The sequence below is a fragment of the Spiroplasma endosymbiont of Cantharis lateralis genome, assembly GCF_964030855.1.
Taxonomy (GTDB): Bacteria; Bacillota_I; Bacilli_A; order Mycoplasmatales; family Mycoplasmataceae; genus Spiroplasma_A.
Genome location: NZ_CAXIQF010000008.1, coordinates 461370 through 519040, shown reverse-complemented (window position 1 = coordinate 519040; position 57671 = coordinate 461370). Strand labels below are relative to the sequence as shown.

41 protein-coding genes and 17 tRNA genes (2 of these 58 cut by a window edge) are annotated in these 57671 nt (G+C 25.2%); 1 reads left to right on the top strand and 57 read right to left on the bottom strand.

Annotation, left to right across the window (positions count from 1 at the left end; all coding sequences use genetic code 4):
- The 55 genes from AAHM99_RS04715 to AAHM99_RS04445 form a co-directional block, all read right to left on the bottom strand.
- A protein-coding gene (locus AAHM99_RS04715) for an AAA domain-containing protein (protein ID WP_342275526.1) crosses the window boundary here: on the bottom strand, window positions 1-2284 show its 5' portion. 1574 nt of this gene lie to the left of the window's left edge; only the first 2284 of its 3858 coding nucleotides appear in the window; the start codon lies at window positions 2282-2284; its stop codon lies beyond the left edge, outside the window.
- A 107-nt stretch (window positions 2285-2391) separates the two neighbouring features.
- On the bottom strand, window positions 2392-3009 hold the full coding sequence (locus tag AAHM99_RS04710; RefSeq protein WP_342275525.1) for a DDE-type integrase/transposase/recombinase: 618 nt from the start codon (window positions 3007-3009) through the stop codon (window positions 2392-2394).
- Window positions 3010-3182: 173 nt separating this feature from the next.
- A complete protein-coding gene (locus AAHM99_RS04705) occupies window positions 3183-3479 on the bottom strand; it encodes a hypothetical protein (RefSeq protein ID WP_342274946.1) in 297 nt (98 codons plus the stop codon).
- Between the two features lie 100 nt (window positions 3480-3579).
- The gene (locus AAHM99_RS04700) at window positions 3580-4104 is read right to left on the bottom strand and encodes a ferritin-like domain-containing protein (RefSeq protein ID WP_342275524.1); all 525 of its coding nucleotides are present in this window, start codon (window positions 4102-4104) and stop codon (window positions 3580-3582) included.
- 81 nt (window positions 4105-4185) lie between these two features.
- Window positions 4186-6603, bottom strand: a complete 2418-nt coding sequence (leuS, locus tag AAHM99_RS04695) for a leucine--tRNA ligase (protein ID WP_342275523.1) — start codon at window positions 6601-6603, stop codon at window positions 4186-4188.
- 101 nt (window positions 6604-6704) lie between these two features.
- Window positions 6705-9398, bottom strand: coding sequence for a magnesium-translocating P-type ATPase (gene mgtA, locus AAHM99_RS04690; protein WP_342275522.1), 2694 nt, complete (start codon window positions 9396-9398; stop codon window positions 6705-6707).
- Window positions 9399-9617: 219 nt separating this feature from the next.
- Window positions 9618-9694: transfer RNA gene (locus AAHM99_RS04685), tRNA-Ile, on the bottom strand.
- A 113-nt stretch (window positions 9695-9807) separates the two neighbouring features.
- A tRNA-Phe gene (locus AAHM99_RS04680) sits at window positions 9808-9883 on the bottom strand.
- 5 nt (window positions 9884-9888) lie between these two features.
- Window positions 9889-9965: transfer RNA gene (locus AAHM99_RS04675), tRNA-Asp, on the bottom strand.
- Window positions 9966-9970: 5 nt separating this feature from the next.
- Window positions 9971-10046, bottom strand: a tRNA-Met gene (locus AAHM99_RS04670).
- A gap of 7 nt (window positions 10047-10053) precedes the next feature.
- Window positions 10054-10146 (bottom strand) — tRNA-Ser (locus AAHM99_RS04665).
- 45 nt (window positions 10147-10191) lie between these two features.
- A tRNA-Ile gene (locus tag AAHM99_RS04660) sits at window positions 10192-10268 on the bottom strand.
- Window positions 10269-10293: 25 nt separating this feature from the next.
- Window positions 10294-10370 (bottom strand) — tRNA-Met (locus AAHM99_RS04655).
- A 5-nt stretch (window positions 10371-10375) separates the two neighbouring features.
- Window positions 10376-10451: transfer RNA gene (locus AAHM99_RS04650), tRNA-Ala, on the bottom strand.
- 26 nt (window positions 10452-10477) lie between these two features.
- Window positions 10478-10554, bottom strand: a tRNA-Pro gene (locus AAHM99_RS04645).
- Window positions 10555-10595: 41 nt separating this feature from the next.
- Window positions 10596-10672, bottom strand: a tRNA-Arg gene (locus tag AAHM99_RS04640).
- 167 nt (window positions 10673-10839) lie between these two features.
- Window positions 10840-10914, bottom strand: a tRNA-Cys gene (locus tag AAHM99_RS04635).
- Between the two features lie 175 nt (window positions 10915-11089).
- On the bottom strand, window positions 11090-14221 hold the full coding sequence (gene potCD, locus AAHM99_RS04630) for a spermidine/putrescine ABC transporter permease/substrate-binding protein (RefSeq protein ID WP_342275521.1): 3132 nt from the start codon (window positions 14219-14221) through the stop codon (window positions 11090-11092).
- Window positions 14188-15195, bottom strand: a complete 1008-nt coding sequence (gene potB, locus AAHM99_RS04625) for a spermidine/putrescine ABC transporter permease (protein WP_342275520.1) — start codon at window positions 15193-15195, stop codon at window positions 14188-14190. The genes potCD and potB overlap by 34 nt, the downstream gene beginning before the upstream one ends.
- Complete coding sequence (gene potA, locus AAHM99_RS04620; RefSeq protein WP_339029739.1) at window positions 15188-16243, bottom strand: spermidine/putrescine ABC transporter ATP-binding protein; 1056 nt, start codon at window positions 16241-16243, stop codon at window positions 15188-15190. Before potA ends, potB begins: the two co-directional genes overlap by 8 nt.
- A 57-nt stretch (window positions 16244-16300) precedes the next feature.
- Entirely contained in the window at window positions 16301-16426 is a 126-nt protein-coding gene (locus AAHM99_RS04615; protein ID WP_339029741.1) for a hypothetical protein, read from the bottom strand.
- Window positions 16427-16551: 125 nt separating this feature from the next.
- On the bottom strand, window positions 16552-18963 hold the full coding sequence (locus tag AAHM99_RS04610; RefSeq protein WP_342275519.1) for a glycoside hydrolase domain-containing protein: 2412 nt from the start codon (window positions 18961-18963) through the stop codon (window positions 16552-16554).
- 125 nt (window positions 18964-19088) lie between these two features.
- Window positions 19089-19904, bottom strand: a complete 816-nt coding sequence (locus AAHM99_RS04605) for a Cof-type HAD-IIB family hydrolase (RefSeq protein WP_342275518.1) — start codon at window positions 19902-19904, stop codon at window positions 19089-19091.
- 14 nt (window positions 19905-19918) lie between these two features.
- Window positions 19919-20224, bottom strand: a complete 306-nt coding sequence (gene trxA / locus AAHM99_RS04600) for a thioredoxin (RefSeq protein WP_342258615.1) — start codon at window positions 20222-20224, stop codon at window positions 19919-19921.
- Window positions 20225-20245: 21 nt separating this feature from the next.
- The gene (locus tag AAHM99_RS04595; protein ID WP_342275517.1) at window positions 20246-21079 is read right to left on the bottom strand and encodes an HAD hydrolase family protein; all 834 of its coding nucleotides are present in this window, start codon (window positions 21077-21079) and stop codon (window positions 20246-20248) included.
- A gap of 106 nt (window positions 21080-21185) precedes the next feature.
- Window positions 21186-22631 carry a uracil-xanthine permease family protein gene (locus AAHM99_RS04590; protein WP_342275516.1) on the bottom strand — a complete coding sequence of 482 codons (1446 nt, stop codon included), beginning with the start codon at window positions 22629-22631 and terminating at the stop codon, window positions 21186-21188.
- A 243-nt stretch (window positions 22632-22874) separates the two neighbouring features.
- Entirely contained in the window at window positions 22875-24116 is a 1242-nt protein-coding gene (locus AAHM99_RS04585) for a hypothetical protein (RefSeq protein WP_342275515.1), read from the bottom strand.
- Between the two features lies 1 nt (window position 24117).
- Window positions 24118-24885, bottom strand: a complete 768-nt coding sequence (locus AAHM99_RS04580; protein ID WP_342275514.1) for a DNA-methyltransferase — start codon at window positions 24883-24885, stop codon at window positions 24118-24120.
- On the bottom strand, window positions 24878-25714 hold the full coding sequence (locus tag AAHM99_RS04575) for a DNA-methyltransferase (RefSeq protein ID WP_425288809.1): 837 nt from the start codon (window positions 25712-25714) through the stop codon (window positions 24878-24880). Before AAHM99_RS04575 ends, AAHM99_RS04580 begins: the two co-directional genes overlap by 8 nt.
- 528 nt (window positions 25715-26242) lie before the next feature.
- Complete coding sequence (locus AAHM99_RS04570; RefSeq protein ID WP_342275512.1) at window positions 26243-27109, bottom strand: hypothetical protein; 867 nt, start codon at window positions 27107-27109, stop codon at window positions 26243-26245.
- 633 nt (window positions 27110-27742) lie between these two features.
- A tRNA-Leu gene (locus AAHM99_RS04565) sits at window positions 27743-27827 on the bottom strand.
- Window positions 27828-27832: 5 nt separating this feature from the next.
- Window positions 27833-27908: transfer RNA gene (locus AAHM99_RS04560), tRNA-Lys, on the bottom strand.
- Between the two features lie 63 nt (window positions 27909-27971).
- The gene (locus tag AAHM99_RS04555; RefSeq protein WP_342275511.1) at window positions 27972-28346 is read right to left on the bottom strand and encodes a hypothetical protein; all 375 of its coding nucleotides are present in this window, start codon (window positions 28344-28346) and stop codon (window positions 27972-27974) included.
- Window positions 28347-28425: 79 nt separating this feature from the next.
- Window positions 28426-28501: transfer RNA gene (locus AAHM99_RS04550), tRNA-Thr, on the bottom strand.
- A gap of 10 nt (window positions 28502-28511) precedes the next feature.
- Window positions 28512-28587: transfer RNA gene (locus tag AAHM99_RS04545), tRNA-Val, on the bottom strand.
- A 19-nt stretch (window positions 28588-28606) separates the two neighbouring features.
- Window positions 28607-28682, bottom strand: a tRNA-Glu gene (locus AAHM99_RS04540).
- A 7-nt stretch (window positions 28683-28689) separates the two neighbouring features.
- A tRNA-Asn gene (locus AAHM99_RS04535) sits at window positions 28690-28765 on the bottom strand.
- A gap of 114 nt (window positions 28766-28879) precedes the next feature.
- Window positions 28880-29443, bottom strand: coding sequence for a DDE-type integrase/transposase/recombinase (locus AAHM99_RS04530; RefSeq protein ID WP_342275510.1), 564 nt, complete (start codon window positions 29441-29443; stop codon window positions 28880-28882).
- 278 nt (window positions 29444-29721) lie between these two features.
- The gene (locus AAHM99_RS04525) at window positions 29722-30018 is read right to left on the bottom strand and encodes a transposase (RefSeq protein ID WP_342274802.1); all 297 of its coding nucleotides are present in this window, start codon (window positions 30016-30018) and stop codon (window positions 29722-29724) included.
- A gap of 139 nt (window positions 30019-30157) precedes the next feature.
- The gene (locus AAHM99_RS04520; protein ID WP_342275509.1) at window positions 30158-31990 is read right to left on the bottom strand and encodes an ABC transporter ATP-binding protein; all 1833 of its coding nucleotides are present in this window, start codon (window positions 31988-31990) and stop codon (window positions 30158-30160) included.
- 80 nt (window positions 31991-32070) lie between these two features.
- A complete protein-coding gene (locus AAHM99_RS04515) occupies window positions 32071-34824 on the bottom strand; it encodes a cation-translocating P-type ATPase (protein ID WP_342275508.1) in 2754 nt (917 codons plus the stop codon).
- Window positions 34825-34923: 99 nt separating this feature from the next.
- On the bottom strand, window positions 34924-36342 hold the full coding sequence (locus tag AAHM99_RS04510) for a hypothetical protein (protein WP_342275507.1): 1419 nt from the start codon (window positions 36340-36342) through the stop codon (window positions 34924-34926).
- A 208-nt stretch (window positions 36343-36550) separates the two neighbouring features.
- A complete protein-coding gene (locus AAHM99_RS04505) occupies window positions 36551-37903 on the bottom strand; it encodes a hypothetical protein (protein ID WP_342275506.1) in 1353 nt (450 codons plus the stop codon).
- Window positions 37904-38286: 383 nt separating this feature from the next.
- On the bottom strand, window positions 38287-38619 hold the full coding sequence (locus AAHM99_RS04500; RefSeq protein WP_342275505.1) for a hypothetical protein: 333 nt from the start codon (window positions 38617-38619) through the stop codon (window positions 38287-38289).
- Window positions 38620-38686: 67 nt separating this feature from the next.
- On the bottom strand, window positions 38687-39292 hold the full coding sequence (locus AAHM99_RS04495; RefSeq protein WP_342275504.1) for a lipoprotein: 606 nt from the start codon (window positions 39290-39292) through the stop codon (window positions 38687-38689).
- A gap of 2 nt (window positions 39293-39294) precedes the next feature.
- Window positions 39295-39708, bottom strand: coding sequence for a hypothetical protein (locus tag AAHM99_RS04490; RefSeq protein ID WP_342275503.1), 414 nt, complete (start codon window positions 39706-39708; stop codon window positions 39295-39297).
- A gap of 76 nt (window positions 39709-39784) precedes the next feature.
- The gene (locus AAHM99_RS04485; RefSeq protein WP_342274793.1) at window positions 39785-40348 is read right to left on the bottom strand and encodes a DDE-type integrase/transposase/recombinase; all 564 of its coding nucleotides are present in this window, start codon (window positions 40346-40348) and stop codon (window positions 39785-39787) included.
- 278 nt (window positions 40349-40626) lie between these two features.
- Window positions 40627-40923: a transposase gene (locus AAHM99_RS04480; RefSeq protein ID WP_342274802.1), complete on the bottom strand. Its 297-nt coding sequence runs from the start codon at window positions 40921-40923 to the stop codon at window positions 40627-40629.
- A 74-nt stretch (window positions 40924-40997) separates the two neighbouring features.
- Complete coding sequence (locus AAHM99_RS04475; protein ID WP_342275502.1) at window positions 40998-42890, bottom strand: hypothetical protein; 1893 nt, start codon at window positions 42888-42890, stop codon at window positions 40998-41000.
- Window positions 42823-45066, bottom strand: a complete 2244-nt coding sequence (locus tag AAHM99_RS04470; RefSeq protein ID WP_342275501.1) for a hypothetical protein — start codon at window positions 45064-45066, stop codon at window positions 42823-42825. Before AAHM99_RS04470 ends, AAHM99_RS04475 begins: the two co-directional genes overlap by 68 nt.
- Window positions 45067-46451: 1385 nt before the next feature.
- The gene (locus AAHM99_RS04465; protein ID WP_342275500.1) at window positions 46452-46808 is read right to left on the bottom strand and encodes a hypothetical protein; all 357 of its coding nucleotides are present in this window, start codon (window positions 46806-46808) and stop codon (window positions 46452-46454) included.
- Between the two features lie 2 nt (window positions 46809-46810).
- On the bottom strand, window positions 46811-47224 hold the full coding sequence (locus AAHM99_RS04460) for a hypothetical protein (protein WP_342275499.1): 414 nt from the start codon (window positions 47222-47224) through the stop codon (window positions 46811-46813).
- 112 nt (window positions 47225-47336) lie between these two features.
- Window positions 47337-47519, bottom strand: coding sequence for a hypothetical protein (locus AAHM99_RS04455; protein ID WP_342275498.1), 183 nt, complete (start codon window positions 47517-47519; stop codon window positions 47337-47339).
- 1024 nt (window positions 47520-48543) lie between these two features.
- The gene (locus tag AAHM99_RS04450; RefSeq protein ID WP_342275497.1) at window positions 48544-52737 is read right to left on the bottom strand and encodes an FtsX-like permease family protein; all 4194 of its coding nucleotides are present in this window, start codon (window positions 52735-52737) and stop codon (window positions 48544-48546) included.
- 157 nt (window positions 52738-52894) lie between these two features.
- Window positions 52895-54568, bottom strand: coding sequence for a TrkH family potassium uptake protein (locus tag AAHM99_RS04445; RefSeq protein ID WP_342275496.1), 1674 nt, complete (start codon window positions 54566-54568; stop codon window positions 52895-52897).
- A gap of 89 nt (window positions 54569-54657) precedes the next feature.
- Here AAHM99_RS04445 and AAHM99_RS04440 point away from each other — a divergent pair, with 89 nt between their 5' ends.
- On the top strand, window positions 54658-55353 hold the full coding sequence (locus tag AAHM99_RS04440) for a potassium channel family protein (protein ID WP_342275495.1): 696 nt from the start codon (window positions 54658-54660) through the stop codon (window positions 55351-55353).
- A gap of 32 nt (window positions 55354-55385) precedes the next feature.
- Here AAHM99_RS04440 and gatB read toward each other — a convergent pair whose 3' ends face one another.
- Together gatB and AAHM99_RS04430 are read right to left on the bottom strand one after the other, a co-directional pair.
- Window positions 55386-56825 (bottom strand): Asp-tRNA(Asn)/Glu-tRNA(Gln) amidotransferase subunit GatB, encoded by a 1440-nt coding sequence (gatB, locus tag AAHM99_RS04435; RefSeq protein WP_342275494.1) that lies wholly within the window; start codon window positions 56823-56825, stop codon window positions 55386-55388.
- Window positions 56818-57671: the 3' portion of an amidase family protein gene (locus tag AAHM99_RS04430; protein ID WP_342275493.1), read on the bottom strand. Its footprint extends 616 nt past the window's final position; the window shows 854 of its 1470 coding nt (coding positions 617-1470); the start codon falls outside the window, past its right edge; its stop codon occupies window positions 56818-56820. Before AAHM99_RS04430 ends, gatB begins: the two co-directional genes overlap by 8 nt.

Genomic DNA, 57671 nt, shown 5'->3' with positions numbered 1-57671 from the left:
TTAATTCATTAACTTTAATATCAGTTCTTAAAATTTGCTCCAGACCTTCAATTCTGCTTTCTTCTTTTTCAGCCAAATCAAAATCAGCATTTCTTTTGTACTTGTTTAAAATTAATTTTGATTTTTTAATTCCTAAAAAAGATTCATTTTTATAATAAACTTCATTGACAATTTCTTTTATTAATAAGTAAGGATTTAAAAAATCTTTTGGGTCAAAATTTAAATTTATATAAACAAAATTATTTAATTCAAATTTAATTGAATTTTCATAACAATTAATTATTCTCTCGCCCACATTAATTAAGGCATCAAATTCTTTTGTCGATATAGTTTCAATTAAATTTATTACATTTATTAATTCCTCTTTTAATAAATTTTTTGATCTAACCTTTTCCAAATTTTTTTCTTTAAAGGCTGTTATTTGACTATTTAAATCATCTATTTTTTCTTGAATACTTCTAACTTGATTATTATTTTGATAAAAACTTTTATTCGCGTTTATTAATCTTTCTAATTCATTCTTATAATTATTAAACTCATTTATTAAATTTTCATCATTGTTCATATCATCAAAAGCTCTTTTTCCAATAGCCTTATAATAATTGTAAAGAACTCTATCAGGTGAATAACCATTTGAAGATTGTGATTTTATATTTAATTGATTTGTTAATCTTATTTTATTAAGATTGGGGTCAATTGGTAGTCTATCCACAACATTTTTAATAGCTTCATGATTCTGACTTGAAATAAGAACCTTTCTATTCATTTTTGCTAATTGAGTTATTATTTCACTAATTACTTGAGTTTTTCCAGTTCCAGGAGGTCCTTGCAAAATAAAAATATCTTTTGTATTAACAGCTTTTCTTACTGCATCCTTTTGTTCAGAATTTAAAATAAAATTAAAGTCTGTATCTTCTATTTTAATATCATTTGACACTTCTGATAATTCTACTAGCTTTGTATTAAATAGATAATTTATTAAATAAGGGTTTTTTGTATTTCCCTCTGATACTTTTTTTATTACTTGCTTAGATCTTTCAATCAGAACATCTTCACCAATTCCAGTATATGCAATGTATCCTGAACTTAAAGATTCTAAATTATTATTTGAAAATATTGACTCATCAAAATCTTGTTCAATTTCAAAGTTTATTTTTTTTACTTTTCATTGTTGCATCTCTTTTGGATTATTTTTCATTAATATATCAAATTCATTTTTTTCTCCAAGAAAAATATTTTTGCTATTTTTCATTCAATAATTTGCAAAGCTTATTTCTTCATCTGAAACACCTAACATATTTGATACTTGCAATATATTTTTAATTTCATTAATTTTATCAAGATCAAAATCAAAAATTTCATGAATATTTTTAATAAGCTCATGGGTAGTTAAAATATTTTTATTCATTTTTATTGGTACAAGAGATAAGTCTTTTGTTTTTTTAATTCTATTAATTTTTTCTAATTCATCAGTTAAAAGATCCAAAGTAACTACATAAGAAATTTGATATGGAATTCTTTTATTTTTTAAATAAGATTCTGAATTTACTAATAAATATTTATATGCTCTAGTTTTAAATTCTTTAATCTCATACTCAAATAAGTTAAAGTCAAAATAAATTTTATCTATTCTCATTACCTTTTGATAGTTTAAACCCAAATAAGGTAAAGATTTTTTTCTATCTAGTTTTAATAAATCATCACTAAATTCTAAATAGTTTAATCATTTATCTTTTTCCTCTTCAAATGTAGATAGTAATTTTCCTATTTCAGAAAGATTAGAAGAATTTAAAACATTTCTTCTAATTAACTCTTCATCTTTAATTTGACCTTGATTTCTAATTATTAGAATTTGTGATTCTTGTATTATTGTTTCAAACTCCTGAGCTACTGGTTTTAATCTTGTCATAAAAATAGAACTTATAATAAGAGAAGCATTCATAGTATCAATGTTTACATAAAATCCAAGATAAGTTCCTTCAGGTAACAGACTTTGATTTTTTGAGTCTAACTCAATTCTTATAATTCCATTATAAGAAGATTTATTCTTATCTTTTTTAGAGAATTGTCTAGTTTTGTTGTCTAAAAGACAAATAAATGATTTTTTAGCAAGAGAGCTTCTCAAAAAGTTTTGAAACTCGACACAAGTATTTATACCCCTAATATCTAATTGCTCTATTATTTGATCTAAACTAGACGGATTTTCCTTAAATTGAACATTTTGTAAAAAAGAGAAGTCTAATATTATTTCTTTAACTGCATTATTCTCAATAATATTTGACATAAATTAGCCCTCACTTTTGTCTTAAATTATTATAACATTTTTAGTTAATTAAAAAATATCAACCAAAAGGCTGATATTAGAATGTACTGTTCCTTTTTTTCGGACACCTATATTTTATAACTAACTCTATTATTATAAAAATATTGATACATTTTCAAATTATAAATATATTCATTTACAACATTGTATTTATAACCTTCCTTGATCGCTTCTCTTTTAAGAGTACTTCAAAAACCTTCAATATATCCATTGTCCGTTGATCTACCAATTCTAGACATACTTAAGCCAAAATCAAATCACATTGTAGCTAAGCGATATTGATAAGATTTAAATTCTGAGCCATTATCAGAGTGAATAATTGAGTTTGGTTTAAATGTTCCAAATTCATTAACCATATTAAAAAATGACTCTAATACTAATTTCATACCTTTAATATTTTTAGTTACCAAACCATAAACTTTTTTAGTGTTTACATGATAAAAGGCGCAAGTGTATAGTTTGCATCCTGCTATTATTTTCTCGGTAATATCAACAGAGAAAATATCTCCATAATTTTTCAAATCTGTTTGATATTTAAATAATCTAGGATACTTACCATTTTTTTCTGGAGTAACTGATTTATTCTTTTGTATTTTATAGTTATTAGGTTTTAACTTTAAAAACTTCATTAATCTTCTAGAACCATAGATTTTAACTTCATTTTTATAAACATCATTAATTCTCAAAACCAAACCTCAATTAATTGCCTTAATTTTTGGTTTACCTTTTGATAATCAATCATAGTAAGTACTTTTTGCTAAATCAATTATTCTACAAAGTCTTCTAATTGCAATATTTGGGTATTTAATTGTAAAGTTATAAACTACTTTTGATTTAAATGTATTTAACTCTCACTTATTTACTTCTTTCTATCAATCATTTCTCTTAATTCTTTAAACATTTCATCTCTTAATTTTAAGTCTTCACTCTCTCTTTTTGATTTTTTAAGCTCTCTTTTTAAATTTATAATCTCCTCATTATTGGCTTTAAAGGATTTTTTAAATCCACTTCTTCCATTTTCGTCATAAATTTTTATTCAGTTTTTCAATCTTGATTTATCAATTCTTACTGCTTTTGAATACTGTGCTAATAACAAATTAGATTTGTAAAAATTTAATACTAATTCAATTTTTTGATTGATTGAATACTTAGTCAAAATAAAACCTCTCTTCGTTCACAAATATTTTATATCAATATATAAAATATTTTTAAAATGTGTCCGAAAAAAGGTTACACTACAAGGCTGATATTAGAATTTAATCTTGATGTGGTGCAAATGGGTCAACCACTTCCAAAGTATTTGGGTTCTCTCTTTTTAATACTTTTTTATCTATTTCATAGTGATTTCCATTAGACATTCTAATTCAATCAAGTAAATCATTTGTTTCTGATATTTCTTCAAAGAAATCAATTGCAAATCATTCATAGAATTTCACTGTTGTAAAATCAGATTTTTCCTTTGCATTTTTTGTGAATTCATCTGTAATTTTTGCAAAATGTGTTCTACAACTAATGTACTCTTGCAAAATTTCTACAATGTCTTTAAAATCCTTATTCTTAATTTCTATTGAAGATATTTTATATCCTTGACCCTTATCTAAAAGGTAATTCATTATTCTTCTCTGATGTAAAAACTCATCTTGAGCTTGTACTTGAAAAAAGTGCGTAAAACCTGGATAACCAAGTTCATCACATTTTTTACTCATATTAAAACAATTTAATTGCATCTTAATATGTTCGTTAATGTAATCTTGAAGATTACTTAAAATTAATTTATCCATAAAAATCCTCCTTTAATATTTTTATTATAATCTCTTGAGATTATAAAATATGTAAATTAAGTAAAAAACTTTTAAGTTAAATTATTTAATAACAATATTGACAATTTTATCTAATACAGCTATTTCTTTTAATATTTGTTTGTTTTTAATTTGCTCTTTTATGCCATCAAGAGATTTAGCTTTCTCTATTAATTCCTCTTTTTGAGTACCTTTATCAACTTCAAAAGTTGCTCTTAACTTACCATTTATTTGAACAGCAATAGTAACAACTGAAAGAGATAATTTAGATTCATCATAACTTGGTCATGCTTCTAAACATACACTTGTTTTATTACCCAATTTTTCTCATAATTCCTCAGCTAAATGTGGAGCATAAACAGAAAGCATTTTAATAAAATTAAAAATGTATTCTTTATAAATTGGTTGAGTTTCTTTATAGACTGAATTTACAAACATCATTAATTGTGAAATTGCAGTATTGAATTTGCAATCTTCAATCATTTGAGTTGTTTTTTTAACAACATCATTATAAATGAAATCAAGATTATGATTATTTTTATCTGCTAATTTAATATTTTCAATCATTCTATATACTCTATCAAGTCATTTTCTAGCTCCGTCAAGTCCTTTATAACTTCAAGGTAAAGAAGCCTCTAATGGTCCCATAAATACCTCGTATAACCTTAAAGTATCAGCTCCATGTGACTCAATAATTTCATCAGGGTTAATTACATTACCCTTAGACTTACTCATTTTTTCACCATTATCTGCCAAAATCATTCCTTGATTTATTAATTTTTGAAATGGCTCTTTTGTTGGCACAACTCCTAAATCAAATAACACTTGATGTCAAAATCTAGCATAAAGTAAATGAAGAACTGCATGCTCTTGACCTCCAATATAAAGGTCAACTGGTAATCATTTTTTAAATAATTGCATTGCCTCTTTTGAGTTAATATCTACTAAATTATTAGGACTTGTTGTCAAAATGTAGGCCAAATAATATCAACAACTACCTGCTCATTGAGGCATTGTATTGGTTTCTCTTTTTGCTGACTTACCTTTAAAATTTATATTTAATCAATTAGACAGATTTGCCAATGGTGATTCTCCAGTTCCTGAAGGTTTAATATAATCTGTTTTAGGTAACTCTAATGGTAAATCCTTTTCATCGATTAAAGCTATTTGACCATCTTCTAAAAAGACTATTGGAAATGGTTCACCATAAAATCTTTGTCTTGAAAATAATCAATCTCTTAATTTATAGTTGATTTTTTTTTCAGCTTTTTTTATTTTTTCCAATTTATTAATTACCAAATCAATAGCTTCTACTTTCGATAAACCATTTAAAAAATCTGAGTTAATTATTTTTGACTCACCCACAAAAGCCTTTGATTCATCTTTGGTTTCTAATACAAATTTTATTGGTAGATTATACTTTACTGAGAATTTTCAATCTCTTTCATCATGACCAGGCACAGCCATTACCGCACCTGTTGCATAATCATTTAATACATAATCTGCTACCCAAACAGGTAATTCTTCTTTTGTAAAAGGATTTATAACATAACTTCCTGTAAAGATACCAGTTTTATCTTTTGAGTCATCTTGTCTTTCAATTTCAGTTTTACTTTTTGTTAAAGCAATATATTCTTGAACTTTCTTTTTATTTTCTGAAGTGGTTAATTTTAAAGTTAATTCATTTTCTGGAGCAAGAACAATATATGAAACTCCAAAAATTGTATCTGCTCTTGTTGTAAATACATTTATTTTTTCATTATTATCTTTAACATCAAATTTTATAATTGCTCCCTCAGATTTACCTATTCAGTTTTTTTGTAATTCTTTTACTGAATTTGGTCAATCTAATGCATCTAAACCTTCCAATAATCTATCAGCATATTTTGTAATTTTTAAAACTCATTGCTTCATTGGTTTTTTAACTACTTCAAATCCACCAATATCAGAAACCATTTTTCCATTCATTGAAACAACTTCTTCATTTGCAAGAACAGTTCCTAGTCCTTCACATCAATTTACACTTGCTTGTCTAATTTCAGCCAATCCCTTTTTATAAAGTTGTTGAAAGATTCATTGAGTAATTTTGTAATAATTTGGGTCACTTGTATTTACTTCTTTATTGTAATCGTAACTAAAACCCAATTTTTTTAGTTGTTTTCTAAAAGTAATAATATTTTTAGCTGTAAATTCTCGTGGATCATTTCCAGTTTTTAAAGCATATTGCTCAGCTGGCAGACCAAAGGCATCTCACCCAATTGGATGAAGTACATCGTATTGTTGCATTCTTCTCATTCTTGCAAAAACATCTGTTGCAGTATAACCTTTAGGGTGACCAACATGAAGTCCTGCTCCACTAGGATATGGAAACATATCTAAAATATAAGCCTTTTTATCTTTATTACTAGTTGTTTTATATGTGTTATTTTCTTCTCAAAACTTTTGTCATTTTTTTTCTATTGCTTTATGTGAAAATTCCATTTTATTACCTCTTTTATTAACTTTAAATATTTTACATTAAATATTAATTAGTGGTTATGTTTAATGACAACAAAAAAAACTTAAACATAAGTTTAAGTTTTCTATAGTCATTCTTTAAATATTTTTATATATAACATTTTTACAGCTTGTGCTAAAAGCATATATGCTGCAACAAAACTTAATGCAATTGGTAAGAATGATCATTTTGGTACGCCCATTTTCATACCATCACTAATTGCATCAATACTCATAAATCCATATGGCACAATTATAGCCATAGAACAAACAAAGATTGTTGACACTGTAACTTGTCATGAACCATTAGATTGAATAAATGGAATTTTTTCAGTTCTATACATTTGCATTACTGCAGTTTGTGTCATTAACCCCACAACAAATCAGCTACCATTAAATATTTCTAATCCACCTTCACTAGGTTTTTCAACTCCAGCACCTATTCCTGGATTAACAATATGATATCCATATAGTAAAACTAAGAATGTTGAGATGTCAAATATTGAACTTACAGGTCCATTTATGACTGTAAATCATATTATATTTTTTGTTTTTAATGGTCGAGGTTTATCAGTAAAATTACTATCTACTTTATCAAAAATAAATGCAAACATTACTATATCATATAATAAATTTTGAGTTAACAAATGCAATGGTTGCATTGGTGCTGACATTGTTAAGAATAAGGCAACCAGAACACTAAGAACATTACCAAAATTTGAAGCAATTGTAACTTTAATATATTTTAAAATATTGGCTAATGAAACTCTTCCTTCATGAACTGCATGACTAATCGGAAGTAATGATTCTTCCATTAAAATAATATCTGCAGCTTCTTTGGCTATATTTGATGCTTCATCAAAAGAAATTGCAACATCTGATTCTCTTAAAACCGGAGCATCATTTATTCCATCACCCATAAATCCTACAACATGTCCTTGATCTTTAAGAGTTTTTATTATTGTTGATTTATGTATCGGACTTAATTTAACAAAAACATTTCCTTTACGAACTGCTTTATGAAGTTGTTCTTCATTCATTGCTTCAATTTCTTTTCCTGTATATAATTTTTCAATTTTAAAATCTACTTTAGAACAAATAGCTCTAGTAATAATTTCATTATCACCTGTAAGAATTTTTGTTGAGATTCCTTTTTCAGCTAATTCCTTAATAATTTTCTTTGATGTTTTTTTTGGTTCGTCAAAAAATGTACCAAAACCATAAAATACTAAATCTTCTTCAATATCTTCATCTTCTAATTCATTATGTGCAATTCCAATAACTCTAAAACCATCATTATTATAATCATTAGATTTTTTCATAATTTTATCAATGTGATCTTGTTTTAATTTTACTATTTCACCATTTATATAAATACGATCACATACTTTTAAAACTTCTTCAATAGCTCCTTTTGTAAAAATTTGTTTTTCTCCATTTTTTGAAAGAATTACTGATAATATTTTTCTTTGAAAATCAAAAGGTACTTCTCACTCTTTTGAATATTCATCAAGATTTGGCATACTAATCTTTTTACTTAACAAAACTGCTTGATCAATTGGGTTTTGAAATCCTGTTTGGAAATAACTATTTAAATATAATATATGTTCAATCATTTCATTTTTTTGACTTTTTATATCAAAAACATGATCAAGATTAATTTCTCCACTTGTGATTGTTCCTGTTTTATCGGTACATAAAATATCAATAGCTCCCATATTTTGAACAGCATTTAGATTTTTTACTATAACATTCTCTTTTTTTATTTTTGAATAACCCCTAGAAAGATTTGCAGTAACAATTACTGGTAACATTTCTGGTGTTAACCCTACTGCAATTGATATTGCAAATAATGCTGCTGAAAGTCATCTTTGTTCAATTGCTGCTGGTCTTAACCCGTAAATTGAAAAAACTATTGGTGTAACTGCTAACATAAATGAAATTAGCAGCATTGTAATTTTTCAAACTCCTTTTTCAAAAGAGTTTTTACTTCTTTTTTCTGTAACTTTATCATTAATTGCAGAAAAGAAAGTTTTCTGCCCTGTTTGAATAACCAAACAAAGTGCAGAACCAGATACCACTTCGGTTCCCATATAACAAACATTTTCATACTCTAAATAATTTTCTTTATTATTTATTGTTTTCTTTTGTACTGGGAAAGATTCTCCTGTTAAAGAAGACTGATTTAAATATAAGTTATTAGATCAAATGACTTTTACGTCAGCTGGAATTAAATCCCCATTTGAAACATATATTAAGTCACCAGGAACAAGTTCTGATGTTTCAATTTGTTCACTTTCTTTAATTAATTTTATTGAATTTGCATTATCAATATCTTTAATCTCAAAGTCAACATCTCTAATAACCTTTGTCATATGTTTATTTTCAAACGTCATTTTTTTAATAACGTGAAAGGATCTAATTTCTTGAACAAAATAAATAGTTCCACTAATTATAATCATTGTTAAAACTAATAATGCTCCAACAAGATCTGATAATTCTGGATCAGTTGCATATTGATAGAAACTGAATGTATCAATTACAATCAATATTAAGTTAAATGGACTGAAAAATGCCTTAATAAAAGACAAAACATAATTAAATTTTTTCTCCTTTAGTAAATTATCTCCAAATTTATTTTTTTGAGCTTCTACCTGTTCTTCTGATAAACCAAAGTTAGAAATCTCTAATTTTTTTAAAGTTTGTTGCTGATCCAACTTAACAAACTCTGCTAGTTGATTATTATAATTGTTATTTACTTTTTTATTTTTAGTTTTCATAACATCGTTCTCCTTATTTATGAAAGCTAACTTATAATCTTATTTTGACAATACAAAAAAAAGCGATAAATTAGCATTACTTCTTATCTTGCTTTGAATAATTAAATTTCGTACCTGTTCGGAAGGAATACTCATATTTACCACCTCTCTTTAAATCTTTAATTATTATACATACATAAAATAAAAAAAGACACCTTAATGGTATCTTTAAAATCTAAATGGTCGGAATAAGTGGACTTGAACCACCGACCTCACCCTTATCAGGGGTGCGCTCTAACCAGCTGAGCTATACTCCGTAAAACAATATTAATTATAAAATATTACCTTTTAAAATTCAATAAAAAAGCATTTTTAATTAAAAATATTTCATTAAAAAAACGTCATTTAATGACGTCTATTATTCATTTAATGGTGGTTTTGGACGGAATTGAACCGCCGACACATTGAGCTTCAATCAATTGCTCTACCAACTGAGCTACAAAACCAATAATGGCGACCCCAACGGGACTCGAACCCGTGATCTCCTCCGTGACAGGGAGGCGCGATAACCAACTTCGCTATGGGGCCAAAAATGGTTGCGGGGGTAGGACTTGAACCTACGACCTTCGGGTTATGAGCCCGACGAGCTACCAACTGCTCCACCCCGCGATAAAAATGGCGGAAGATGAGGGATTCGAACCCCCGCTCGGGTTTCCCCGACTCTCGGTTTTCAAGACCGACCCCTTCAGCCAGACTTGGGTAATCTTCCGTATTTTGTTTTGCCCCATCCTGATCATTATAGAGTCATCATGAATGGTGGACCTTATTGGACTCGAACCAATGACCATCCGGTTATGAGCCGGATGCTCTAACCAACTGAGCTAAAGGTCCAAAATAATAAAAACAATAAAATATATGGTAGCGGGGAAGAGACTTGAACTCTTGACCTCCCGGGTATGAGCCGAGCGCTCTAACCAACTGAGCTACCCCGCCATATATGGTGGACCCGAACGGGATCGAACCGTCGACCCCCTGCGTGCAAGGCAGGTGCTCTCCCAGCTGAGCTACGGGCCCATATATAAAAAAATATTAAATTATAATGGTCGGGAAGACAGGATTCGAACCTGCGACCCTTCGGTCCCAAACCGAATGCTCTACCAAGCTGAGCCACTTCCCGAAGTATGAATATTTAATAATATTCATGATAATTTTCAATAATGGCGCGCCCTAAGGGACTCGAACCCCTAACCTTTTGATCCGTAGTCAAACGATCTATCCAATTGATCTAAGGGCGCATTTTTGTGTGAAAATAACCAAAAATATTATATTACAATTTGTAAGTTTTTTATCAACTTTGCATAAAATTGACAATATTTATTATAGCAAATAAAAAGATAATTTGTGTCTTTTTGCAAAAATAAATAAAATAAAAAGAAGTATTTAAACTCCTTTATTTCAATAATGGAGGTACCAGTCGGAGTCGAACCGACGATCAGGGAGTTGCAGTCCCATGCCTTAGCCTCTTGGCTATGGTACCATTACCTAAATGATTATACTAAAAAAAATAAAGGAATTACAAATATAATACCTTTGATTCTAAAAAATTATTAGCTTTAGAGATTATATTTAAAAACCTTTTTAAATTGCAAATTAATTTAATAATTTTAATGTAAAAAAAATATGCTCTAATATGCATATTTTTTTACACTTAATTAGTGTTTAGTTGAAATTATCTGATTAAATTTATCAACTAAATAATTGTCAAGTTTTTCATCAAAACTAAATGAATCTCCTTCTTGAGGTGTAAATCATTTCTCTCATTCATCACCTTTTGTCATTCCATATTCTAATATCTCTTGAAATCCAGTTGGCATTCCAGTTTCATCAACAAGAGCCTCTTGAGAATCTCTACTATAAATAAAGTTTATAAAAGCATAAGTTGCTTCTAACTCTCTATTTCCACTTGAAATAACAAGATTATCACTTCATAGATTTGTTGATTCTTTTTTAACCTCTTTATCTAAAATTTTAATATTTTTATGTGTTAAATCTTTTCTAGGTACTTCTGAGATTATTGTAAAATCAAAATTATTTGATTGAACCTCTTCTCAATTAACTACTAAGTTATCTTCTTCAACTTCACTTTCATAGTCATCTTGAGTTGCATAGATTAGATCTCCATTATACATTACTGCAATATCAAAATCTTTATCATGAACTTTATCTTGAAGTTGATCTCCATACAATCCTACATTTCTATAGTTTACAAGATTTTTAATTTCATTTGACACATTATCAATTTGCTGCTGTTTACTTAATGCTACATTATTAACTGTAAGACCATCTTTTGCCTCAACATTTCCATATAGCTTTTCAAAACCATACATAAATACATTTTTAGGGTCTTCATTTAATGCAAGATTAAATCCAGCTTCTGCTCCTTTTCATAAGATGTCCCATGATAATTTATTAGGATCAATCTCATAAAACATGCTTTTTTGATTTGTTTGTTCTGTAAATATATTTTGTTCCTTTAAGAAATTTACTAATTTTGTATTTTCCTTAAATTGACCATTCACCATATCACCTAAGTTAAATACAATTCTAACATCTCCTCAAAATCAAGGAATTGAATAATCTAATAAGTTAGAAGAAATATCATCAGCATCTTTGAATTTGTGATTTTCATGAGCGTCTAAAATATTGCAATTATAGTGTAATATTTCTTTCTCTATTTCTTCTTCTTGAAACAAAGCATCATTGCAAACTTTAGAGCTAGGATTTTCAATTGGATTTTCAATAGTTTCAACTTTATCTCAATCAATTTTTTGTAAGGCACCTTCTGTAGCTAATTTTTCAACCATGTAATCACTGGGCACCATTATGTCATAATTAAATGTGTATGTTTTATTATATAGAGACTCATTTGAATCATATTGTTGATAGTTAACTTTATATCCTGTTTCTTTTTCAAACTTAGTAATTAAATTAACATCAATATAACTTCCTCAATTTCCAATTACTAAATCATAAATATTATTCATTACATATGCTGTTGTTAATAATGAAAATGAGATTAATAGAGCTGAACCCATAGTAAGTTGTTTTCAGTTTCTTTTAATTCATCTATTTGACTTAGGAACATAAGTTTCTTCTAATACATCAGGAAAATACTTATCTTTTTTAGCTTTAACATAATTATTAACTTTTTTTAATTTTTCCTCTTTTAAATCTAACTTAGAATTAATTGAATCAGTTGCTTCTTTAAGTTTTTCTTCTCTAATTTTTTGTAATTCAGCTAACTTAGATGAGTAGTTTTCATCATCTTTATTTAATAAATTAATTTGTTTATCTATAGAATCCACAAGTGAGATTTTTCTAAATACTTTTTCTTTAATTAATTTTAATTGCTCATATTTTTTTCTTGATTTTTCTTCATTCTCTTTTTGTAATAAAGCTAATTTTTCAATAGTCATTCTTAGTTTATATTGATTTCTTCCCTCAAGTAAACTATCTCTTTTAATAGAAAGCTCTTTTATTTTTTTATTGTATCAAGAAATTTCTTTTGAGTTTGGATACTCTAAACTTGCCAACTCTTCTTTTAAATCAATTACTTGTTGACCAATTTCCAAAGCCTTATCTTTGTCATTTTGATTTCTTTCATTAATTCACTCAATTTCTTTTTCGTACTTATAAATCTTTCTTTCTAATTTACTTAAAACTTGTTCAAATTTTCTTATTTTTTTCTCATTTGTCATTTTTTTAATTTTTAATTCGATTTGTGATTTCTTAATATTTAACTTTTTAAATATTGTAAAGTATCTTTTTTCTGTTTTAATTTCTGATGAAATTAATTCTTTTTTTCACTCCAATTTACTAATTTTTTTATTGTTATTTTTACTATTTAATAACTTAAACTGAATTTTAAGTAATTTAAATTTAGCCAAAAGTTTTAAATTTTTAGTCTTTTGTGTTCTAGTACCAGTTGAAAGACAACTTTGAATATACTTAATTTCACTTTCAATTCTACTAATCACTTTTATTTTATATTCACCTTTTTTAATTTGAACTTTTACATCTTTTGATTTCTGTAAAGCAATTTGAATTATATTTCAAATTAAAACTATAAGCACAATTGAAGCTACCAATAAAGTTCCAAAAGCATTTATATAGGGTTGCATTCTTTTAGCAGTATAAATAAAAGTAGATACGTTAGTTTGTCCTCCACCAGTAAAGTAAGAAATAATAAAATCATCAAAACTCATTGCAAAACAAATTGCTGCTGCTGTAATAATACAAGGTGTTAAAATTGGAAGAACAACTTTATAAAAAGTTTGTCTTTGATTCCCACCAAGATCTTTAGAAGCTTCAAGAATGTTTTTATCAATTCTATTCATAAATGGAAGAACTGTAATAATTACATAAGGCACATTAAAAGAGATGTGCGCTGCAATTAAAGTAACAATTCCAAATTTTAACCCTGCAAGAACAAATAATAACATTAATCCTACTGCAGTAATAACATCAGCATTTACCAAAGGTATATTTGCTATCCTTACTCAATTATCTGCTGATCTCTTTTTAATTTTTGTTAATCCTACAACAGCCATCATACCAATTAACAGTGACATTATTGTAGAAACCATTGCTACAAATAATGATACAGTTATTGATTTCATAAATGGAGAGTTATTGACTAAGGCACTATATCATTCCAAGCTAAATCCACTTCAACTTGTAACACTACTACCAGAGTTAAATGAAAATATAATCATCACTGCAATTGGTACATAAATAAATAACATCATTATTAAGAAGTAACTTGATTTGATGAATTTTTTCATTTTTTTGACCCCCTAACTTCAAATTTATTTGAAATTAATTTCATAATTCCCATGATCGCAAATAAAAGTAATGCCAAAGCAATTGCTATTGTTGCTCCAAAAGTGAAATCAGTTCCTCTAAAGAAATAGTTTTCAATAATTGAAGTAATTAAATTTATTTTTCCATCACCCATATATCTAACAATTAAAAGCGATGTAGCCGCTTGAATTAATACTAATGTAAATCCAGCAAAAACTCCTGGTAATGATTGTCTAAAAGTTGTATGTCAAAACGCTTTTGACTTACTTGCTTTTAAGTCCAAAGCAGCCAAATAATAGTTTCTATCTTGATTTTCAATTGCATTATAAATTGGTGATATGGCAAATGGTAAAAACATATAAACCATTCCAATAATAACTGCTATTGGTGTTCCCAAAAAACTTGGTGAGATCACTAGGAATAAACTTCGCAATCCAAGAATTTTTAATATCATACTTATTCAAATTGGTAATGTAACAAGCACTCATACATTTTTTGCTAATAATTTATTTTTTAATTGAGCCATTATTAAAGCTATCGGATAAGCACAAGCGACACATATAATACTTGCTATAAATGCATACATTAACGATAAAAATAAAACATATAAAATTGACCCTGATGTTAAAAGCTTAATAAAGTTTGAAAAATCAAGTTTAAATTTAATACTATTCCCTGTTGCTTCAATTATTGAAAAAATAATTATTCCTAATAATGGAAGAACAACTAAAAATCCCATTACAACCATAAATGGTAACATTATTGGTCAAACTTTTGATTTAATTCCTTTTACAATTTTAAATTCCTGAATTTTTTCTTTTAATTTTATTTTTGGTATTTCTGTTTCTATTTCTGTTCCTTCAGATTCTATATTTTCAATATCATCTAATTCTTTTTCGACTTCAACATTATTTTTTTCTTCTATAATGTCTTTTTCGTTATTTAAATTATTCATCTATCTCTTTTCACATAATATGTAAATCGTCAGGATTTCATTTAATAGAAACTTCTTTATCAAAATCATGGAATTCAGTTGTGTGTACAATATAACTTCTATTTTTTGTTTTAATAGTGATTTCATAATGGACACCTTTAAATATAATATTTTCAACTATACCATTAAAGAATCCTTTATCTGGTTTTTGAATTTTTAAGTCTTCAGGTCTTAAAACAATATCAATATTTTTTTCATTTTCTCCAAAACCTTTATCAGTACATTCAAATTCTTTACCATCAAATTTAACTTTTAAATCTTTTATAAATTCCCCATCTTCAATAACATTTGATACACCAATAAAATTAGCAACTCAGTTATTTTCTGGTTCATTATAAATTTCTTCTGGAGAACCAATTTGTTGAATTGCTCCATCATTCATAACAACTATTCTGTCACTTAAAGTTAAAGCTTCTTCTTGATCATGGGTAACTAAAATAAATGTTATTCCAATTTCTTCTTGAAGTTCTTTTAATTCATCTTGCATTCTTTTTCTTAATTGAACATCAAGAGCTGACATAGGTTCATCCAAAAGTAGAATTTTGGGTTTCAAAATAAGTGCTCTAGCAATTGCAACACGTTGCTTTTGACCACCACTTAATTCATGAACCCTTTTATTTTCCATACCTTCTAATGAAAATTTTTTGATATATTGCATTACTTCTTTAGTTATCAAATCTTCTTTAACTCTTTTAACTCTTAATCCATAAGCAATATTATCGTAAACATCATAATGAGGGAAAAGTGCATAATTTTGAAAAATTGTGTTTATTTGTCTTTTATTACTTGGAATTGGAGTAAGATCTTTTCCTTCAAATAATAAATCACCAGAGTCTTGTTTTTCTCTTCCCCCAATGATATTTAAAGTAGTTGTCTTACCACACCCAGATGGTCCTAAAAGAGTTATAAACTCTCCTTCTTTAATATTAAAACTAACACCTTTTAAAACAACTTTTCCATCATAACTTTTAGTAAGATTTCTAATCTCTAAAATATTATTGTTGTTCATAATATGTCTCCTTTTAAAAAAATATTAAATTTTTAACGCGTAATTTATTAAAACTAATTACGCAATCAGGAGGAGCATTTCAGTCTCTAAGACTTTTTCAAATCATTCTACACGAGTAATTACTACATTAAATCATTCAGAAATTAAGTACTGGTTAATATTTATTATTGCTTGTAATTTCATAGTAATTCTCCTTTAATTTTTTATAACATTATTATATATATAATAATGTTAATTTTTTTATAAACTTCAAATAAATACTAAAAAAGATTTTATTAGTAAAATCTAATTTCAGTAACTACATTATTTTAAAAATTATAGTTTTTAATTAACCAATTTATATAAGTTGCCTGACCTGATAAACTGTTACTTGAAAAGTTATTATTATAGTCATAATAATTTAAATTTCATTTTTCACTAATATATCTATTTTCATCATTTGTAGTGAATTGCAGTATATCTTTATAATCAATATAGTTATAATTATCATTTAAAATAACTTTAGCCTTATTTACAAGGTTAATTCCTTTAACCATGTTAGTATATCTTAAACTATCTAGCATTTCATTACCATCTCCAGGATAAATATAAAACGAATCTCCTGGCTCTTTTGTTGCATCTAAAACTTCACCATCTAATGAAATATCATTTTTATAACCATCTACTTGATATCTGTCATAACCATCAGCCCCAAGTTTACTTGAAAATAACATAGCTCATAACATTTCATATCCATTACTATTTAAATAAGTAGCTGGATAATTATTTCATGAAGAGTATATATGAGTTTTTTTATTCTGATAGCTTCTCTTATTAAAGTATTTAATTAAATCATCTAGCTTTTCTTTGCTTTTACTAAATTCATAAATAAATTCTCTTTGTTGTAAAGTAACATAGTCATAAACATCTAAAGCCTTTTCAAGTCCCTCAAAATCCTCTGACTCTAATTTAAATTCTCAACCACCATATAAATGACTCTTTCAGAAATCTTTATAAGTATCATTTATCTCTTTAAAAATATCTATTGATAAATTATTTACTTCTGCTGAAAATTCATCATATGAATAATAGATGTTTATATCTTTATAAATATCACTATTTTGAGTTGCATGAATTGCAAGTTGATCACGCAGTAGCGGAATCATTTGATTTATAATTGCAATTCCATCTTCTGTTATTTCACCTTTATTATTTACATATAAACTATTTGCAGAAACCTGATAAGCTCTTTGATCAGAATCTTTAACAAAAAAATTAAACATATTAGATGAGCCTCTTGAACCAATAGGTATTAAGATATTTTTAACTCCACTATCTTTTAAAAACTTAACATATCTATCAAAAACCTTAAAGTCCAATTTTCAAAAACCTTTATGATTAGTTTCCATAAATATATCTTCTAAATTATCACCCATGAATTCATTTATAATATTTTTCTCTCCTTCATTAGGAGTAAAAACATACTTTATAAAATTACCCAAGCCAAAATTAGGCACTGAAATACTTTCATAGTTTGAATTTTGAGACATTTCCTTTATTTTTCTGCCTAAAATATTATCTCTTGTAATTAAAGGATTGACATCCAAATATTTTGGAAGAGTTCTAGTGATATCATCCACTATTGCATAATCATAATTACCAATAACTTTTGTTGCTTTAGATTCAGTAGTTAATACTCCCAATTTTTCTAAATTGTTTTCTTTATAAAAGTCAATATTTATATAATCAATTTGCTCGCCTGCAGTTGTAACATATTTATAAGTTTTTGATTTTAATCAAACTCTTATAAATTCATCTTTTGGCTCTATTTTATATACTTCAGAATCTTTTGGTAACAAAGGATTTTCACTTTTAATTATTTTATTTAATGTTTCATAATCATCAAAATCTATATTATCCTCTTCGTTATAATCAATTTTTCTTTTTGTAACTACTTCATTTAAATTTTTTAAAATAAACTTTGAAGAAGTATTTGGGAAAAACATTGCACTAGATCCAAAATCTGAAGATTTATACTGTAAGTTATCATTAATTTTATATTCTTTATCAATCATAATTTCTTTTTGAATATTATTAATACTATAGCTAATTTTAATTTTTAACGAACCCTCAACAGCTTTATCATTACTAATGTATCTAATCAATATCGGTTGAAAACTCAAAGGCATTTTATCAAGATTATTTGCATTTGATACTTGATCAAATGTATAAAACTCTCCAAGCGGAATTAAATCATTATTTGCATTTGTAGTATTATTATTTTTAATTGGATTAACAAAATGAGCTGAAACATTGATATCTTCATTATCATTTAAAATTTCAACATTAATATTTTTTACAACATCAGCATTAATATTTTTAAATAAAATAATTTGTTCTTCAGCAATATCATTTTTTCAAAGCTTTATTTTATTATTATAAATTTTTGTTCTTTTAACATTTGCTTCATCTCCATAAAAATTATATTTATTGTTATTCTTTTTATAAGTAGCATAATTGAACTCTGTTTCACCAAAAAAATAAGATAATTCATTAGAGTTTTCTAACTCTTTCTTATCTTCTTTATTTAAAGGTCCGCTTTGTCAAACAGCTAGTTGCTTATTATTAATAATAATTTTTTCATTGTTTTTTAAGATAATAAATGTCATTGCCGTAACGATTGAAGTTATGAATATTAGAGTCATAAAAATAATTATTATAATCTTTGGTTTTGTTTTCATTTTATCTCCTTATTGAAATAAAATTATTACCCTTAGTTTTAACCATCGAAAATTCTAATTTGTTAATAAACTATATAATTCAAATAAAAATATTTTTATTTGAATTATTACCCTTTTTTGTTTTTTTAGACTAACACTGTTTTTTGAATTCAGTAACCCACACCATGTTTTTTATTTGTTTTTGTTGAATCTGATGCAAGATCCTTTAAGTGTTTTTTTGAGTTTCCCATTGCAATTCCTTGACCTACTCATTCGATTGCTCTTTGGTCATTATCACTATCACCAAAATACATTATTTCTTCTGCTTTTATACCATAAGATTTTGCAACATTTTGAAGTGAGTATAATTTATCTACACCTTTTGGATTAATTTCAACATTAGATGAGTGTGGAACATAACTTCATGAAAACATCTCAAATTGCTTATCTTTTAATTTTTCCTTAAGATCAGAGATACCACTAGGTTTTCCATATACAACAATTTTATATGAAGTATCATTTACTGTATCACGATTATATCTAATAAGTTTTCTGTGAGAAAACTTTTTTAATACATATGTAAATAAATCTTTTTTTAATACATATGCAATATTTGGATCTTTTGCATAACTAAAACAGCTTAACTTATTTTCCTTAGCAACATCATAAATGTATTTAAAATCTTCTAACTCAAATAAATGCTCTTCTACCATAATTGGTTCAGCTTTTTCATTGTACTTAAAAGTAGCTCCACCGTTTAAACTTATTAAATATTCTTGAGCTGAATCAAGGCCAATTGCTTTTGCAATGTTTTTAGCTCTTGATATATTTCTACCTGTGGCAATACAAATTTTTATTCCCTTTTTTCTTGCCTCTTTAATGGCCTTAATATTTGTTTTCGATACTAAATTTCTTCTTTTTACTAAAGTTCCATCTATATCAAGTGCTATTAACTTTATCAATTTCCTATGCCCCCTTATTTAATAAATTGTTTTAATATATCTTTTGGCATAAAACCACTATTTTGCTTAACAACTTCACCATTTTTAAACATAATAATAGTTGGAATTGACATCACATTATATTTTAATGCTACTTCCTTTAATTTATCAGTATCAACTTTAATAAAGTTAACTTTTTCTTCTTCATTTGATGTTAAATCAAAAATTGGTGCAAACATTTTACAAGGTCCACATCATTCTGCATAAAAGTCAACTACTGTTGCTTCTTTTGATATTTCTTGATTAAATTCTTCTACTGTCTCTATTACTTTAACTGCCATATTTTTCTCTCCTTATATTCCTTATAATATATTCTTAATTATATATTCTGCTACTCCATTTTCATCATTTGTCTTAGTGACAAATACAGCTTTTTCTTTTAGTTCTTTTAAACCATTTTCCATTGCTATAAAATTGTCAACTTGTTCAGCTAATTCAAAATCGTTAAAACTATCACCAAATCCAAATGTTGTTGTATTTGATTTATCTAAACCTAAATAGTTTAGTACATCTTTAACTACAGATCCTTTATGAATTCCCTTAATGGCTAATTCATAAACTCTATCTGTATATTTGATTATATCAAGTTCATTACTTATAATAGCAAAATTTTTATAAAATAATTCAATACTTTCTTGAGATGGTTCTTTTTCCAAAACTACTGTAATATGATTTATTTCCTTATCAATTTCTTCAAAAGAGTCAATTACTTTATAATCAATTTTCATAATTTCTGATCAATATATTGAATTTTCACCTGGTCCATAAACAAAATATGCATCATCACTAATAAAATGAACTTTATACTTTCCAATTTTGCCATAAGTTATATTAAAAATTTGTTTTAAAGTTTCTTTAGAAATATATTCTTTTCTTATTCAATTATTCTTTTTGAAATCATATATATGAGTTCCATTATTTGCTGCAGCAATTCCACCCAGCTTGTCCAACTCTAAGTATATAGATTGTTGTTCAAAGGTATCTTTTGTACATCTTGCAGTTACTGGTATAAAATAGTAGTTTCTATCATAAACTTTCTTTACAACTTCTTTTGTAAATTCACTAAATTCATGTATACTTGCAAGAGCACTACCATCTAAATCTGAAAAAATAAGAACATTTTCTTTTAATTTCATAATATCACCTCGATTTATCAATAATGATTATAAATCAAATATATTAGTTTAGGAAATCAATTAAAAAATGATTCCTTTAATTTGAATCATTTTTTGATTTTTATATCTATTTATCTGATTTTTTAGCTTTTTTTTCTTTTAATTCAATATTTTTGACATTCTCATTTTTTTTCTTTGTTTTTAACCCATGAAATATTGTTAAAATTCCAGCATTATCATGCTTTGGAAGTAAAAGATTTAATATTACTCCAGAGAATGTTGCTAAGAATAATCCTGTGATATGGAATGAACCAATTATAATATCTTCTTTCATAATTGACATTCCAATTCCTATTGCAAGGATAACTGATATCACAACTAAGTTTTTAGCATCATTAAGGTCAACTTTTGCATCAATCATAATTTTTATACCATTTGAAGCAATCATTCCAAACAGCATTAAACTAATTCCACCCATTACAGGAACTGGAATCATTTTTATTACTTCATTAATAGGAGCAATGAAGCTCATTATTATTGCAAATATTGCAGCTAAGCCAGTTACTCAAACACTTGCCACCTTTGTTAAACCAACAACACTTGTATTCTCTCCATAGGTTGCATTTGCAGGACCTCCTATTAATCCTGCAAAACTCATTGCCACTCCATCAGCCATTAAGGTTCTACTAATTCCAGGATTTTTAATAAAATCTCTTCCTGTCATTGTTCCAATATTTATATGATCTCCTAAATGTTCAACCATTGTAACCAATGATATTGGCACAATGGCAACTAAAGCTGGTCCAATTGTATTTGGATTTACATCTCATATTTTTTTAAAACTTGGGTATCACTCTCAGTTGCTTGGATTTGAAATATCTTGTGTATTCAAGATTGTTCAGTTAGTTTTAGCAAGAGAGAAATGTAAAATTATACAAACAAGATAGCCAATACTTAAAGCTATAAGTATTGGAATAACTTTAACAAAGCTTTTTGCCTTTAACATACAAATAGCTGCTACAAGAAAAGTTAAGACTCCAATTAAAATTGCTAATCATTGAGGATAGTTTCCTCAAGCATTATTTTTTGCAACAAAACCAATATTCTCTAAAGCACTAGGAACAGCACTAAGACCAATAGTTATTATTATTGGTCCAACAACTATTGGAGAAAATGCTTTTTTAATTCATTGAACACCAGTTCAATGAATTAAAAATCCCATGAATATATAAACCATTCCTACAACAAATATAGCTATGAAAATTGAGTTTCCTCATTGATTTCAACCTACTCCTAAAACAGTCATATAAGCAAAACTACTTCCCAAGTATATTGGTACTTTTGCCATTGTGAGTGCAATATAAATTAAAGTTCCAACTCCCGAACAAAATAAAGCCATTGATATATTTATAACTTCTCCCTTTTCAGACAAACTATTTATAATAATTGGGACCAATACTGTAGCTCCAAACATTGCAAATACGTGTTGAAACGATAGTACAGTCCACTGTACAATATTTTTTGGTCTCTGATTGGGTTCTAAAACCAAATCAAGTTTTTTAATTTCTTCCATATTATTCTCCTTTTAAACTAAAATATTTACAAAAAAAATCAACCATTAAAATGGTTGACTAATTAAATATAAATAATTTAGAAAATTGAAAAGATTGAGAAACAAAAAACTCTCTAAATTTTAATTTTTTATTTTTTATTTTTGAACTAAAATTTTTCATAAATTCCTCAAACTTTTCTTAAAAAAGAATATACACAATATAAATAAAAATTGCAATATTTAAATTAAAATAATATTTATTTTTTAAAAATTATAAGTTTCTCTTAAAAATTTATTATATGCTACAATTTTTTCTAATAACTCATCATTAACTAACATATTCTTAGAATTTTCTAACAACAATTTATCATCATCATATGAACTCATTTTTAAATTTTTATTGTCTTCTTTTTCAAGAAACATATATTTATTTCCCTGTTTTGTTTTCTTACTATGTGTATTAGCATCTATATAAATCATATTTTGCCAATTATCAATTCTCATATAGCTCTCATAATCCGTTATTAAAGAAAATGGAATTATATGGTCCAACTCAAAAGTTAATTCCTTTATTACATTATGTTTTTTAAAATACTCTTTTTTTGCTTGAATAGATCTAGTAAATTTAAAAATTTTGCCATTCTTATCTTTAAAAGTCTTTAAGCTTATTTCATCTGCATTTTCATTTAAGTGAAATAATGAAAATTCCTTAAGCGCTTTAAATATCTCCTGTGATTCATTTTTTCAATTAGAATAATCCTTTTTGCTATTTTTCTTAAGATTTTTTTGTCATTCATTCTTAGGATTTGCATAATTCTTAATTTCAAAATTAATAAAGTTTTTTTGACCAAGTGACATTGTTCTATATTCTTTAATTAAATTAAGAATATCTTCTGAGCTTAATATTTTATTATTGTATTTTTTTCCATTTCAGGTCACAAATAACATAAATTCATTTAAATATAGTTTATTGACTTCCATTAATATATCAAAAATACATTTAATTAGATCATCAAATAGTAATTTAATTTTATTACTTACAAATTCGCTTAACAATTTATCTTTAGAAATATAGTTTTTAATTTCATCACTAATACAAAAATAAGTTGTTCCTCCTTTAACAAAAGGATCAATTCTTTTAAAATTTTTATCTAAGCGATCTATAATATTAAGTCTTGAAAGATCAACTAGTATATTTTTTTTAATTGAGTTTGCTGTTCCTTGACTATTCCTTTCAGATACTAATTTTACAAATTTTTCATAATCAGGATAATCAAATAATTTAAATCCCTTATTTTTTTTCTCTATATATTCATCTCCTTTAGGGAGTTCTATATAATCAATATTCATTTCCATAAAGGAATCTATAATACCATTTATTTTTAATGTAGTTAATCTATTATGTTGTAATGCATGTATTCCTCTATAGTCTTTATCCAAAATTCTATACTCTAAAAAATCTCTAATATTTTTATAAGTTTCACCTAAACTTAATTTTAAATTCATACTATTTTACCCCTATTCTTTTGATTGCATATTCATAATATTCCTTATTTAATTCACACCCAAGACTATTACGATTAAGATTTTTACATATAAAAGTTGTAGTTCCAGTACCCGAGAATAAATCAAGAACCAAATCATTTTTATCAGAACTTGCTAAAACTATTCTTTCTATTAATTTTGAAGGTTTTGGTGTTGGGTGAAACCCTTTAATAACTTTACCTTTAACTTTTGTATTATGCCTCTCAGAAGAAAACTCTCAAACATTAGTACATAATTTTCCCTTTTCATTTGGAAATCATCTCTTTCCATTTTTTAAAATACCTTTCTCAGCGGCATGTTTTAATCTTTCTGTAGCTACATATGGAGTTCTTATTTCATTATAATTAAATTTTCAATTTTTTCCTTTTGAAAAAAATAATATTGTCTCTTGATTATTTACATACTTTTTTTTAGACCCTGTAAATCCATCCTTTTTATATCAAGTTATTCAATCAATAAAATGATATCCAATTTTTTCTATAATAGAAATTAATTTACCTGAATTATATGCAGTATTAAATAAATATAATGTCCCTCCTTCTTTTAAAGAATCAAACGCATATATTAATCACTTTTTCATAAAAGTAAAATACTCTAATTCTGACTTAAACATATCCCATTCTATTTCTAGAACATTATAAGGAGGATCAGCAATTATTAAGTCAATTGTTTCACTTTTAACTCTTTTTTTAAAGAATAATTCTATATCTTCATTAAATAACTTATTCATTTTTTACAAATTCCTTATACCTTGGATCTATTTTTTTCTTTGCAGCTTCAATTTTTTTATTTATAACTTCTTTATAATGACTGTATAGTTCAAAACCTACATACTTTCTGCCATTCTCATAAGCGACTTTGAGAGTTGTTCCAGATCCTGCAAATGGATCCAAAACAATATCTCCTACAAAAGAAAATAACTTAACTAATCTTCTAACAAGTTCTTCAGGCATAATAGCTGAATGCTTACCAAAAGCAATATCCCCTTTATTAGGGATTGGGATACTTCAAATTTGTTTAGTAAATTCAAGTCATTCTTCTTTTGTCAAAACACTTAACTCCTTTATTTTATTAGATCGATCATTTATAGGTTTTCCATCTTTTACATAAATCGCAACAAATTCACTTGTATTTTGTGCATAAAAATTCCCTGGCATTGGATAGCTACCAAACATAAGTTTTTTAGTTGAATTTGTTCTACTTCAAATATATAAATCCAGTAAGTTAAACTTAGTGTTTTTTAATATACTATTTTGTATATCACTCTGTAAATCAAAAAGATGTCTATTATGATTTAAATTCATTTCCTTTTTTAGCATTGGCATCAATGGAACATTAATGCACATTTTTCCATTTGGTTTTAATACTCTATAACACTCTTTTCAAACTATAAGCATTTTTTCAATATATTCTTCATAAACCTCAAGATTCCCAACATCATCATTATTAGATATAGAATGAGATTTTTCTTGTTTACCATCTTTAGAATAGTCCTTAATATTAAAATAAGGAGGTGAAGTTATTATCAAGTCTATGCTATTATTCTCTATTTTTTTCATTTTTTCACTACTATTAAAAAATACTATATTCATATTTACCTCCATAATTTATTTTCAATAACTAGAATTATTTTTTTAAACCTATAATATATTATATCATTTCAAGTCAATCTGCTCCTTAACGAATTTTCTGAATAAGAATTTTTATTTTACGTTATAATTTTATTTCTTTATACATAAATTTAGTTAACCCAATCTTAAAAGTTCATAATATATAGATACTTTTTTCTATCTATACAAGATTTAAAATTTAAATCTCTATAAAATATATCTTACTTAAAAAATAATAATTTAATTACAATAAGCTTTGGAATTATTTTTAGTTGGAACTAACTACTATTTTTTATTAAATAAAAAATCTTAAATTTATACAGTATGAAAAGTATAAATTTATAAACTATAATTTTTATTACAATAACTCTATTATTTTGCAAAAAATAAGATAATTTTCTGAAAAAATTATTATGTACATTTAATAATGCTATTTTTTCCATATTTTTTAGATCTTAGATTTTAAAGTTTAAATTATTAACTTCTAAAAATATCAATTTTTTCATAGTTTTCTAAATAAAATTTAATTCATCCATTAGAGCTAACACCTGTTATTAGGTTTGCTGCAGCTGATGGATTTTTAAAAATTAATTCATTTTCTAAATAAAATTTATTCCCTTTTTTAATAGTCTTTAAATTTTTAGAAACTTCATTAGAGATATATTTATTTTGATTTGGGTCTGATATTAGTGTATTTTTATTCAAAATAATTGAGTGATTAACTTTATTAAAAAAGCATTCAATTACTTCATTTTTATATTTAATAAATACTTTAATTTTTTCATTACTATCATTAAATTTATCATTTTCATATATTTCAGCATCTTGATCTGATTGAAAAAATTTGGAGTCTAATATTAAAATTAGTCTAAGCATAGTTTGAAAGTAATATTTTATAGTATAAGTATCTATTGATTCAATTTTAGACAAATCTGTATTCCTTTTATTATTTTCTAAATAAATTCTATTGGATATTTGCTTGTCAAGTTTATCAATAAACAAATATTCAAAATATTTTCTTTTTGAATAATCAAATGCATTTAAAATATCAGTAGAGAGTATCATTATAATATCTTTGGCTTTTGCAATTTTTTCATGATTATTAAACCTTTTAAAAAAATTATCTGTTTCTCCAATATAATACCACAAATTTCCTTTTTCATCTTCTCACTTAAAAAGATAAACGCCTCCTGACCTTTGAAAGTCAGAGTTAAAAATTTCTAAAACTTCATCTAAATTAGTTTTCTTAAACTTTAAAATTTTCATAGATAAAGTATTAATATTAATAACTTTAATATGACCATTAATTTCCTGAATTTCAATTTTTTCAATATTTTTTATCATTATGGAAGCTCCTTTGTAAAAATTTAAATGTATATTTTTTAATTTATTAACCATTTTTTAGACACTTAGAAAATAAAATATGTTAATCATATTCTAAAAAATATTAAAGTCACTTATTTATAGAATCCCTTTAACTTTTATAAACTAATTTCATTGTCAAATATAATTAATTATTTCAATAACTTGAATTAAATTTTTATGATAACTATATTTTATAATCAATATCATTATTATAAAAATACTTAAAATAATCATTATGTACTAATGCACCAAATATTAGAATGGCTAAGATCAGAGTTAGAAAGTCTATATAAATTTTGTTTATATAACTAAAAAGCTAATTAAATATACAAAACATTTTTAATAGTAAATGTATTTAACTCCTAAACTAATTCTAACAAACATTATTGATAATTTTTTAAGTTTTTTTCTTAACTCTATAAGAAAATATTTATTTTTGAAATTTATATGTCTATTTTTAATTTTTGAAATTAATCTATTTTTTATTTACTATATATTTATTAAAATAAATTATGTATAAAACGTTTATAAAAAAATTACTTATATTATTCTTAATTAAATAATTATCACAAAAATAAAAAAAATCACTGGCAAGTGATTTAAAATTCTTTATGGTCCGGAATAAGGGACTTGAACCCCCACGTGTTACCACGCCAGATCCTAAGTCTGGTGCGTCTGCCAATTCCGCCAATTCCGGATGAATGGTGTCCCGTATAAGACTTGAACTTATGACCCACTGGTTAAAAGCCAGTTGCTCTACCGACTGAGCTAACGAGACGATTAAAATAACAAATTTATAATAACATTTTTTTTGTTTTAATAAAATAACTAAATGCAAAAATTATAAGTATTCTCTTGTTGTTTTTAAATGTATTGATCCAGTAATAATAAAACCCAGACCACAGATAATATTTATTATTCCAAATATTCAAGTAAAAGAAATAATAGTAAAGAATAATATACTTCCCAAAATTATTAATATAATTGATCCCACAAAAGTGGATTTAATTGTATTCCTAATAATAAATACTAAAGCAATACAACCAATTATTAATAAAAATACTATTGATAAAATTACAATAATATAAACTATATCATCTAAATTTTTATCATTAAGTTTATAATAAATGTTTTTAATAAAACTGATTACCAATATTTGATTTAAAAGAAACATTGCTAAAAAAATATAAATAATTAAAGATAAGCTTTTTTTCATGCATTTGCTCCTCTAATAATATAATACATATATTTCAGAATAAAAAAACAACCAAATATGGTTGATGATATTTTCCTTATGGTGCTGATGATAGGACTTGAACCTACAACCTACTGATTACAAGTCAGTTGCTCTGCCAATTGAGCCACATCAGCATAAAAAAAATGGTGGAGTGTGACGGGCTCGAACCGCCGACCGCCTGCTTGTAAGGCAGGAGCTCTCCCAACTGAGCTAACACTCCAAAGAAAAATATAAAAAAATGGTAGCCTGTACGGGGTTCGAACCCGTGTGTGCACGGATGAAAACCGTGTGTGTTAACCGCTTCACCAACAGGCCATCAAAATGGCGGCTTTTGCAGGACTCGAACCTGCGACCAACCGGTTAACAGCCGGTTGCTCTACCAACTGAGCTAAAAAGCCATAGATAGATTTCTACCTATTCATAATAGCATATTAATATTATTAAAATCAATCTTTTTTATTAAATTTTTACAAAAAAATGCTTTTTTGTACTGTTTCCTTTTTTTCGGACACCTATATTTTATAACTAACTCTATTATTATTATAAAAATATTGATACATTTTCAAATTATAAATATATTCATTTACAACATTGTATTTATAACCTTCCTTGATCGCTTCTCTTTTAATAGTACTTCAAAAACCTTCAATATATCCATTGTCCGTTGATCTACCAATTCTAGACATACTTAAGCCAAAATCAAATCACATTGTAGCTAAGCGATATTGATAAGATTTAAATTCTGAGCCATTATCAGAGTGAATAATTGAGTTTGGTTTAAATGTTCCAAATTCATTAACCATATTAAAAAATGACTCTAATACTAATTTCATACCTTTAATATTTTTAGTTACCAAACCATAAACTTTTTTAGTGTTTACATGATAAAAGGCGCAAGTGTATAGTTTGCATCCTGCTATTATTTTCTCGGTAATATCAACAGAGAAAATATCTCCATAATTTTTCAAATCTGTTTGATATTTAAATAATCTAGGATACTTACCATTTTTTTCTGGAGTAACTGATTTATTCTTTTGTATTTTATAGTTATTAGGTTTTAACTTTAAAAACTTCATTATTCGCAAAACTTTTTTATGACTACAATTTAGATCTAAATACTTCATTAATCTTCTAGAACCATAGATTTTAACTTCATTTTTATAAACATCATTAATTCTCAAAACCAAACCTCAATTAATTGCCTTAATTTTTGGTTTACCTTTTGATAATCAATCATAGTAAGTACTTTTTGCTAAATCAATTATTCTACAAAGTCTTCTAATTGCAATATTTGGGTATTTAATTGTAAAGTTATAAACTACTTTTGATTTAAATGTATTTAACTCTTGCTTATTTACTTCTTTCTATCAATCATTTCTCTTAATTCTTTAAACATTTCATCTCTTAATTTTAAGTCTTCACTCTCTCTTTTTGATTTTTTAAGCTCTCTTTTTAAATTTATAATCTCCTCATTATTGGCTTTAAAGGATTTTTTAAATCCACTTCTTCCATTTTCGTCATAAATTTTTATTCAGTTTTTCAATCTTGATTTATCAATTCCTACTGCTTTTGAATACTGTGCTAATAACAAATTAGATTTGTAAAAATTTAATACTAATTCAATTTTTTGATTGATTGAATACTTAGTCAAAATAAAACCTCTCTTCGTTCACAAATATTTTATATCAATATATAAAATATTTTTAAAATGTGTCCGAAAAAAGGTTACACTACAAAAAAATGCTTTTTTATAAAAATAAAAAAACAAATAAAGTTATTTGTTTTTAATATTATTCAATTAATCCTGCCTTATAAAGTTTTTGGAAATGTCCTGGTTGATCTCTTAACTCATTAAACTTACCTCTTTGAACTATCCCAGCTCCATTACCACCTAAAACAATGATTTCATTAGCATTTTTTATAGTGCTCAATCTATGCGCAATAGTAACAGTTGTTCTGCCCTTCATCAATAAGTCTAATTTTGCTTGAATCTCTTTTTCTACAATATTATCCAATGCAGAAGTTGCTTCATCAAGTATTAAAACTTGTGGATTTTTTAAGAACATTCTTGCAATAATTAATCTTTGTTTTTGACCACCACTTAATAAGAAACCACGCTCTCCTAAAATAGTTTCATAGCCTCCTGGTCAAGTCATAACTAACTCATGTAATTCTGCCTTTTTACATGCTTCAATTACTTCTTCATCTGTTGCATCAAATGAACCATACTTTACATTTTCAAATACATCACCATAAAGGATTTGAGGATCTTGTTCTACATATCCAACATGTCTTAAATAACTTGCTAAATTTACATCTTTTAAATTTGTTTTACCATTAATTAGAATTTTACCTTTTGAGGGGTCATAAAATCTTAAAAGTAATTTTGCCATTGTTGACTTACCACTTCCAGTTTCACCAACGAAAGCATAAGATTTTCCTTCTTCGAAAGTAAAACTAAATTTAGGTAAAATAATTTTTCCTGGTTTTTCAGGATATTCAAATTCTAAATCTTTAAATTGAATATCACCTTTAACTTCCTTAACAATTTCACCATCAAAGTAATGAGAATCCATAATTGATTTAGCATGGATAGTATCATCAACTCTTTGTGAAGCAACAGAAGCTTGAGCTAGTCCAAATAAAGCTGCCATTATATTAAATAGTGGTCCTATCATTAGGCCTTGAGCTAAATTATATGATGCAAATGTAGTCCCAAAGAACTCTTTTGAGACATTTTTATCAGCATTACCATAAATTAGCATAGCACTTACAACTGTTGAAAATTGAAGCACAAATATTCCACCTCACATAATTGTTAACATAAGTGCAAGTCTTGTACCAACTTTTTTTGATTTTTTATAGAAATCTTTGTGAACTTCTTTAAATCTTTCTGTTTCATAATTTTCTGTTCCACTTGATTTAATTAATCTTACAGTTGCAATTCTATCAGTTACATTACCATTTATTTCTGTAATACTTTCCCTTACTTTAATTACTTTTTTTCTTGTTGCAAAGAAACAAATCATCATTAAAGCCATTATTATTGCAAAAGTGATCACAGTAACTGTTGCTAATTGTCAACTTAATATATACATTAAAATTGCTGCACCAATAATTTCGAAAAATGATAGTCCAAATTGCAATGGTACTTGAACAGCTTGATCTCCTACGATTTGAGTATCTGAAACAATTTTTGTTAATATTTCTCCAATTTTTTTATCTGAGTAATAAGAAATATCTTGTCTTACTAAGTTTTCTAAACATCTATTTCTTAAACTAATTTCTATTCTTCTTCCCAATATAAATGCCAAATAATCATATACATAAGAAAAAACACAATAAATAAGAACAACTGCTATAGAAATATAGACTAATAACAGCCAATCTTCAGTTCATATTTTTGTAATAATATTTGTTCCCTGAACTACTTTTTCTGGATCATTTTTTAATCCAATAGCTCCTGTCATTTGAAATGTTAGTATTGGTAAAAGTAAAGCTAATATAACAATAATTATACAATGAGCCAGCATTACTAATGATAATTTTCATTCTTTTATAAAGTAGTAGATTAAAGTTTTAAGAAACTTACCTCCACCAACTTGTAATTCAAAATCTTCCATAATTCCATTTTTTCCTTCTTTATATTAAATACAACTCTTATTATATAGTAAAAAGAATACTATAAACTTTTCTTAGCAACCTAAATTCATTTAAAAACTAATTTATATGTAAAGTAAATAAATATTGTAGGCAATAATGAATTTACAAAAAATATCATTGCCAATATTGGATTTAATCCTATTGTTGTAAAATCAAAAAAATCATTAATTATCCCTACGGGAATTAAAGTTAAGGTTGTCACAACAAAAGCTACTCCCATTAAAATTAATAATCATTTATTTGGTCGGTATTTATCAACATCACTAATATTTTTTGTTGATTTAATTGGTAAGAAAAAATTATTATATAGTATTGAGTAAAATATTGGTGAATACATAATTGCTATATAAACTCCTGTCTTACCAAATGCTAATGAACTTTCACTACCATAACCAAATCATCAAACTGCAATTTGATAATTTAAAACAGCAAATAAGGTATTAAAGAATGTTGTTATAAACATTTGAACTCAAATTCCTTTTAGTAAACTTTCATGCTTACTTGTTGGCGGTGGGTTCTTCATAACACCTTTTCTTTCTTTTTGCATTCCAATAGGAACTGCAACAATAGTTTCAATAATAAAGATATGAAATAAAATATTAACTGAGTTTAAAGCAATATCTTTATTTATTACAAGTATTAACAATAGTGTAATTATTTGACTAATATTTGCTGCAAGTAGAAATGATATTGAATATTTAATTTTTTCATAAACATTTCTTCCTGAGTTAACTCCAGAGATAATACTTTTAAAATTATCATCTGCTAAGATAACATCACTTACACTTTTAGCAACTTCTGTACCTGTAATTCCCATTGATATACCAACATCAGCTTTAACTAGACTTGGTGCATCATTAACACCATCTCCTGTCATTGCAACAATATTTTTATCTTCTTGAAGTAAATCCACAATTAATGCCTTATGTTCAGGATTTACTCTTGCAAAAACATTGGTTTTTTGCAATCTTTCTTTTAATTCATCTCTAGATAACTCATTAATATCTTGACCTGTTAAAACTCCATCAAATATTTCATCTGCGATTCCTAATCTTGATGCTATTTCAAAAGCAGTTATTTTGTGGTCTCCTGTGATCATAATTACACGAATACCACCTTTTTTAGCTTCTTCAACTGATTTTTTAACTTCCTCTCTTGGTGGATCAATAATTGCCACACAACCTAAAAAAGTTAAATTACTTTCATAAGTATCTTTAGAATTTTTATACTCTTTTTGAGAAAAACCTAAAACTCTTAATCCACTTTTAGCAAACTTGTACAGCTGCTCATTTAAAATATTTCTATCTTTTTCTGTTAAGGGAGTTACTTTACCATTGACAAGTTTATTTGTACAAATATTTGAAAGATAGTCAACTGCCCCTTTTACATAAATTACTTCTTTTTTATCAACATAATTTAAAGTAGTCATTAATTTTCTTTTTGAGTCAAAAGGAATTTCATCGATTCTTTCATTATTTTTTCTAACTTTAATATAATCAATATCAAATTTTTTTATAAATTCAATTGTTGCTATTTCAGTTGCACTTCCAATTTTTTCTTTTTCTACAATTGCATCACTACACAATGATATACAATTTATTAACTCTTTATGTTTTGTTTTATCAAAATCATTTAAATCTTTTTCACAAAAATCAATAAAAATTTTATCTACTGTCATCTTATTTTGAGTTAGTGTTCCTGTTTTATCTGAACAAATTACATTAACATTTCCTAAAGTTTCAATTGATTTAGAATTCTTTATAATAACATTTTTTCTGGCCATTTTTTTAGTAGCCACCATTAAACAAATTTTTACAATAATTGTCAGTGATTCTGGGATTAAAGATATTGCAGCTGAAACTGCAACTAATAAAAGATTTTTTATGTCTGCTCTTCCTCCCGAAGAAGGATGGATTGAATCTCTTAAAAATCATGCTGTTAAAAATAAAATTAATCCTAATATAATTGATGTTAGACCAATAATTGCAGTTAATAAAGTTACTTTCTTTTCTAGTGGTGTTTTTTCAGGTTTATGAGAAGTAATCTTATTTGCAATTTTTCCAATTTCAGACTCCTTACCTGTTCCAAAAATAACACCCATCATTTTACCTTCAATAACCAATGTAGACATAAAAGCTATGTTTTTTTGATCTCCTAACATTAGATTTTTATCTTTAATAGAATCAGAAATCTTTTTAACAGGTTCATTTTCTCCAGTTAAAGCTGATTCATCTATTCTAAGCAATTGATTATCAATGATTCTTGTATCTGCTGGAACAAATCCTCCAGAATTAACAAAAATAATATCTCCTGGGACAAGTTCTTCAATATTAATTTCAATTTTTTTTGAGTTTCTTAAAACAATTGCAAATTGTTTATTTTCATTCAAATTAGATACTTGATTTAGAGATTTAACCTCTTGTATTGTTGCTATAATAGAGTTAGTTAAAACAATTATTGCAATAATAACTAAACCTGTTATATCAACTGTTTCAATTTTTTGTGAAATTGCAGATACTAAACCAGAAGCTAAACCAGATAAAATCATTATTAAACTTAAAGGGTCTAAAAAGCTCTTTAAAAAAATTATAAATCAATTAGGTTTTTTGCTTTTAGGAAGATTATTTTTACCATATTTTTCTAATCTTAATTTAGCTTCATGATTTGATAATCCTGTTTGCGGATTTGTTTCTAATATACTACATATTTTTTTGTTTGATAGTTTATACCAATCGTCGCTTACAGCGACATTTTTGGAGTCTGCTATCTCTTTATTATTTTCATTTATATTCATTATGCACCTCAAAGATTTTTAAAATCTCAATATTTAAATCTTACTACTTTAAATATATAAGTCAAATATAAGTAGATTTTTTTTAAATATTTATATAATTTAACCTCTGGTTCTTGCCTTTCACTTTGAATATTTCTTTGTTTTTACTCTATTTTTTTTATAATTATAAACTGTTGGTGAGCTAAAAATATTAACCTCATAATTTTGATTAAACAGTTTAAATGTCTTAATAAATACAAATATAAGAAAAATAAGTATGATAAAAAGTATAAAAGCCAAATAATAACTACTTTTTTTAAATCCATTAATTTTTATATTTTCTTTTAAATCTTGCTCAAAATTTATTTTATTTATTTTTTTTAAAGATAAATTTTGTAAATTTAAAACTGCTGGCAAATCAAGATTATATTGATTAGGAAACATCTCGTAGTATAAATATTCAATGCTTTTAGAAAAATTTAGATAATCTTTTTTAATCATTTTATTTAAATTTGAATTTATGCTTTTAATATTTTCTAATCTCATATTAATATTGAAGAGATTTAGAAAAAAACAATTAGTTAAATAGACTTCAATAAAATCATACATATAATATTTTCTATGACTTTCAAATATACTTCCTTCTAAAAAACCCTTATTCCATGAAAAATCATCATAAATATTTCAAAATTCATATTTTGAAAAAATAGATGTATTTAAAAAATTCTCAAATACTCTAAGATATAAAATGTTAGTTATTGGATCAGTCTCTGTTGGATTATTTGAATAATTAATTAAATAATAATAGAATAGCATTTTTAAAAAAACTTCTAGTGTTTCATATTCCTCTTTCGAATCTCCATAGAAATTAATTCCGTTATTTGTGAAGTAAATCCCATTTATAAAATCATAGGTTAATAAATGCTCATTGCGAATTTTATAATTAGATTTTAAAGATAATTTAATAATTTCTAATTTATCTCTTCAATTTTCTTCTAAAATTGAATCAAAAATAAATTTAAATTTTAAACTACTTTCTTTATTATTAATTGAATTAATCCAAATTAAATTAATACCCTCTTTAGAAGCCATTTCTTTTGCGATCTTTTCTTCGTTTACTTCACAGGTTGCTTTTAATTTTTCCTCTTTAATGAATACATTAACTTTAGAATCACATGAGATTTTTAAAAAGTCACTATATAAATTAAATATCTCCTCTTGATTTCATTTATTAGCTTCTAAGTATGGAATATCATAATATAAATTATTATTTGTCATATATGAAAAATTAACTAATTCTTCTGCTGTTATTTGCTTTTCTTCAATTTGATTAAAACTATTAGTATATTTTAACTTTACAACTTCATTATTGCTTAAAGTTAATTGAGCAAATAATAAAATAGCTATATTAATGCATAGTATAAAGCTTAAAAATAATTGCATAATAATATTTTTATAAGTAAATATTAAATAACATATTAAATGAACCAAAATGGTTAGCATTAAGATTAAAGCGGTTTGAAATAAAACAATTGCCATAAAGTCCAATTTATTATTTAATCACCACAAATTTGTTATAAAAAATATACATGAGTATAAAAAGATATAAAAAGAAAATTTTAATGTAGTAATCAGTGATGTAAGCAATATTGTTAATAATTTCTTATTAGCAATACTTTGCAACACTGAATTTTTATTAAACTTTATGTAGATAATAAGCGATTATGTCCCAAAATACAAGATTTATCTAATAAATAGATCTTGTATTTTTTCTTTTTCTATCAAAAAAATATCAGTTAGTTGCTTTCCAAGGAGAGTCAATTTTGGGTACTTTAGTAGTTTTAAATTCTTCATTAGATAGTGTTTTAATATTTCCATGTAAGCGTTCATCTTCAACTTGAATAAGATTGTAAATGTCATTTCCAATTAATGCATAATGTTTTTTATTTATTGTTTCCATAATCATTACTTTTAATTTTGGTTTAAAGTAAATTGGAGTATAACCCTTACATATAAATCACTTATCTTTTTTAAAACTAATACTATGACCATTATCAATAATTCTTTCACTTCGATAAGAGAAAACAATATCTTCATCTTGATCAAACTTTCTAGTTACTGATTCTAATTGGTCTAAAGGTATTGAAAAATCTTGATTGTATTCTTGAATAAGATAGGGTAAATAATCATTTAACTGATCAATATTTTTTAAATCTAAGAGTCTAATTATTTGAGGTCATCTTCTTTGTAATGTTCCAAAAGTTCTTTCAACTAATGCTTTTTCTTGGGGAATTGAAGTTGTTTTTGTATTTACTCCTAAAGAGTGAAAAATAAATTGTAATTGTGTATTTGAAACACTATCACCAAAGTGATCACGATTATTTTTACTACTAAAAACATTTCGATTATCACTAACATTTAATTTTGGTAAACCATAATGTTTAAAGGCTTTTTTATAGATATTATAATAACTTTCAGTAGTTTCTTGTTCGCTGAAATAGCCTGCCAAAATTCTTTTACTAGCTTTATCAATTACAATATGCAAATGACATTTTAAATTTTTAATTCACTGATGATTTGAAGCATCAGTTTCAAATATCTCTCCAAATTTTACAATTTTCTTTTGCGTAGGATGGGGTTTGCTTGTTATAATTGATTTTGAAAGATACTCGCTTGTTAAATTTTCTTGGTTTCCGGCCTTTAAATTTTTACGAATATCTTTTTTTGTTTTTCTGTTAAGAGTCTCAATTAAAATATTTTCTTCTATTAATATGTGCCTAATTGCAGAGTAACTTATTTTCTTTTTTCAAGTTAGTTCTCAATAATGTTTAATACTAAAGTCATAATACTTTGTTTGAAATAGTTCAATTATTTCATCTTTAAATAACTGTGAAATTTTATTTATAGGTATTTTATTTGTATTTTTATGAATAAAAGCTTTTGCTCCAATTTCTTGATATTCTTTAAGTTTTCTTCTTGTGTGTCTAACACTATAACCTAATTTAAAGGCTGTATTTTTAATAGAGTCTTTTCTTAAAGATAATTGTTTAATTAATCTTAGTTGTTCTTGTTTCATGGTATTTAATAGTAGTCCTTTCATAAAACCTCCATTTATTGATTATAAAGGAGGACAAAGTCGCTTGTTAATATGTAGGGACATAATCGCTTATTACTCATATTGCAACACTAAATTTTTATTAAACTTTAATATATCAAAGGAAATTAATGGTATAATAAAAAGCAAGATAAAAAACATTGAGTAGTTTAATAAAATTTTTTTGTAATCAAAAAATTATAATTTTCATTATAATTTTCATTGTTTAATAAAATAAATGCTAACTTGATTAAATTAACTATAAAAATATAAATAATTAAAATTAAAATTAATTTAAGTCATAGACTGAAATTTTTTATTTCCCTTATAAAAAAACTTTTCACATTAAATACTCTTATCTTTCCTTTATTTTTAAAAAAATAATAATTTTATACTTCTTCTAAATTAATAATTAGCGGAAATCTATATTCCTCTTGATAACCCTCTACAGTATCAAAACTAAGATCATATAATGGTGACTTTTTCAAAAAACCTAACTCAAGTTTATCATAGTTTCTATCATTCCCTGCTTTAACTTCATAAGAGGTTTTCTTTAAATAATCCATCTTAGATTCTTTTATATTAAAAGAATTAATTTGTTCTTCTAAAATTAAGCATTTTGAGTATAGTCAGCCTCTCAAAATTAAATAAATATTACGTTGTTTATTTTCAATTTCAAGATACTCATCAAATTTCATTCCCTTTAATATATATCTCTCCATCTTTATAAAAATCAACATTTTCCTTATTATTTTTTAGAGCAAGTTCCTTAAAATCTATTATAATTTCTTACATTATTTTGTCTATATTTTCATTTATATAACCAAATATAAAATCAAACATTATAGTAGTAAAGTAAACAGTAATAGGGTTTTCTCCATTTTTATCATATACTTCATGATTAAATCTATAGTATTTTTGATAAGGTACCCCTGCAGTAAATCAATTCTCATAGAAATTTAGAAAGGGCTTTTTTGTATATATTATTGTATCATTGTAATCTTTAATAGCGTTATCTGCATAAGCATACTTAGAAAGAGAAATATATGAAAGAAGTTCATAATTTCATTGATTATCAATTGTTGAATCACCATACATTTTTCCATCAATTTGTTTAAACTCGTCTTCTTTTAAGTTTATTTCTTTTTTTCATTCAATGTCTTCAGGATTATTTGGATTAGTATAAGCGTTAAATTTAAAAGTGTCAGAAACGATTTTAATTTCATCTCCATTTATTTCATAATGCAATTCACCTAAATTTTTAATAGCATCTTCTTTTACTCAATCTGTTTTTTCTTTAATTTCAGGAGGTTTTGTATCCCCACAAGCAACAACATTAATACTTGCTGATGCCACTAACCCAAATGCTGATAATATTGTTAATAATTTTTTCATAATTAATTTTCTCCTTTTATATCTAAATAAACTTTATTTGATAATTGTTTAATATTTGTGTTTGTATCTCAATAGTAGTTTCTTTTAACTCCCTTGATTGTTGTTGTATAAATGTAGTAGCTTACTCATTTTTCTTCAATACCTCCAATTAATGAAATCTGATTCTCATAAATTGCTTTTGCACTATTGTAATCTTTAAAGTACATCATATTGCCATTACTTGCTTTAAATTTATAAACTGAATACAAACCATCAGTTATTAAATTATTCATATCAATAAACTGATCTTTATAATTTACTAACTCATCTTTATGAACTAATTTATAATCCAAAGAGATTTGTTTTTTTAACTCCTGCGCTGCAGCTTCTTTTGTATCTTGGAAAATTTGTTTTTCCTTCCCATTAATATCATACACAAGATATGACTTTCTTAGAATTCCTAAATTATTATTAAAGACAATATCTTCTGTACTGTTCCTTTTTTTCGGAAACCTATATTTTATAACTAACTCTATTATTATTATAAAAATATTGATACATTTTCAAATTATAAATATATTCATTTACAACATTGTATTTATAACCTTCCTTGATCGCTTCTCTTTTAAGAGTACTTCAAAAACCTTCAATATATCCATTGTCCGTTGATCTACCAATTCTAGACATACTTAAGCCAAAATCAAATCACATTGTAGCTAAGCGATATTGATAAGATTTAAATTCTGAGCCATTATCAGAGTGAATAATTGAGTTTGGTTTAAATGTTCCAAATTCATTAACCATATTAAAAAATGACTCTAATACTAATTTCATACCTTTAATATTTTTAGTTACCAAACCATAAACTTTTTTAGTGTTTACATGATAAAAGGCGCAAGTGTATAGTTTGCATCCTGCTATTATTTTCTCGGTAATATCAACAGAGAAAATATCTCCATAATTTTTCAAATCTGTTTGATATTTAAATAATCTAGGATACTTACCATTTTTTTCTGGAGTAACTGATTTATTCTTTTGTATTTTATAGTTATTAGGTTTTAACTTTAAAAACTTCATTATTCGCAAAACTTTTTTATGACTACAATTTAGATCTAAATACTTCATTAATCTTCTAGAACCATAGATTTTAACTTCATTTTTATAAACATCATTAATTCTCAAAACCAAACCTCAATTAATTGCCTTAATTTTTGGTTTACCTTTTGATAATCAATCATAGTAAGTACTTTTTGCTAAATCAATTATTCTACAAAGTCTTCTAATTGCAATATTTGGGTATTTAATTGTAAAGTTATAAACTACTTTTGATTTAAATGTATTTAACTCTCACTTATTTACTTCTTTCTATCAATCATTTCTCTTAATTCTTTAAACATTTCATCTCTTAATTTTAAGTCTTCACTCTCTCTTTTTGATTTTTTAAGCTCTCTTTTTAAATTTATAATCTCCTCATTATTGGCTTTAAAGGATTTTTTAAATCCACTTCTTCCATTTTCGTCATAAATTTTTATTCAGTTTTTCAATCTTGATTTATCAATTCCTACTGCTTTTGAATACTGTGCTAATAACAAATTAGATTTGTAAAAATTTAATACTAATTCAATTTTTTGATTGATTGAATACTTAGTCAAAATAAAACCTCTCTTCGTTCACAAATATTTTATATCAATATATAAAGTATTTTTAAAATGTGTCCGAAAAAAGGTTACACTACAAAGACAATATCTTCAGCCTTTTGTTTAGTTTCTGCCAAATTATTACCCAAAGGATCTGAGTAAATATTAATTTTATTATTTTCATGATTTACTCTATTGTAAGAATAATATCTAGGAATTAATTCAATCCCTGGCTTATTTTTTGTATTCTCTAATGGAACAAAGTAATTTTTTCAAGTATCTACATTCTCTGTAAATGCTTTTCCTTGTCAAGTAAAAGTAGCTCTATTGTTTTGATCAATAATAGCTGTATTTTTAAATGAATCCTCAAATAATTTTTTTGTATTTAAATATGAATAATTAAAAAGTTTTATTCCGTTTTGTTGCTCTTTAAAAGCTCCATATAAGTAGTCATTTTTAATAATCTTATTACCATCTAGAGATGATTCAAATATATTTTGGTATAGTTGATCAAATATTGAAGAGTATAGATCATTTTTTATTTCTGTTGAATAACTACTTACTTTTTCTCATTGAGATAAATCTATATTATTATTATTATTACTTCTATCATCTAAGATTTTTAATCATTTTATATTCATATTCAAATCACTGCTCAAATAATTTCATAATTTATCACTACTATTTTCTGAACTCAATTTAACTTTTGTATTTTGTGGTGTATTTAAAATTTCATATTTTGCTTTATGAGGATTTGAAGATCATATTTTATTACATTTAGATGGATCAGGTACATCCAATGATATTTTAAAATCCTTGCTACTAGTAAATGTGTAATTTGTTTTACTTCCCTTTGCATTATTACATCCAGCTCAATTCTTAGAGGGATCAGCTTCTCATGAAGATAGATTACTAAGTCTATCAATAACTGTCTTATAATTTAAATTTGAAGCTGCAGCTCCTTTTAAAACAATTGTTAAATCATTATAGCCAAGTATTTTACCATTTACTATAACAGGTTCTCCTGGAATTATTTCTCCCTTTTTTTTATCTTTAAAGTTTTGTCTTATTGTAAAAGCTTCATCATGTGAGTTATTGACAGGTCTTGTAAGTTTGATTGTATATTGGTTTTCTTCAACTTTTATTATATCATCTACTCTTTTATTATTTTCCATATGAGCTTTTAAGTTATCAAAGAAATAACTTACAAAATCTTTTTCATTAAAACTAAACGCTTTTTTGAAGGGTTCTAATACTGTTGGATCACTAATCAATGATTCATCTAGCACCTCATAGCGATAACCAGTTGTGAATAAGTTGAATAAAGCATCCATATCATTTTTATTAAAGGCATTATAATATTTTCCATTGTAGAAATAGAATAATGAGTGACCTACTTGAAATTCACTCTTTTTAAATTCTCTTTCTGCTTCAAAAGTAGACTCGTATCATTGTTGTCCATCATATGAATACATTGGAACAAATAACCCTTTATTTGCAAAACTATCATAGGTTCTCTCAATTTGACTGTTAAGTATTTCTCCTGTTACTGGATCTTTTATCGATTTAACACAACCTACTACTAAATCATTTTCACAGTTAGGTAAAACTGCTTTACCTAAAGCATTTTTATAAACTTTTACCATATCTTTTGAGTTATTATTATAGATTTTTGATCCATCTAATTCATTTGTTGCATAGTTTTTAATAATTTTATTTGGATTACTTACTGTTTGTTCTACAGTAATTGGAGACTTTTGTAAATGTTCATTTAATATAGTGTTTTTATCTCTATATATTTTATCTTGATATTTATATTCATATTCTGATTTTATTAGTTTTGAATTTTTTAAAATATCTTCTTCTAAGTATTTTAATTCTAATTTTGAGTCACTTTTTAAATCTAAATTATTATTAATACCTAAAGTAGCTGATGTAGATAAACTTAAAGTTGATAATGAAATTAGTAGTTTTCCAAGCATAAATTTTTACCCCCTTGCTTACATTTATTTCCTTTATATTTGTATTTAAATATTCAATAAATAGTACTTTATTTTCAAAAATAATATTGTGGAAAATGTATTTCTCTACTGTGGTTTCAATAGTTGTACTTTTATAATTTAATAATTTCATAATTGCATAAGTTGCATTTACTTTATCTTTGTAAAAATAGTCCATTCCATATAAATTAAATGTATAGATTGGTTTTTCGAACTTAGATAAATCATATAGATCATCAAAGCTAGTCTCTTTAGATAAATCACTTGAACTTACTAATTTCATTTCTAAATCTTTGATTTGATTATCAATAAATAGAAGCATTTCCTCATAATCTTTTGTATAAAAACTTGAGTTAGAATTAGCTCCTGTTCCAAAATTATAATAATGATATCTAGTTAAATTATTTGGGTCTTTTAATTTTTCTTCCATTGCTTCAAGGGCATCACGAACGTTTGAATGAATTCCTCCAAAGTGATCTGAGTATGCAGAATAATTTACTTTATTTTCTGTTAAAGTTTTATTAGTTAAATATTCTATTAACTCTTTTTTATCACTAAGTTGAGTTCCAGGAAAATAATCACTTTCATATATTACATTATTTGATTCAATCATTTTGTCAATTAATATTCTAATTAAATAATCATTTGCAGTTTCTTTTGATGAGAAACTTCTATTACCTAATTGGTATACTTCATTATCTCTTGGTTTCTTAATTGAAAAAACTTTAAAAATCTCTTCCGGATTAAATTTTACTTTTTCTCATTGTCAAGCAGTAATTGAGTAACTCAATTTTTGTTTAGTATCAGGGATAATTAATTCATATACTAAAGTTTTTTGTAAACTAATACTATTAATAAAATCAAATATATCTCCAATGATTGGCACAGCACTTACTGCCTTTTGAACAGCCTTATTCAATTCATTTGTAAGTTGAGTAGCTATTTGAGTTGCATGTTTTATAAGTAATTTTTCTGTTTCATCTATTGCTTTTAACATTAAATTTTGAGTAAAAGAATTACTTAATGCTTCATTTAGTGAATTAATATTTTTTTGAATCACACTTGTATTTTCAATATAATTTAATTTTTCAAAAAAATCATTTTTCTCAATAAGGAAATCTAAAGCCATTAGTACATTATTTTTTCCTAAGGAATCCACAAACACTTTCCACTCTTTTATTTCACTTGTTATATTTACAATTACTTCATACATTAATTCATTTAATAAATCTGAGTCCTTTACTGAAATTTGAGAAAATCTAAAAGTATCTGCAATTTGATATAAATAAATTACTGCTTTTTGTATGAACTCAATTGTTGTTAAACTATTAATCTCAGATAGAATATATTCAGACTCTGAAACTAGTTCATATTTTTCTACTAAATTTGAAAATTGCTTGTATGTAGATTTATCACTGAAACAGTTAAAGATTGATTCTGCACTTATTTTTCCATTGCTTGGAAAGCAATAATCTAACTTGTTGAAGTCTTTGTCATTCTTAACATTTGTTCTAAACTTTTCTAAAAGATTAACACTAGACATTAAGGTATCACTCATTAAACTTTGAGTAATATCCATTAAGTTTTTACTTGTTTTACTTGCCAATGTTCAATTCTTTTCATCATAGAAATATGTATTAAGATCTGATTGAGAAGTTATTACTTTGTCACCAGTAAATTGACCACCTTTGTTTCCTTTTGTTTCAATAAGGAATTTACCTGGAGATTTTGAATACTTTTGGATTCTATTTTTATCTTCAGTTGAAGGATTAAATGAGTTTTTTGTGTATAAATCAGAATCCTTTATTTTTTGATTATTATACAGATAGGTAGTTCTAATTGAGTTGGCAATCTCACGCTCTACTTCCTTTTTATTATAGCTAGCAGAACCAATTGTAAATAGCTCTTCTTTTTCTATTCCACCTTGTTCAGAATTATTAATAAAATTTTTATAATAGTGTTCCTTTGCTTCACTAATATTATTATAAAATTTATCTTCAACATAAAAGTTTGATTGAATTTTATTATAATATGTTTTTTCTACAATCTCTTTTGCTTTAATAGCATCTTGCTCATAAACAACTTTGCCATCTGCATCTTTATAAACATAAATCTCATCATTTTTATTTTTTACAACAGTTGAAGATAATTGATTCATTCCATCAATTACAAAATCATCAATATTTTTATTTGTTTTTAATTCCTTTATTGGATAATTTGAGTCAATATATTCTAAAACATCTTCACTAGAGTTATGTTTTGATTCACCAAGAAAAATCTCTGAAAAATAGTCACTTTCAGAACTAATCTGTAAACCGTTATCTAAATCTAAATAATAGTTTATGGCATCTTCTCTTGATTCAAATGTTTCTCCAAATAACTCAAATTGCTTTTTATCTTTATTTAATTCAGGCTCTTTTGTTAAAGAACCGCTATTACATGATACTACTGCTATAGTTGGTGTTATTAATAATCCCCAAACTACATATCACTTTTATAAGTCTATTCATTTTCTTTTCTTATGTCCCTTACTCTTATTGGTTTTCCTTATATACCTAAAAATATTTTAGCATACCAAATTCTTTTTTTATTAATATTTTTTAAAATTTTAATAAAAAGTGAAATTTTTTCCAATAATAATTCATTTTAAATCTATCTTAAAGTAAAAAAATCCCATATAAATGTTTTACATGGAATTTCTAGATAATAATTACAAGATTATTTATTTAGTTTTTAAAAAAAATAGCACTATAATTTATTAAAGATTTTTATAAAGTGCTTTTTTAAGCATACTATTTTTTTACAGTAGACCAACTAATATACAAAAGTTAAAAGTAGCAATTAAGTCTTTTGTTATTTCAGCCACTCAATTAGCAGGTAATAGACCTTTTAATGTTGCCATTAAGAATCACTCATAATAGCTATTCTTATCTATAATAGGTTCACCTCTTCTTCTGTTTCACAATTTTCTGAATAAATTAATCCATAATTACCCCTTGTGCCAAACTAAATATAATATCCATATCTTTGAGAATTGAATAATCCAGAAGTTAAATCAAAGATCTTTGCTTTTGAAGAAAGTTTATAATTAAATATTGGATATTAATTTATAAAAAGAGATGTATTTGAGCAGTGAACTATATTATTGAATAAAGATAGAATAAGAAAGAAATATTTAAAATGTTAACTTTAGAGTTTAATGAATCAGGATTAAGTTGATTAACAATATTAAAAAGTGGGAAAGTTTTAAAAATGCTTATAATAAAATTTGTAAATATACAAACTAATAATGGAATCAGTTTCACATTCTAAGTTAAATCCCTAGTATATTTAGTTAATATTTCAAAGTATTTTAAAGAAACTGATCCTTGTGTAAAATCCATAGTATTCCTTCTAATTGATACTCTATACTTTTAATTGGTAATTAAACATATATTTTATTTTAGTAATACCAATGCTATAATGTTAATTTTTAAAAAATATAAAAAAGTCCTCTTATGGACTTTAAACATACTTATTAAATTTAATATTATTATTGAAATGTTATTCAAAAAACAAAATAATATTTGATGTAAAAGTTTCTTCTTCATATCTAATAGATTCACTAGTTACTGTTATTTTTGCCTCGTATTTAGTTTTTTGTTCATCTGTTGGTTTTACCTTCGAAACAGAAATACCTTTTTGTAGTTCTTCTGTATCTAGTCCTCTAGAAGTAAAAATGTAATTTAATATAAATTCTTCATTAATTTCTGTATTTTGGTCTACTTTAATATTCATATCCTTAATTGCAGAACTTAATTTTGATTTAAAAGTAATGGGTCCAGTAGAACAAGAAACACTTAAAACTGGTGTACTTGAAATTAAAAGTACTGCTGATAAAAATGTAAGTATTTTCTTCATAATTATATTATCTCCTTATTATTTTTCATTATAAGTTGCTTGTATTGCAATTGCGCCCGCAAATGTTGTATTACATAATCCAAGACAAAAGAAACTTTTTGTTTTTGCAAGTGTAATTTTTTTCCTGATATATTTTTATATCTTATTTCTCCTCTTATGCCCTTAAAAATATTGTAAACTCCTTTTAAATTTAATTTACTTTTTTTATGTGAGACACCTGTAGTCGCAACAAGATTTAAATCAGTCATTATTAATGGTTCATTTAATATTTCAAATCATGCAAAGCCTATTTGGGTTATTCAATCCAACATTATTGGACCACTTGCAATTGCTTCATAACCAATTATAGAAACATTTGTTTTGTCCTTATCATCATAAAGACTTTTTGCAAATGAAAATGTTTGACTTGTTTGCAAGTTTGATTCTGCTCCAGCAAATCATTGAAAATAATTTAATATTGGTATTATTTGGTTTCTAATTTGTAACCATTTTCTAAAGTTTTAATACCTTCTCTTAAATATAATTTATCTATTTTATTTGTGTTTCATTATGAAAATTTTCACTATTATGACTTTGAAAAATAGTATGACCACCTTCAAAATTTCTTTGTATATTAATATTAGACGATTCTAAATTATAAAAATTTACCTGTGTTGCTGGTATTAATGTTGAAACAAATAGAGAAGAAATTAATAAAATTGATTTTAGCATATATTTTCCTCTTTATAAAATTGTATTAATCATTTATATTAATAATTAAATTTATAATTTATATATTGCTAAAATTTTTTTATAAGATTATCTACATCCTTTCATAAATATTTTAATACCTTTTATATTAAAAAACAATAATAGCTTTCAATAAAAAAATGTAAAACTCCTTTTTTCGAACACCTCTATTTTATAATCTTCCTTAATTACTTCGCTTTTAAGAGTACTTCAAAAACCTTCAATATATTCATTGTCTATTGATCTGCCTATTCTAGATATACCTAAATCAAAGCGAGATCACATTTTAGCTAAGTGATATTGATAAGATATAAATTATGAAAGCTTATCAGATTGAATAATTAAGATTGACTTAAATATTCCAAATTCATTAACCACATTAAAAAATGACTCTAATACTAGTTTCATACCTCTAATATTTTTAATTACCAAATAATAAATTCTTTTATGGTTTACATTATAAAAAGCGCAAGTATATAGTTTGCACCCTTCTATTATTTTCTCTGTAATTCTATAGAAAAAATATCCGCAAATTTTTTTAAATCTGTTTTATATTTAAATAATCTATGATTTTTCCATTTTTGGCTTTAAAGGACTTTTTAAATACCCCTCTTCAATTCTCATTATAAATTTTTATTCAGTTTTTGAAACTTGAATTATTAATTCATACTACTTTTGAATTTTGTGCTAATAACAAATTGGATTTATAAAAATTTAGTCTAATTCAGTTTTTTGATTTATTAAATACTTAGTCAAAATAAAAGCTCTCCTCGTTCACAAATACTTTATATTAATATATAAAGTATTTTTAAAGTATTTCCGAAAAGTAAAATTTTTTCTAATAAGAATTAATTTTTAAAGTTCCTTGTTTTAAAGCAAAAAAATCCCATATAAATTTTTTACATGGGATTTCTAGATAAGAATTACAAGCTTATTTATTTAGTTTTCTAAGAATAAATAATAATACAATTTACTTAATTTATTAGAAGTTTTATAGAAGGTTTTTTTAAATAATTCTAATTTTTTTTACATTAAACCAACTAATATAAAAAGTTAATATATATAACGAGCTTAATAAAAGAAAAACTAACAATGGATGTCATCATATAAAAGTTGTAAAAAAGACAAGACTTGTAGATAAAGAAGCAAAATTAATAACCCCACTTAGTAATAGCAATCCTAATAAAAAACCAATAGAGAACATAAATAATATAACTCCATTATATACATTGAATATTTGATTAATTATATAAAAGTTTGAGTAACCCATTATCTTCATACCATTTATAAACTCTTTATTATCAGTAATTATTAAAGTTGTAGCCAACATTAATATAATAAAAGTTATTATTAATAAAATAATAATAAATATATATATTGAGAAGTTAAGAGTAGCAATTAAGTCCTTTGTTATTTCAGTCACTGAATTAACAGGTAATAGACCTTTTAATGTTACAATTGAGAATCCCTCATAATAGTTATTCTTATCTATAATAGGTTCACATTCTTCTTCTGTTTCACAATTTTCTGGATAAATTAATCCATAACTACCCCTTGTTCCAAATTGACTATAATCTCCATATCTTTGAGAATTTGATAATCCAGAAGTTAAATCAAAGATCTCTGCTTTTGAAGAGAGTTTATAATTAAATATTGGATATTGATTTATAAAAAAGTCATACATATTTTTTCATTTCTCATTTTTATTTCTATTAGCTTTAAATTCTTTATAACTAATATTTTTAAGTTTATTTTTCAACTCCTCATCATTAAATTGTTCAAAAGTATATATCTCTTCAACATGAGCTCATTCAGGAATAAAGAAATTATTAAAGTTAAATTCCTCTACCTTATCATAGCCAATAATTTCATTTGCATTGTCATTTGTTATTCAAGCCTTTGGTGTACCATAACTTTTTTCAATACCCACAATTTTAAATTTTTTATTACTTTTATAAATATTATTTGTTATTTGTAACTCATTGTCTGTAACTCTTTTATGAATTGGTGGCTGGTTAGAAGCTCCTACAGCTCCACCGTTTGTTATTGCAAAATCTACTCCACCTATCTTGGCTGAATTAAAACTAACAGGTATACCTAAACTTGTATCTGAAAAATTTCTATAGTCTGACATAGATTTTGGAGCAGAATAATAACTTCTACTTGACTGGGTTCTAAAATCTTTGAAAGGACTTTTTGATCATCCCATCTCTAAATCATTTATACCAATATCACTATACTTGTTATTAATATATTTTTCTAATTTTTCAATGTATATATTGATATCAATAACATTACCTTCTTTAATTTTTAAATTTTCAGAAAGAGCCTTATTAATTATTAGAGGATAATAGAAATTTGAATCATTAAATAATTGATTATTAATAACTTTATTTTTTTTATTTTTAAGTAAATTTAATTTTGATTTTTCATTTACTCCATAAATATTGAAATCTTGATCTTTATAATTTGCCTTAAAGTACGTTCCTAACTCATCAATTTTTTTATCATAGGGTACTAAACTATTACTTACATTATAATTTTCATTTAACTCAATTGACTTAATTATTTTTTGTTGAATAAAGTATGGAGAATTTGTATAAGTTAATAATAATATTCCCATACCTAATCTTCATTCAAACACTGAGGTAAATCACAATGTAAGATTATTATTTAATCTAATAATGTCATGATTTTCTCAATCACTTATTGATGAGGGCTTTAGATTTTTTACATCTACTAACTTATCATTATATGTAAAATTAAAATCAGCTACTTCTGAGTTTTTTATTTCATAAAAGTCATTGTAATCTTTACTTATTTTCCAATATTTATCATAATTAGAAAAATAATCACCTTTATAAATTGTTTCCTTCTTTAAAATCTTATTAATTTCTTTTATGTTAATTTGATTATTTACTATTATTTTTGAGTTATATTTTAATGGTAATCCTCCAATATATTTTTTATAAAAATTTAGAAGCAAATTATTATAACTTAACAGTTGCTCTCTTCCAGGATTCTTATTTTTTAAAACTACTAATTCTTGTTTAAAATTATCATAATCTTTTCATTGAGAATAAATATTTTTAATAGTTTGCTTTGAACCTATACTTCCTATTAATCCTGAAGAGTCAATCTCTGCATTATCCAAATCCAATAAAAAACTCGTAGAAAGATTTTTTCAATTTAATCAACTAAATTCAGCTCATGCTGTATTATTTTTTTGAGCAATATCATATGAATAATACTCTGAATGTATATCAGAGTTTAAAATATTTTCAGTAACTTTATTTCAGTTAATAGTTTTTTTATCTTCTAAAAGAGGATACGCTGTACTTACTTTATCTTTACTTTTTGATCCCACATATTGATCTATTATTTTATTTTTAAAATCAAATCCTCATTCCTCATCTTTAAAATTTGGATTATAGGTTTTATAAAAACTTAAAGGATTATTTGGTAAAGGGCTAGTATACTCAACCTTATTTTTATAATAAATATTTGAGAATACTGATTCATAATTTCTTTTAACTTGTTTTGGAATAACTATTGTTGCAGTTGTTAGTGTAGAACACAATAACATAGCAGCTGCTATTCCTGTTATTTTTGTTAATGAAGATAAGAAAAGAGCAGATCTTAATTTTTTATTAAATTTAGAACTCTTATATAATTTTTTATATTGTCTTGCTAAGTAAGATATCTTTAAGGTTTTAACACCATTATTTAAATAAATAATTCCTTTATTAAAAACTGTAAAAGAGATTATTTTTATTATAAAAATAAATATTAATATAAAGAAAATAAAAATAGTAAGAAAAACTAAAGGTAAATAATTAAAATTTTTAAAGCTAAAATTAAAAAAACCTGAGAAAATATTAAGCACTAGTATTTCTAAAGAGTAAAAAAATATTAATGAGAAAATAAAACCTACTAAAATTGAAAAAAGTATATTTGCCAAATAATTAATAATTATATTTTTATTTTTATATCCCATAGACTTCAAATAACCAATTTCATTTAATGAACTTTCAAAATCTTTCTTTGTTACTAAATAAATTATAAATAAACAAATTGAAAAAATTAAAGTCAGTAAAAGACTTGAAAATATATTAAATAATAGAATTACCTTGTTAGGTCCATTTACACGTGAATAACTTCTAGAATTTTTGTCATTATTATTATAAAAATAAGTTGAGTTATTGCTTAAATTTCCATACTCTTTATATTTTTTATTTATGGAATCTAAATCTCAGTTACCATCTCTATTATTAAATTTAATAGAAAAATATGAACTACCATCATATTCAGAAGTTAAAGATATTAAAGAGTTTGAAGAGTTATATATTTTCATATTTCTTTCTTCATATTTATCATCACCATATTTTACATTAAATTTGTAATCACTAAATCCCATATTTCTATAATCTAAATATACAATAGCTTCTTTGTTCATATTTGGTAAGAATGACATATCACCAAATATTGGATATGCAAAATCTGCAGAACTACCAAATCCAATTACTTGGTATCAGTTTAATCCATAATATTGATTAAGCTCAAGTAAATCTTCAATATCTGTTGTATTTGAAATATCTAAAGCAACATTTTGATTTTCTTTAACAAGAAGAGAGTCTCCATATTCATCTGGGTGTAATCTAATAACTTCTCCAATTTTAATATTATTTTCCTTGGCAAACTGCTTATTTATTATTACCTCTCTTTTAGATTTTTGATATGAGTTAGAAAAACCTCTACCTTTATCAATTACTAGACAATCTATACAGTTATTGCTAATTGAATGAGTTTTTGATAATACCTTTAGCTTTAATATTTCATCTTGATTTTTAATATTATTAATATTTCACTCTTCCGTCTTACTTCATTCAAAGTTATTTTCTAAAGCTAATCTATTTAAAATATATTGTTGATACAATTCTTGATTTTCAGGAAGATTATCTTTTTCATCTTTTGAAGGATTTATTAGACGATAACTTTTATCAACTTCCATTACACTATCTCTTACATTACTAATTTTTTTAAATTCATTGTAACCTCAAAGGACTTTTAAGTTAACAGAGAAAATTGAAAAAAGAATAAAGAAAGTCAAAAAAAGTAAAAAAGAAACAGCAATAACTGAAATAGAGTTGTTTCTAATTTTTCTTATTGAGTTTTTAAAAAATAATATTTTTGTTTTCATTTTTAGCCCTTAAAAAAATTTATAAAATAAGTATTTATAAATTTTTAAATAAGGTTGTTATTTTTTATATTTATAAATAGATTTACTTTTAATTAAATAATTATAAAAATTATAACATATTTATCAATATCTTTATTTATAATTTTTTTACTATTGCCTATCCAATCGTTACTTCTTCTTCTAAGTAACTAAAGTTCTGTTTATTTTTAGGTTTTACAAAAGCTAATAATGTATTAGAGATTCCCAATTGCCCTACAAACATTGTCATTACTAACATTATTTTACTTATTACACCTAACTGAATAATTTGTTCATTAGGGAATGGTTGAAATCCAACTGTACCAAAAGCACTACATACATACATTATCAATTTAATAATTGTAGCTTCTGTATTTTGAGTTTCATCTGTTCTAAATAGCATTTTATTACTATCCAAATAAACAATAAATATACTTGTTGTTACAATAAAAAATGAAATAAATACTACAGCAAAGGCTCTTTTAACAGTCTCATCTGGTATTTTTCTTTTAAATACTTCAACTGATTTTTTATTTCTCATAATAGAAAATATTGCTAATACACAGATCGCAAAAGTTGTTGTTCTGATTCCCCCAGCAGTAGACGATGGTGCAGCTCCAATAAACATTCAAATGGATAATAAGTATTTACTTCCAGCAGTAAAACTATTAACATCCACTGTTGCAAAACCAGCATTTCTAGTTGAAGAGACATTAAAAATTAAATCCATCATTCAAACATGAGTAGGTTTCCAAGCCCCACCATCAGATACTCATTTATGAGAAATGCTAATTTTTTCATTTCCCAATAGCCTATAAGTTTCTTCATAATGACCACTTAATAATATTTGACTTTCTTCAACAGTAAGATACTCTGTTAAAAAAACTAATATGGGTCCTAATATAAATAAAGTTATATAAGTTATAAAATTTAGTTTTGTGAATAAAGAGAATTTAACTTTTTTTCCTTGTTTTCTTGCTTTAATTTTTTTCTTAATATCATGATATGTTGGATATCCTAATCCTCCTATTACCCATTGACATAGGAAAGTAATTTGAATTAAATAAGCTTGTGAACTTCCTTGATTATAAGGAAGTAGTGAGTTACCACTTACAATATCAAAACCGGCATTATTTGTTGCACTTATTGAATGAAATATTGCAAATCAAAGTGACTTTCCAAAATCATTATAAGGATTTGTAACAGTTGATGGATCTAATTTATGAGTTCCTTCAAGTGAAATCGGAGTGAAATAAAATCCAAAAAATAAAACTATTGACCCTACTAACTCTAATATTAATAAAAATACAAAGGCATCTTTTATCATTTCCACAGTATTTGATAAACTATTATTTCCTCTTTCCTTTTGAGCAATATTTTGATCATCTAAAGAAATTTTTCTTCCTATCATTACTAAAAGAGTAATTTTAATTGTAAGAATTCCAATTCCTCCAATTTGACACATTATTATTATTAATAATTGGCCTAAAAATGAATAACCTGTATTTGTTTGTACCATAGTTATTCCTGTATCAGATATAGCACTTGAAGCTGTAAACATTCCCGTAATGAAATTTCAGTGATTTTTTGAATCAACAACAACTCCAGGAATTGAAAGTAAAAAACCCCCTAATATGATAGAAAGTAAATAAGCCAAAATTATTTTCCCACTTATTCTAGAAAAAGGTAATCAGTTTTTTAACTTATGAAAGAACTTTTCATTCTTATTTTCTACACTTTTTTTTACTTCTGTCTTTTTTTTATTAGATTTACTTTTAACAATATCTTTCTCATCATTTGAAGAATTTTTCATAAAAATAGCCTCTTTTTAAATCTATATTAAATTATACATTAAAGATTAAAAGAGTTGTATAATTAATAAGTTAGAAAGTTGGAGTAAATATGGCTAGAAAAAAAAGTTTTGCTATATTTGGGGCAAACTACTTTGGTCTATCAGTGGCACAAACGCTAGATGAAAGAAAACAATTAATAAAGATTTTTGACTATGATGAAGAAAGATTAAATTTATATATTAATCAATTTGAGTCAGTTGAGGGAGTTGTATTAGATGCAACAAATAAAAATGCTTTAGAAAAAAATGGTATTTCTCAATATGATGGAGTTATAGTATGTTTTGGTGGAAATATGGAATCAAGTATTTTAACAGTTTTAAATCTAATAGATTTAGGTGTTGAAAATATTATTGTTAAAGCAAGAGATGAACGACATAAAAGAATCTTATTAGCTCTTGGGCTTGAAGAAGACAAAGTTATTATTCCTGATGTTATTACAGGAAAAATGGTTGCAACAAAATCATTATTTGATATTGAAAGTGAAGTTCAATCAATTGACAATGAGTATGTTTTTACAAGCATTACTGTTTATGAAGAAGAAATTATTGATAAATCAATCTTTGATGCTGGTTTAGTTTCTAATAAGGACTTTAATATTATTCAAATAAAAAGAAATGGTAAAACTATTTTACCTGATGAATATACAATTCTTAAAGAAGGAGATATTCTTGGAGTATATGCAAAGAATAATGTTGTAAATGATCTAGTTTTAAAAATTAGAGGAGAACAAGAAATAGAAGAATAAAAAGGTTAACCTTAAAATATGGTTAACCTTTTTTATAATTTTTCTTTAATTTTTTTAATTATTATTTCTGATGCTATTGTAGGATTTACATTACCACCAGTATCTTTCATAAGTTGACCCATGATTGTTTTCTCAACTCTCTCTGGTCTTTGTTCATATTGTTCTTTTATTAAATTTAAATTTTGCTTAATAATAGGATCTAAAAATTTTTCAATTTCACTTATATTTGAAATTAGTTTAAGATTATTTTCCTCTACTATATCTATAATTTCTTTATTAGTTTCAAATGCTATTGGCAATATTGTTTTAACATGCTTTGAGGAAATCATTCCCTCATCTAATAATTTTATTATTTGATTAATATCTTGTGGCTTTAATTTTGATTGAGATAACTCAATTCCATCTTTATTTAATAAAGCTTTAATATCAGTTAATAAATAATTTGCAATTTTTTTAGGTTCAGAACCTAATAGAATTGTTTCTTCAAAAAACTTTACTAATGCTAAGTCAGACAAGATGTAATTAACATCTTCAATAGAAAGATTATAGTTTTCAATATATTTTTTTCTCTTCTGTGATGCTAACTCTGGAGAATTTCTAATAACTTCTTCAATTCAATTTTTATCTAATTTGATTGGGAAAATATTTGGTTCTCTAAAATATTTATAATCAATTGCATTCGATTTTTTTCTCATTAAGACAGTCTCTTGTATTGTCTCATCAAATCTTCTTGTTTCTTGATCAACAATCCCTCCAGATAACAATATTTTTGATTGTCTTTTTATTTCAAACTCAATTGATTTTTTTACATTATTTAAAGAGTTTAAATTTTTAATCTCCACTTTTGAACCTAAATGCTCATAACCATAAGGTCTTAGTGAAATATTTATATCACATCTTAAAGACCCTTCATTCATTTTTACATCACTTACTCCTAAAAATAATAATAACTCTCTCAATTGATTTACATATTCAACAGCTTCAAAGGCACTTCTAATTAGAGGTTTTGAAACAATCTCAATTAGACCCACACCACTTCTATTAAAATCAATATATGTTAATTGATCTTTATGTGTCTGTTTTGCAGTATCTTCTTCAATGTGGAGTCTTTCAATTTCAATAACTTTCTTTTCTCCATTCTCTAAATTAATACTAATTTTTCCTTCTTTTCCAATAGGAAAAAAATGTTGTGTAATTTGATAACCTTTGACAAGGTCAGGATAAAAATAATTTTTTCTATCAAATCTTAAAAGAGGATCTATTTGCATATTTAAAGCATTACAAGTAAGTAAAGCTAATCGCACACCTTCTTTATTTACTGATGGTAAAGTACCAGGATAACCCATATCAATTTCTGATACTTGTGAATTGGGAGTTTCTCCATAACTTACTGGACCTAAACCAAACATTTTTGATTTAGTTTTTAACTCAATATGATTTTCAATTCCTATAACTACTTCAAAGTTATTCATTTGAATCACCTACTTGTCTAAAGTTTTTTTCAATTATATTTTCCAAGTATTTTGCTGCCTGCAGTACTTTTAAATCTTCTTTAGGTTTTGCATTTAAATTAATTCCTATTGGCATATTTTCTTGCGAAACAAAAGGTATTGTAATTGAAGGCATACCATTAAAATTTGCAAGAATCAAAATATCTTCAGCAAAAACAAATTCCCCTTCACCTTTTTGTTCTACATCAACACCATAAACTTGGTCAACTGTTGGTGCTGGTTCAAAAGTTGGAGGCAGTATTAATATATCAACTTTTTCATATAGTTTTTCTAATGCCTCTACAATAAGTCTTCTAACTTTTTTTGATTTAGCTAAAAGTATCTCTTGATTTTCTGATTTTAATTGATAACTTCCAATTAAAAATCTTCTCTTAACAGTCTCTCCAAAACCTTCGGTTCTAGAATTTTTTATAATCTCTTTATAGTTATTTCCTTTAGCTCTTAATCCAAATTTAATTCCATCTAAGTTATAATTCGAAGATACTCCCTCAGCAAAAGAAATCATCATATATGCTGCAGGTATTGCTTCAAGTAATTTCTTATCAAAGTCCAACTCAATAACTTCATGACCATCCGCTTTTAAAATATCATATAACTTAAGATAATCTTTTAGAAGTTGACCCTTTAAAAATTTATTGACATTTTTTATATAACCAAATTTTATTTTTTTATTAAAATTATTAATATTTTTTACAAACTCTTGTCTATTATCAATTGAAGTAAAATCTCTTTCATCTTTCCCATAAGTTGCCTCACATAAATATGTTAAATCTTCAACATTGTTTGTGAAAAAACCTAAATGATCTA